Origin of the sequence: Legionella pneumophila subsp. pascullei, assembly GCF_900637585.1 — a bacterium.
Taxonomy (GTDB): domain Bacteria; phylum Pseudomonadota; class Gammaproteobacteria; order Legionellales; family Legionellaceae; genus Legionella; species Legionella pascullei.
Window position 1 is genome coordinate 3,395,687 of record NZ_LR134380.1, and the last position, 57,671, is coordinate 3,453,357.

Sequence of the window (57,671 nt, forward strand, 5' to 3'; positions counted from 1 at the left end):
TATTGTTTTGCTTTGCGGAGCAAAACGCCGCATCTCCTATAAAAAAAAATATAGAGCTTTTCTTTATACAGATAATATTCCCAGAGAATCCGTTAAAGTTACTCAACCTGGTCGAATGATTGATTTAAAACTTCTTTTAATTCAACCATTTTTAAACGATGCGTTACCTGAGCGTTCTCCGAAAATATATCTTTCTGAGTATGAAAAACAAAAAGCGGTATTTTTATTTAAAAAACATGGGCTCCCATCTAAAAAGAATCTCATGCTCAATATTGTTGGAAGCTGCCCATTAAAAACTTACCCTCTGGAGTACATGGCAACGCTTGTAAATCAAATAGCAGGTCAGGTGAATGTGAATATATTATTTAACTTTTTACCTCACCAAAAGGATATAGCACAAAAAATTTATCAATTATGTAATGATGAAGCGAAAAAAAATATTTTCTTTGAATTATCGAATTATGACTTAAGAACATTTATTTTAATCATGAATCAATGTGATGCCATCATAGGTAATGAAGGGGGCGCTATACATATAGCGAAAGCTTTAAATAAGCCTTCATTTACAATTTTTTCTCCCTGGATATGCAAACATGATTGGTCTACTTTTGAAGATGATTTTTATCATGCTGCTGTTCATCTTAGTGATTTTAAACCCGATTTATACCAAAATACCCCTGAGCATTTATTCAAAGATAGAGCATTCCAACTTTTTAAAGAACTAAAACCAGAGCTAGTCTGGCCGAAACTAAGCTCCTATGTCGCTTATCACTTTGGTAGTATGCAAAATGCAGATTAGAGAGAGGATCCTGACTATTGCAAAAAACTATTCGCTGGAGGAGTAACCATCCTAATTTATTATAGTAAAAGCAGCATCTGGGATATTGCGATTATTGGGCTGATCAATTTTAAGGGGGTGTGATTGGTCTTCTGATAAATTATAATTTTTTACCAGTGCTTTATTGATATAACTTAACTCAATAACATTAGGTATTGTACCTAACGATTTTGTTGTTGAAAAACCGGTACTAGTAGCATAATTATTGCCATGAACATGAATTAATACAAAGTGCTTTTCTAACTGCTTTAATAATGTTATAGCATTTTGCGTGCTTCTTGCATCATTAAAATGAATCTCTAGCGCAATACCAGTAATATTATCTTTATGCTTTATAATCCCGGAAAAAGCATCATACTCTGCCCCTTCTATATCCATCTTAATAAATAGTTTTTTATTCTTTAAATTCAAGTTATCTACCTGTTCAGCAAAAGAAGTCACTTTATGATTCGTATGGGCTGGGTTATATAAAAAGGTGTCACTCACGATACACTCTTTTACCAGAGTAAATAATTTACTTTTGCTCTCTATATACTCAACACCACAATCAAAGCCATAAGATGGCTTGTTATAAATTAATGAGAAGTAATCTTCAAAACTGTTATCTTTATCTATACCGTAACCTAAAAGTACATCGGCTTGTTTAAAAGCTTTTACAGCAGCTACGTAACCTCCATCGTTTTCTTTTCCATGACGGACTAATTCCAAAGGCCCATTTTCGTCACGAGCAGAATATACCTTTAAAAATTCAACCAAATTTTCATGAATGGGCGCTAATAGAACATTTTGTATCTGTAAGGTTTGTTGCTGTAGTTGTGAGAATTTTTTATTCAATACTTTATTTGATTTTATTAGTAAAATAATAATCGTAATGCTGATACAAATACAAAGTATATTGAAAAGATTTGATTTAATTTTTTTCAAAATATAAGACGCTATTAAATTGAAGTTAAGTCTAGAACAAAACATGTAGTATATTCTTGACCATCCAAGATATGCAAGTTTAAGATATCTAAAAAAGAGATTATCCCTCATATTCAAAATACTTATGAGGGATAATAAACGCAAACTCTTTTTATTGAATTACTGGAAGTTGAGGAGCAGCTGTTCGCTTTGGTCCAGGAGTAGATTTTTGAGATGTATCTTTTGACGCATAGCTTTTTTGTTGCGGCTGGGATTGATTAGTAGCGCTTGTTTGTCTGCCACTGGAAGACATCCCATTTTCCTGAGAGGAATACCCTCTTTCTTGAGGGCTTGCGCCGTCAAAATAACATCCTGATACCCCTAAAGCAAAAACCACAATGAGGCCATATTTCCATTTTGTTGTGTTGTAATTTATCATAATTAAGCTTCCTGCATCCTTAAATTAAACAAAGTATCAATTGAAATGAATTACTATAAGTACTTTGAACCACTTTGGATTTTTGCCATTTTTGTAAAACAGACAGCAAACCATTTTTTCTCAATTAAAATACAGTGTTTTTTCTGTTTTTACAAAAATAGCCAACGCCCAAAATAAATATAATGCAAAAATAGAGAAATAACCATAAAAACAGAAGATCCATGCATTAAAAAGAAAATACAACAAATATAAATTTTCAAGATTATTTGTATTTATTTCTAATAAGGGTTTGCATTGGTTTTTCGAAGTAATGATAACTTAAATAAGAAACTCCCAAGGTAATGGCAATGAATAGTATTAAAAAACTGATACTATAAAAAGGTATGGCTCGATTTGACCAACTAAAAAGAATGGTAAGCATGATTTGAATTGGAAAATGAATCAGATAACTTGAAAAAGTTAAGCGACTCATTGTTTTAATCAGACTTTGAACTCTAGGCCTTTCTTTTATTATTTTTGATAAATAATAGAAACAAACCAGCATCATATTAATGAGTAATAAATACTTAACTGGCTTCAATTGACTTAATTTGAGCATATGCATTCCTGCCAGCGCAATAACAAGTATGTAAACAAAATAAATACTCATAAATTTATTGCTGCTTTGCTTTTCAAATTGTTGCAAATAAATAGCGAATAACCCACCGCTGTAAAAATATCCAATACAATCAATTACTGGAAAAGAAAAATTCGCCAATTTAGTAACGAGATAAAAACTAATAAAGAAGTAATTTACACTGGCTTTCAAGCCTAAAAAGCGCGTAAAAATGAAAAATATAAAATAGACCGGTATTTCTGCTGATAGCGACCAAACAGGCCCATTAAAACTATGGGCACTATTCCCCACCCAACTGCTTACTAAAAAAAGCTGAAGAAGGAAATTTACAAAATGATTATTTTGATAGGTAAAATAACAATGATTATTGTAAAAATAAATCCAATTAAAACATGCCACTAAAAGGAGAGTGGCTAAATGAAGCGGGTAAATTCTTGAGAATCGCCCTATAAAAAATTTTTTACCACTTACCAGGTTATTTGCTATACCCTCTCCATATTTCCAAAATAATATAAAACCACTAATGCACCAAAAGGCCTGGACTCTGTATTGCCACCCATGGCCGTAGAAAATATCTAAAATTGAATACAGTGGTTGCTGCTGTTTAATAAACTGTATACTACTATTATGGGCAAAAAATTGATAATGCCAGAGTAAAACACCCAGCGCTAAAAGGCACCGCAGCAAATCAATTCCCAGGAATCTATCTTCTGATTGAGCTTCAATTTTCTGCAGAGGCTTTACGCATTGTTGAACATATGGCGTAGCATTAATTTTCATTCAGACTAAACACTGCGTTTTTTAATACTTTAAGCTGCAATAAAATACACTTAAAACAAGCTGATTTCATTATTTTTTAAAGATCCGACAATTGCTTCAACCAATATTAGCCTAAGAAGCGATTAAGATTTACTAAGATAAAGTGTTTATAAATAACCATCACATATAATACGCATAAGAAATCGAATCTCCTCAAAAAACTTTATTTATATATACCACTCAAATCTTATGAGAAAACAACTTGATTAATTATAGATACTTCTATTTTGCTATTTTACCTTATCCGCTTATAATCGACTCATTTCACCATGACAAAGGACTACCATGATTTACCCTAACATCCTGGCCACCATAGGCCATACTCCCGTTGTAAAAATTAACAGACTTGGAAAAGATCTGGAATGTGAACTGTATGCCAAATGCGAATTCTTTAATCCTGGGGGCTCTGTAAAGGATCGTATTGGCTATGAAATGGTAGTAAAGGCAGAAAAGGAAGGGCGAATTAAACCGGGCGATACCTTAATCGAGCCTACTTCCGGAAATACCGGGATAGGTTTAGCCTTGGCAGGCGCTGTATTAGGCTACAAAGTGATTATTACCATGCCAGAAAAGATGAGCCAGGAAAAGCAATCCGTACTTGAACGCCTGGGAGCCATCATTTATCGAACGCCAACAGAAGCGGCGTATAATGACCCCGACAGTCATATTTCTCTGGCTAAAAAGCTACAAGCTGAAATTCCTAACTCCCATATCCTTGATCAATACGCAAACCCCAATAACCCCAATGCCCATTATTTTGGAACAGCTCAGGAAATTATTGACGACTTCGGAAAAGATTTGCATATGGTCGTTGCTGGCGTGGGAACAGGTGGAACAATTACTGGCATTGCCAGACGCCTTAAAGAGTATAACCCCGCCATAAAAATCATTGGTGCAGATCCTGAAGGATCAATTCTGGGTGGCGGTACAGAAGTCAAATCGTATCATGTTGAAGGCATAGGTTATGATTTCTTCCCCGATGTGCTGGATAACACCTTGATTGACGCCTACATAAAAACCAATGATGCGGATTCTTTCCGTACTGCCAGACGCCTCATTAAAGAAGAAGGTCTGTTAATAGGCGGCTCATGTGGAGCAGCCATGTGGGCCGCATTGCAAGCGGCTAAATCCTTAAGCAAAGGACAAAAATGCCTGGTGATTTTACCCGACTCTATCCGTAATTACATGTCCAAATTTGCCAATGATGAATGGATGAAAGAGATGGGCTTTCTTTAATTGAAAGCCATGAAAAACTATCCTGTTGCTATATCATCAAAAAATGACTGTTGGCAATCCACTTTGAAAAAATGATCCGGATTGCCAACACAATTTAACCAACTGACATAGATACTGAAGAAGGTCGACTTTCTAAATGATCAAACAATTGATCAACATCGACCTGTCTGGTACTAATCCATCCAGCTAGTGCAGAAGCCAATAATTGATTAACACTATCCTTGCCTTCACCCGAATAATTCGCAGTAATCGGCTTGTTAGAGTCCTCTGCCAACCTGGAAAAAAATTCTGTCGAGTCAATAACCAAACCTTTTTCTGAAGGTAAAAACTTAATGTAAAGATTAATCATTCTTTGGGTTGTTATTTCACCCAACTCAAGCATCGTTAGAAAATTCTGATACCATTGTTTATAGGTCTGTAATAATTTTTTATTATCAGATGTAATTAAATCAACGATATCAGCAATAGTCTCTTTTCCACTCGCGTTTGAGTTTTCTACTGGTTTGGGAGGACTTACTGCCAATTGCCCAACATAAACAAAATCTGCTTTATTTTTCACGGCAGGGAAATAATTATTATTTTGCTGAACCTGAATAGTTATCCCGGTTTTCGTGCTATTCAAAGTATCTACCAGATACACCTCACGCTTTCTCAACTCCTTACCATATTCCACAACAGATAAAGTGATGTTGATACCAATTGCATGAGAAAGTGCTCTCAAAGCACTGACTGGGAGAGGAGTGGATGGTTGGCGTAAAAATGATTTTGGGGTATTGCGGTCGAATTCACCAAAAATGTCACGATAATTGAGAGGTTTTGCATAAATCTCATCTATAGCCAATTGGCGTAATACATAAGCAAAACATTCGACAATTTCTGACTTCCGTGTCCCATTAATCAACATACTCATACGTTCAGAGGGAGTCAAATAAGGTTGGCTGGGAATGTATTTGGGAAAATGAAAATAGAAACGCTCCAATATTTTTTTCAAAGTATCATCATTAATGCGTGGGGATCTCTTAAAATAATCAATTAAAGCAACTGCAGTCGCATGAAATTGCTCTCCACCCACATTAATAAAACTGTGCTGTACTTGTGAACTATTATTTTCTGCTTTAAAGAACCTAGCTCTTGGCATAATGTTCTCCCATCCCAACTTATATCTTCATTCTAATCAATCCAGATTAAGGAAATATTAACAAAGTTTTTACAGTCTACTGAAATTTTCAACACAAAAGCATTTCTCTTAACCACATCATTTTTAAACTGCCACTTATTTTCATGTCATGCCATTGAGCTTCATTTATTTCTGTAAACTGATAACTCGTCTCAGTGGATTTTAATATAAATAAAGTACATGCCGAGTATCTTACATTTAAGCATAAATAATGCCAACTTTATGAGACATTACTACACCGTACAAATCAAGAGTTTATAGAACTAATAACGAAAATCGAATGAGAATTTAAGACAAAAATTGCCGTTTCCAAAATAAAGTTATGGATATAATATAATAGGAACATCACAATTCTAAATTCAAAGCGAAAAAGGCAAGATGCGTCAAAGGATATCATTAGATCTCTGGTATATACTGATTATTTTATTTTAGGGCAAAGTGCAAGCGTTTTGAGGAGCCGAATTTACATGCAGTAAATGAGCAGTGCAGAAACGTTTGTAAAGCAGCAATAAAATGCAAGAGACAGGTTATGCAAGAGAGCTATGGAAGATTCTCTGACTATGAATTTAGTAAGGAGAAGGGCATGGAACATTATCAGGAAGATGATTTGGCTCGCATTAGAGAGTTACTGAGACATACTGGTGAGTTTATTGCCTATTTTGAGTTTGTCGAAGCGAAAATGATGGAGTGGCGAGAGGAAGTTGAGCAGCAGGCTGAACGATTTCTACAGATCACTCAATCTCTACAAAATGAATTAACCTCTATACAAGACCTTATTTCCCAATCAGGAGTAACCCATTTTAAAAAAAGCGCTGAAAAAGCCTTGGCCCAAGGTGAAACACATTTGCATTCTTTAGAAAGAACTTGCAATCAATTTACCGAAATCTTTCAACAGCAACAAGAAAAAATCAAAAGCTTAACAGAAAACTGCATTGACAGAATCGAGAAACATACTAGCCAAGCAACTCAAACTATGGCTTTACAGCTGGCTAAATATGATGTCCAACATTTTCACCGCATCGCCAACGAAAGCTGTGATCATGTCGACCGGGTTGCAAACGATGCTATAAACAAAAGCAACAAAATGCTTAATATGTTTCAATTCAAAGTAGGTCTTTTTGCCATGTTAATTACCGTACTGACTGCTTTCGTGATAGTCATTTATCTTAATGATGAAATGCCTTGGGAAATGCACCACCAGGCCATGAGCGAACGCCAGGCTGGTAAAGTTCTTCTTCAGGCATGGCCAAAATTAAGTCAAAAAGAAAAAGCAAAAATCTTGAATAAAGATGGTCTGAAGCAAGGATAATACTGTGCTTGATTTCATTCCAGCAAAAGAGATTTTTTTATGCCTTATCTTGTTTCTCATTCTATTTTGGTTTTGTTTTGATAAGGCAAGAAAAGAGTTGCGCATTAGCCAATGGCAAAAAAAGCTAAATTTAAAACACCATGTTCAAGTTTTTCAGCACCTGTACTGTAATATCAATGGTTTCATGATTTCCCGACAAGCAAGAAAGAATCAAGATGCAATAGAATATGTGTATGGGGAAATTGAATTTTTACCTTTCATTGCCTTATTATCAATGGCCAATATTGACCAAAATACTGTTTTTTATGACCTTGGTTCCGGAACTGGTAAGGCTGTTGTAGCCTGCGCCATGGTATATCCTGTCCGTAAAAGTATAGGTGTCGAATTGTTTCCCAAATTGCACCAATGTGCTTGCGAACGTCTCCAGGAATTGGCGGCTATGGAAGGCTACGCGGAGAATAGTAAAAAAATCTCATTTATATTGGGTGATTTTCTAACAGTCGATTTATCTGAAGCGACCTTAATATTTATCAATTCAAGCACCTTATTTGGTGCAACCTGGGATGCCCTTAATACCCGCCTCAACAACCTGCCACAGCTTTCAACCGTCATTACAACCAGCAAAACCTTATCATCGAGTCGTTTTAAATTAGTTACTCGCGCTAAAATACAAATGAGTTGGGGTGTGGTTTTTGCATTCATTCATAAGAAAGAAAACTAATTTTTACTAACCAGCTTGAAAACATTGAATAATTTTTTACCCGAACTATACTTATAAAATCAAATGGGAAATTGTCAGCACCTGATGTGTCTTGGTAGCAGACATTAGACCAGTTGCTCAACCTGTGGATCTTATTTTAGTGCAGAACCACCCGTGTTTCGAAATACAAAGCGAACAGAAGCACAGGCAACCAAGCTAAAATAAAAGAGGATGCAATCGGTCTATTAAATACGCGACAAAACGAGGTGAGTATATGATTAAATCCGAACTCATTGAACACATCGCTGCTCGAATGACGCATCTTACTGAAAAGCAAGTAGCCGATGGCATTAACAGAATACTCGAATTAATGAGCGAAGCACTTATCCATGGCCAAAGAATAGAAATTCGGGGCTTTGGTAGTTTTTCTCTTCATTACCGACCACCACGAAATGCTCATAATCCTAAAACAGGTGAAAAAGTTGTAACAGAGGCAAAATACAGTCCTCACTTTAAACCTGGAAAGGAATTACGCGAGCGCGTCAATTCGTCACGAGCCAAATTCCCACTTTTGGATAAAGATTAAAACGTTACTTTTTCATCCTAAGTGCGTGGTAATGTAACTCCAGTTTGACCCTGGTACTTACCGTTTCGATCACGATAAGAAACAGCGCAAACCTCATTAGCTTCTAAAAACAACATTTGAGCAACTCCTTCATACGCATAAATCTTGGCAGGCAGAGTGGTCGTATTGGAAAACTCGAGAGTAACATGCCCCTCCCATTCCGGCTCCAAAGGAGTAACATTCACTATAATCCCACAACGAGCATAAGTGGATTTACCCAAGCATATCGTTAATATATTGCGGGGTATACGAAAATATTCGACCGTTCTTGCCAAGGCAAACGAATTGGGGGGAATAATGCAGACATCAGACTGAACATCCACAAAGCTATTTTCATCAAACGCCTTGGGATCAACAATCGCTGAATTAATATTCGTAAAAATCTTGAATTCATTCGAACAGCGAACATCATACCCATAACTGGAGACGCCATAAGAAATAATCCTACCATTTTGGTTTTCTCGCACTTGACCGGCCTGAAATGGAGAAATCATCCCATGCTCAAGGGCCATTTTCTCTATCCATCTGTCTGATTTGATTGACACGATATTCCTCTTTTCTTAAAAAGATAGATTTCTATCATAAAAATTAATGAAACGAAAGTTTGTTTCGGGAAATTATCAAGAATATGGTAGTTTATTCTAATGGAACGTTGATACTAAGGCGCTGGTATGGCGTGACATATCTTATCATCTGCGATATCAGAACCCTTCCAGACATGATAGTAATATGATTGTAATTTTCTCTCATCCATAGACTTAGTCTGATAGGCTCAGAACATACTAAAACTCCAAGGCCGACGCAAAAAATATTGATTACCAAATGAGATTGGGGTTGCGCAAGCCTTAATATTTCCTATTTTTTCTTACCAGCCATAGAGGTTAATATATCGCCTATTTCCATGGGCATTGGGAAAATAATAGTTGAATTATTATTCACTGCTATAGTAGCTAAAGTTTGTAGATATCTTAGCTGCATTGCCTGGGGTTGCTGAGCAAGCACTTGAGAGGCTTGCAATAACTTTTCCGAAGCCTGCAGTTCTCCCTCTGCATGGATAACCTTTGCTCTCCTGTCTCTTTCTGCTTCAGCCTGTTTCGCTATTGCCCTTATCATGCTTTCATCCAAATCCACCTTCTTGATTTCAACATTGGAAACCTTGATTCCCCAGCTTTCTGTTTGGGCATCAAGAATTTTTTGCACATCACTATTCAGTTGCTCACGCTCAGCCAACATATCATCCAAATCATGTTGGCCTAATACCGACCGCAATGTGGTTTGTGCCAATTGGCTGGTTGCTTCAAAATAATTTTCAACCTGGATGATTGCATTTTCAGGTACTACTACACGAAAATACACCACGGCATTGACACGTACAGAAACGTTATCTCTTGAGATAACGTCTTGGCTAGGCACGTCCATGACTATGGTTCGCAAATCAACACGAACTACTTGTTGAATAACTGGAATAATAATTATCAATCCTGGGCCTTTAACACGCCAAAACCGGCCCAGCATAAAAACCACTCCGCGCTCATATTCCCTAAACACCTTGAACATTGAAACCAGTAACAAACCTATAGCTACCAGCAATATCAATAGAAATGGTCCCATCTCATTCTCCTTAATCCTTTTCATTCCACATGGAATAACCAACTAATAAACCGATTGATCTTCTTCTACTTCCAACAATAGCCCTGATGCTCGCATAACTTTAATGCTTTTATTTGCTGCGATTGGAGAGTTTGAATGGACATTCCAAATCTCTCCCTTAATCACAGCCTGGCCTTCCAAATTAATATCTCCTAACGCCCTGCCCTTTGCTCCCACCAACGTCTCAAGGCCATGCCTGATTTTTTGGTTTCGAGATTTAACTAACATCCCCAGAACCAAAACAAAAATCAGTATATTCAAAACCGCCATAGCCCAAATTGCTGACCATGCTATCTGAAAAGCAATATGCTCCGTGTTCATCAACATAATGGAGCCTAAAATAAAGGAAACTGTTCCTCCTACACCTAACGCTCCAAAACTTGGAGTAAATGCCTCAGCTATGACAAATAAAATGCCTAAAATAATTAGGCCCAGACCTGCGTAGTTTATAGGTAACAGCTGCAGCGCATACAGTGCAAAAAGCATTGAAACTGCACCAACTACTCCAGGTAAAACATAACCTGGATTCACCAACTCAAAGAAAATTCCATAAATTCCAAGTAATAATAGTAAGTAAGCCACTGTGGGGTTGGTAATGACCGATAGAAAACGAGTTCTCCAATCCGGATTGATTACTTGAACATCCGGACTTTCAGTATTAATAGTTATTGTTTTATTATTTTGACTGACTTTTATCCCATGGACTTGGGACAATAAATCATTTCTATTTTTTGCGATATAATTGATCACCCCCTTATTGAGGGCTTCATTCGCTGTTATGGATTTACCTTCTGTTACTGCCTTTTCAGCAAAATCCGGATCACGGCCTCGTAGTTGAGCAAGTGACCTTATTGTTGCAACAGCATCATGAGTTACCTTATTTTCCATCGCTGATTTTTTTTTCTCATCTTTTTCACCTTCGCTAAATCCTGTGCCAAGACTAACGGGGCTTGCAGCGCCCATTTGCGTGCCAGGCGCCATAGCAGCCAAGGTGCTTGCATACATTAAATAGGTTCCGGCACTTGCTGCTCTTGCTCCAGTGGGACTTACATAAGTAATTATGGGCACATCCGAAAGTAAAAATAATTGGATGATGTTTCGTGTTGAATCATACAAACCGCCTGGTGTGTCGATTAGTATCACTATCAAATCAGCATCTTGAGAACTTTGAATACCTCTTTCCAAATAATCTACTGTAGCAGGACCAATCGGTCCCTTTATATTCAACTCTACAATTTTTGCTGCAAAGGAAGCTTGCAATCCAATCAAAAAAAATAGGGCATATAATATAAAAACCCTGCTTTTTTGAATTAATTTATTTAATTTCTTTCCAATCATTGCTGCAGTAGTCACTAATTTTGTTACTACAGAGAGTGAATCCTTATTTGCTGACGAATAAACTCCACCTCTGCGATCTGTTTCTCTTTGTGCTCTTCTCACTATGCCGGGCTTGGAAATAAGCCCGCTGCGTTTGTATTGCCCCTCTTGCCAAAAACCATCCTGATGCATTTTTACATCCCTTTAAGAGGTAGTTATAAAATAAAAGATAGCACAGGTTGAAAAACAAAGGGGGGAATGAGAGTAGCCAATTAAGGACTTTTTCAATTATCAAAGTAAGTTGCAATTAGGCTGATGACTATTAGTTTGCGATATATATGAACATTTGGTTACACCTGCTTGTAACTTTATGGATTCGTTACAAGCTTCGGTGAAGTAAAATGAGAACAATCTAGAAAAAAACGCCGATTTGGGCTGAAACGGTATCCGCAGATTTTCCTGTGCCTAAAGTTGGAAGATTAACTAATCCTGGAGGAGCTGCCCCGTTAGCGAACTGAGTTAGGCCATAGTCGATATCATGCCTGTATTCGAGGCTCTCCACCGTGTCTTTCCAAATTGAAATATTAAACACTCCAATATAGCGTTGTTTAGGCAGATTTAATGCCAATGCTTCTTTTGTCCACTGGTAACCGACTCCTATAGAGGCTGGCCTGTTAAATGCCATAAAAGTCATACCCAATTCTGCTTGAGCAGCCTGAGGTCTAGCACCTTGACCATTAAAACTTAAATCCTGGGGTCTAAAACTTTGTATCGCACCAACCCATTCTAAAGTCAGATTATAACGATCATAACCAACATGACCATGGACATCAGCTGCTTTTGTTTTACGGACGTTTTCATTACCATTTGTTATGGAACCAAAACCGCCAAAGGTTGTTCCGACATTGGCGCCTGTGCTTTGCATACCACCAGCATCAGCAACAGAGCTAATAAAACCACCCCCTATCTCACCATTGATATCATTATCAAATCCAAAAATATACCCCAAATTAACGCCGCCGACTCCAGAACGACCCAAGGTGGTATCACTTCTGTAGCCATATACAGCAGCAAAAGGCCCTGTATCTGCCTGAGACTTATATCCGAAAATGACAGGTCTTGTTTTGGTTCTCGCCAAATTCATTGTCACAGGGGAACTTACCATCGCACTGGAATAGCGGCCAAAGGGAACATAGACTTGTCCTGCTGTAAAATACAGCGGGCTTTTATCCAAATTACCAATGTTGACAAATCCCATATTTAAATTAAACGCTGAATTGCTAACTCGTGGCCCAATTGCCGGAGGGCTTTCATCATAGGCAATTGCAATATAGGCCTCGACATTTTCATTCAAGGCAGCAGCAACGTCCAGTTCACTTGAGCCTAGAGTAATATCACCATCAGTGTTGGTTGAGCGAAACGGATTATTAAATGTCGCAGCCGGCTCTGCCTTACCACTTAATGAAATAATAGGCATATTAGGAATAGGATAGCCTATTTTTTGATAGGCTCTGTATAAACGACGTCGCTGCTGCATTAAACGAACATCTCGGTTAATACTGGAAATGTTTACTATATAATCAGAACCATCAAACGCAGGTCTATCACCAAGGAATGGCGAGCTTACTACAGGAGTCCCTGCTATATAGGTTACCACTCTGTTATCAGCTATCAACGCTGTTGGATAAAAGCTGATAGATTCCGGATGGGCATCAGGCGCGTGTACCTCTACTTTGGATGAGTGATATTTTTCTTCTATGGCAGATCCTGATTTAGCTGTCGGCTCACTCTGTGGCTCTGCTGGCTTTGTGACAGCCTTTTGAGTTTGCGGAGAGCTCTTATGACTTGCTAATTGTTTTTGTAAGCGATTGAGTTGGGCTTGTAAATCTTCTGCTTGATGCTGTAATCGTTGAATTTCACTTTTCAGTTGTTGATCTTGATCCGCATATAATGGCGATGATAAACAAGCGAGAGCCAAAATAAATTTTTTAAACTTCATGCGGGGGTACTCCTGTTTATTATTTTTACATCCTAAACGGATAGCCTCGGGATTATAACGCGGCAATTACTGGCTGGCTATAGGATCACTCCGCTAAAATTTAAAATAAATTGATTTATTTGTATGCATCTATAGTTTTTTACCTATATCTCTATAAATTAGAGATTTGGTTAATTAGAAATTAGAATAGATTGGTGTGATTATATTTCTTTATTGAGGAATTTTTTATAACACTTTTTAAGCAGGATGTTCAAAGAAATGCGCTCGGCAATGGCGAGCGCATTTAAGCATAGGATTTCGTTTAGACGTTACCAATATATTTTGCACCAATATATGGCCCATAAAGCCCATAATCACTATTGGTTACAGGATTTGCCATGTTTTGCAAGAATTGAGTATGCAGAGCATTGAAGTAGTTCGTTACCTGATAACCACCTTCAAGATTTAATACTCCTTGAGCCATATTGTAAGCATAGTTTAATCCAAGCTTAGCTTCCAAACTTGGAACTATTGTTCGTTTGTTTGCGTAAATGGATCGAACAACCGCTCCACTGGAACCTGTAGGCAATGCAACATATCCAATATTATATTTACCCTTACCATATAGAACTGAAGCCGCACCGTTCGCAGTGACACTCAATGCATTGGTTAGGGCATAGGCATAATCGATTCCTACAACAGGTCCTACTCCTTTATAATCAGTATTATCAAACAGGTTGACCCCGCCTAACTGAGGAAAGGCACCGTAATAATAGTTTGTATTATCAATTTCAATGTTGGCGTACTGTAAACCACCATAGAAACGCATATCCTTGACTAGACCAAAATCAGCATGCTGCCCCATCACCAGGTTTACTTGCTCAAATCGGTTTTTGTATATTGCGCTAAATAAACGTGGAAATCTTAATGTAGGTGGCAATACGTCGATTCGCCCGATAAGACCACTCGGGTTTGTGAAATCGCTGTAGTGAGTCCAATTAATAGTCACATCATTACCAGTATTGAAATGATAGGAACCTTCCAATCGGTATCCCCAATCCCAACCCTGATCATCGTCATATCTCGTGGGTGCTACGTGAACTTGTCTATAGGCCATATCGGCATCATAAGCTGATTTTAGATAGAGTGCCTGTATACCTAAATCCCAACGTTTTGCTTCACAGGGAACAGTGACATTACCTGGTGTACAAACAGGTCCCATAGTACCTGCTAATGCATAACCACTTGCAGCCAATCCCAATAGGGCTAAACTTGTCTTTTTCAACATATGGACTCCATTTCAAAAAAAAAGCCCATCATTTTTGTGATGGGCTCAAAAAGAACTTAATTACTTAACAAATTACACATTACCAACATACTTCAAGCCAATGTAAGGACCAGAAGCTGCGAAATCAGTCTCAAATCCATTAAATACGCCAGTATTGTGCATAGCGTTGAAGTAGTTAAACCACATGTAACCAACGTCTAAAGTCAAATCGCCTTGAGCCATTGCGTAAGTGTAATCAGCACCAAGCTTAGCTTCTAACTCAGGAACGATCGCATTTTTAGAACCAGTAATGAAGTTGATTCCATCGTAGAAATCGCTGGTACCAACCAGAATAGCAGCAGCTCCTTTAGCATAAATACCAAAGCCATTGCCAAATACGTAGTTCATGTCTAAACCAGTGCGAGGACCAAAGCCGTTGAATTTAGAGTTGAATCCGTTAAAGGCAAAGTTATTGAAATAACGGTTCACATCAGCTTCAATGCGAGCATATTGAACACCGCCATGGAAACGCATTTTCTTGTTAGCGCTGAAATCTACGAATTGACCCAGTTCAGCATTAACTGCATCCCACTTGTTGTTGTAGTTGTGCCAGTTAGCAAAATCAAACCAGTGATCACTGTCGTTATCAAAGTGATACCAGTTTACATTGATGTCATTGCCAGTATTGAAGTGATAAGAGCCTTCTAATTTGAAGCCCCAATCCCACTCATGGTCAACATCATGCCAATGCTGCCAGCCACCAACTTGGGTGAAACCATTGTAGCCCCAGTCAGCATCATAAATTGGTTGCAAATATAGTGCGGTGATACCAATATCCCATGCAGTTCTTTCGCAAGGAACAGTTACATTACCTGGGGTGCAAACTGGTCCCATAGTACCAGCGAACACTGCACTGCTTCCTAAAGCAAGAACAGCTACCGCTGTTTTTTTCAAATTTAACATGCTTATCTCCACTTTTTTTATTATTAATTTCCGTTCGTTACTAATTTAGCATATCAGCAACAGTACGCATTCTTCGCTCTAATCGAGAGCGTACCTGGATAAATTATCCAGCCGGACTTCTATAAAGTCAACAGTATTGCTGAAATTTCTTATCAGCTTAACAAATTACACATTACCAACATACTTCAAGCCAATGTAAGGACCAGAAGCTGCGAAATCAGTCTCAAATCCATTAAATACGCCAGTATTGTGCATAGCGTTGAAGTAGTTAAACCACATGTAACCAACGTCTAAAGTCAAATCGCCTTGAGCCATTGCGTAAGTGTAATCAGCACCAAGCTTAGCTTCTAACTCAGGAACGATCGCATTTTTAGAACCAGTAATGAAGTTGATTCCATCGTAGAAATCGCTGGTACCAACCAGAATAGCAGCAGCTCCTTTAGCATAAATACCAAAGCCATTGCCAAATACGTAGTTCATGTCTAAACCAGTGCGAGGACCAAAGCCGTTGAATTTAGAGTTGAATCCGTTAAAGGCAAAGTTATTGAAATAACGGTTCACATCAGCTTCAATACGAGCATATTGAACACCGCCATGGAAACGCATTTTCTTGTTAGCGCTGAAATCTACGAATTGACCCAGTTCAGCATTAACTGCATCCCACTTGTTGTTGTAGTTGTGCCAGTTAGCAAAATCAAACCAGTGATCACTGTCGTTATCAAAGTGATACCAGTTTACATTGATGTCATTGCCAGTATTGAAGTGATAAGAGCCTTCTAATTTGAAGCCCCAATCCCACTCATGGTCAACATCATGCCAATGCTGCCAGCCACCAACTTGGGTGAAACCATTGTAGCCCCAGTCAGCATCATAAATTGGTTGCAAATATAGTGCGGTGATACCAATATCCCATGCAGTTCTTTCGCAAGGAACAGTTACATTACCTGGGGTGCAAACTGGTCCCATGGTTCCAGCAAACACTGCACCGCTTCCTAAAGCGAGTACTGCCACTGCTGTTTTTTTCAAACTAAACATGCCTTGTCTCCACTTGTTTATTATTGAGTTTCCATTTTATTGATAACTCACCATTTGGAGTTGTCAATAGCACGCATCGTCGCTTAGGTTCGAAGCATGCAACGATATGAGTATCTGCAGTGATTTTAAATAAGTCAAGAAAATTTATTAAAAATTCGAATATTTTCATGACGATATAACTAAAATTAAACAGTATCGTCATTTTTTTTACATTATTGCCTTGTCTCACTCAAAGGAAATTTGTTCCACCAGAAATGGATTTTTGAAGATGAAAAGACATCATAAAAAGATATTTTTTTAACCACAAGCCTTATTTTTTTATCAATGTCACAACAACACGTCTATTCGCTGCCCGCCCCTCATCAGTATCATTCCTGGCTATCGGTTGCAGAGCTCCAACCCATGTTATTGAGAGTTTTCTTTGAGGTACTCCAAGCCAAATCAAATAATTTTTCACAGCCTCAGCTCTATATTGTGAAATGGCATTATTGTAGCCTTTACGCCCGCTATCGTCGGCATGGCCAATAATTTTAATGACATCAATTTGTATATCAGCATCAACGTATTGGGCAATTCGTCGTAATTGCGCTTTATCTGCATCAGATAGTAACTTACTATCCACACCGAAATGAAACACGCTTTCTTTTACATCGTCATAGTTGAAAGACAACAAGCTACCAAGACAACGTTGATATTGTGAATATACCTTTTGAAAACGAATAGGGGAGAGTATAACCGTAGTGCGAAATCCTTCCTCTGATAAATAGTTAAAGTTTGCCTGATATCCCTGAGATAAAAAGGTCAATAATTTTAAAGCAGGCTGTCGTTTTAAAAATAATCCATATTCCCCTGGTTTCATTAAAGTGCGTGCTACCAGATAAGACCTGGTTAATAATGGCTTCCATACTGGGGGACTTGCAATGACTTGAGCTGGAAAGACCCGTTGAGCTTGATCCCATTTACGCAGAATAAAGTGTGGTGGTTTCGTTGCGTATTGCTCAAAGTATCCAATACCATAATTTGGAATAGTCAATGATAAACCGCATCGAAGAGGATTTCCTGTCATACGCCAATTTTCTTCTCCCATAGGGCTGGCATATTGGATTGATGGAGCGGCAAAGACGGTGGCAGTAATGAATAAATAACTCCATGCCATTATTTTTATTTTTTTGCACATAAAATGATCTGAAATCATTTTTTGCTCATCCCAATTGCCCAATTCATGTTATCCTCTTTTATCGGCAATAATGCAGGAATCTTTATTATGCAAACTCTGATAATTAATCGGCCTGACGATTGGCATCTCCATCTGCGAGATGGAGAGTTTCTAACTCATACCGTCAAAGCGTCCGCCCAACATTTTGCCCGAGCGTTAGTGATGCCCAATCTCAAACCAGCACTAACAAACTTATCAGCCATTGAGAGTTATAGGAACAGAATCATTGCAGCCATTCCTAAACAAAATTCCTTTATTCCTTATATGACTTTTTATTTAAATGAATCTGTTAAAGCAGAAGAACTACAACAAGCTGCTGCACTTTCTTATATAGTTGGAGCAAAACTTTATCCTGCTGGAGCGACAACAAATGCTGAAGAGGGCGCTAAATCTTTGAAGGCACTCTATCCCCTATTTGAAATATTGCAAACGAATAATTTAGTCTTGCAAATTCATGGTGAGGTCACTCACAGCGATATTTTTGAGCGCGAAGCATTGTTTATTGATGAATACCTGAAACCCATTGCCACACATTTCCCCAAATTGAGAATCGTGTTGGAGCATATATCGACCAAAACCGCGGTAGATTATGTTTCTGAAGGACCTTCAAATCTTGCCGCAACAATAACTCCTCACCATTTGCTTTATAATCGCAATAAACTACTCGCTGGAGGCATTAGACCGCATTATTATTGTTTACCCATTTTAAAACATGAAAAGGACCAAAAAGCGTTACAACTAGCCGCTACAAGTGGAAATCCAAAATTTTTTGCCGGCACTGACAGTGCCCCCCATGCCATCAATACTAAAGAAAATGCTTGTGGATGCGCCGGCATTTATTCAGCCCCCTTTGCAGTAGCACTCTACACACAAATCTTTGATGAACTTAACCAATTAAAAAAGCTCAATGATTTTCTTAGTCGATTTGGGGCTGAGTTTTACCAGCTCCCTATTAACCAACAACAACTGGAACTAATTAAATCTCCTCAGACTATCCCTAATTCGATGCCATTTGGATCAACTCATGTTGTACCTATTGCCGCTGGAGACACTATAAACTGGAGTATTAATGGTTTCTCGCAATAACATTCTAAGTAATACCATTAAAAATCGCTTTCGTGGCTTTTTACCTGTTGTTGTTGATATAGAAACAGCAGGAATAGATCCTCAAAAAAATGCTCTCCTGGAAATGTGTATTGTTTTATTAGATATGGATGAGCAAGGCTTATTAAAAAGAGAGAGCAGTTATTTTGAACATATTTTACCTTTCCCGGGCGCAGAACTGGATCAAAAATCACTGGAGTTCAACCAAATAGATCCTTACCAGCCTCTTCGTTTTGCAGTAGATGAACAAACCGCACTTTCTCGATTATTCAAACCCATCCATGACCTGCTAAAAAAAACCCGTTGCCAAAGAGCTGTCTTGGTGGGGCATAATGCCTGGTTTGATTTGTTGTTTATCAAAGAAGCCATCAAAAGAACTGGAATAAAATCACCTTTCCATGCCTTCACTTGCTTTGATACGGCCACATTAGCAGGTTTGATTTTTGGAGAAACCGTATTGGCCAAAGCGGCTCAAGCAGCTGGATTACATTTTGACAGCCAGGAAGCGCACTCTGCCATATATGATGCGGAAAAAACGGCAGATTTGTTTTGCCTTATGATAAACAAGTGGCGAATGCTGAACATCTGATATAAGAAAAACATAAATAGCCTGGATTACTGTTTTAGGTAATCCAGGAGTTTGGTAGAAATTTTCTTGTGTCACGCTTTGCAATAAAAACCCAACAACAAAAGGATTCTATTTCCTTGTCCTTTATTATAAGGACTCGGAATGCTCAGACAGGTATTCTGCAACACCTTTAGGAGATGCTTTCATGCCAGCTTGTCCCTTTTTCCAGCCAGCAGGACAAACTTCACCATTTTCTTCAAAGAATTGAACCGCATCGATGATACGAATAATCTCATCAATATTTCTTCCTATCGGCAAGTCATTGACGATTTGTGAACGAACCATACCATTCGTATCAATAACAAAAGCTCCTCGGAAAGCCACACCAGCAACTGGATGTTCTACTCCATAGGATTGGCATATACTGTGAGTCATGTCAGCTGCCAAAGTAAATCTCACAGGCCCTATTCCACCATTTTTCACAGGAGTATTCCTATAGGCATTATGTGTAAAATGTGAATCAATAGATACAGCAACCACCTCAACATTACGTCTTTTGAATTCTTCAATACGATGATCAAGAGCAATTAACTCGGAAGGACATACAAAGGTAAAATCCAAGGGATAAAAGAATACCAATCCGTATTTGCCTTTCAAATGTTCGTGTAAATTGAATTTATCAACAATTTCCCCATTGCCCATTACTGCAGCCACAGTAAAATCAGGTGCTTTACGCCCAACTAAAACACTCATTCTATAATCTCCATTAGCGGTGGGTGAGTATAATCCCACAATTGTTATTAAAATTATGCCGCTACTGCATCACGCAACATAGGCTCTAACTCTCCTTGCTGAAACATTTCGGCTATGATATCAGATCCCCCTATTAATTCACCCTTCACATAAAGTTGAGGAAAGGTAGGCCAGTCAGAAAATTGGGGTAAAACTTGACGAATATCAGGATTAGCAAGGATATCGACGTACGCAAAATCGACTCCACAAGCCTCAATACACTGAACTGCACGAGCGGAAAACCCGCATTGAGGCATCTTGGGAGTGCCTTTCATGTAGAGCATTATCGCATTTTCAGCAATTTGCTTTTTAATCTTTTCTAAAGTATCCACTATGCACCTTTATATAAAATAAAAAACCCAATTATGTCGAAAACCAAACAAGGTCGCAACTAATCATTCTATTGTGACAATCCTATCAATCTTTTTCTTATAGTGATATTTTACCCCACCTCAACGATCAATAAAATACCAATTTAGTACTAAATGCGTCAAAAATTCCCACCTTGATGAGAAGAAAATCCATTATTCCGCAAAAGAATATTATACTAGGAAAAATGCAGTCATAGCCAAGGCTATAAAAATATTGAAACGCTCAGTAATGGCACATTGAATATCGTACTTATCCTGATAAACTAATCACTTTTAATCCTGGAGATTGATATGACTTTTACCCTGCCACAATTATCTTATGCATTGGATGCACTGGCTCCTCATATTTCCAAAGAAACTTTGGAATACCATTATGGTAAACACCATAATACTTACGTTACCAACTTAAATAAATTAATTCCCGGAACAGAATTTGAATCCATGACACTGGAAGAGATCATCATGAAAGCCAAAGGCGGCATTTTTAACAATGCAGCTCAGGTTTGGAATCACACCTTTTATTGGCACAGCATGAGCCCTAATGGTGGAGGTGAGCCAAAAGGCAAGCTGGCTGAAGCCATTAATAAAAACTTTGGTTCTTTTGCTGCATTCAAAGAACAATTTACGCAAACTGCCGCAACAACATTTGGTTCTGGATGGGCATGGCTGGTTCAGGATCAGGCAGGTGCTTTAAAAATCATCAACACAAGTAATGCTGGAACACCAATGACTGAAGGATTACAGGCCTTATTAACTTGTGACGTGTGGGAGCATGCTTATTACATCGATTATAGAAACAGGCGCCCGGATTATATTGAAGCCTTTTGGTCATTAGTCAATTGGGATTTTGCGAGCAGTAATCTGAAATAAAATAACAAGCTGGATTTGTTGCAATCCTTACTGGATAATTTTGAGTTTATGGAGACATCATGAGTTTAATTACAAGTTACAGCCCAATCCCTGTAACCTTCACGCATGGAGAAGGCGTGTGGTTGTATGATGAGCAGGGGAAAAAATACCTCGATGGCTTAAGCGGGATAGCAGTTTGTGGGTTAGGTCATGCGCACCCTGATGTCACCCGTACCATACAAGAGCAGGCAGCCAAGCTAATACACACTTCGAATGTCTTTCATATTAAAGAGCAAGAATTACTGGCTGCCAAACTTACTTCGATGGCGCGAATGGAGCAGGTTTTTTTTGCCAATTCTGGAGCAGAAGCGAATGAGGCTGCCATCAAACTCACCCGTTTGTTTGGCCATAAAAAGGGAATTGAAACGCCTTCTATTATTGTAATGGAAAAAGCATTTCATGGCCGCACTATGGCAACCTTAACCGCATCAGGCAGCCGTAAAGTTCAAGCTGGTTTTGAACCCTTGGTCCCAGGATTTATTCGTGCTCCCTTTAATGATCTTGATGCCATTCATACCATTGCAGCCAACAGAGAGGATGTCGTTGCAGTTATGGTAGAACCTATTCAGGGTGAGGGGGGAATTTATCCGGCAGAGGAAGGTTATCTACGTGCCTTAGCAAACCTTTGCGAACAGAATGACTGGATGTTAATTTTGGATGAAATACAAACAGGCAATGGCAGAACAGGTAAGCTTTATTCTTGTATGCATTACAACATCCAACCCGATATTCTTACCACTGCAAAAGGACTTGGAAACGGTATGCCAATTGGGGCTTGCTTAATGAGCAAGAGAGCTAAAGATTTATTTAAACCCGGAAATCATGGCTCGACTTTTGGTGGTAATCCTTTAGCTTGTGCTACCGCTTTGACTGTTTTGGAGGTCATTGAACGAGATAGATTATGTGAGCGAGTCACTAAAAACAGTGCTTTGTTAATGGATAAATTAATTACCAACCTGGGAGAACATCCCAATGTAAAAGCCATACGTGGCAAAGGCTACATGATTGGGATAGAATTGGATAGACCTGCAAGCGATATGCGTGTTCTGGGTTTGGAAAACCAGGTTTTGTTCAATATTACAGCTGAAACGGTAGTGAGACTATTACCTCCACTTATTATCAGTGAAGATGAAATTGATGAATTGGTCAATCGAATAACTCGTACTATTAACCAGTTCACCAATCAGTAGTGAAAAGACAACCTTCTTTCAATTGAATTGAAATGGCTTTCTCCCAAGTTGTCACCCAATTTGTTAAATTTGCCTTTGACAACATGCTCCCTGGTTTATCCGGGAGCATGTGCGCCAGTTAAATCAAAATACAAAGCTTTGTCCCTTGGCAACAAAACCTAAGAAACCATCCTTTTTGGCATTAGGCAATTTCCCTGGATTATAATGATATAGCCACATTTTTTTCTTTAAGTGGGAAGGAAGTTTAACAAGCTCAGAATAGTGTGCATGTACCCCACTTTTAGACTCTGTGGTTTCACAGTCATGAAAAATAATATCTGATTCCTCATAAAAGGATATTAACTGTGCCGGGCAACTTTGTGTATCTGATGTAAAAAGGATACGTGATTTATTATAGTCAAATATCAAACCAAAACTTGGCATCAATTCATATTCGCTATAGTAATGGACTGTTTGTACCAATTTAAATTCTATAGATTGCCAAACAAAACCCTCATATTGCTTTACCGGTTTAACATCAAAAAAGGCACTAAGATTTGCTCTCACGTGAGGTAAAGTACTTAAACCACCGGATAAACTTTTATCCCATAATTCAGTGATGATTTTATCAGAGGCGATTAAGCAAGGTCTGAGTGAGTGATTAGGATCAAAATAAGTGATTAGAGCGAGCCATTCCAATCCGCCACAATGATCATAATGCAAGTGGCTGATATAAATATTTTTTATATCTTTATAACTTAATCCTTGATCTCGTAATGAGTATTTGATATCCGTTCCTGCATCGATTAATAAAGTATCGTTTTCTAGCTCTAAAAGCACGTTGGATTGATAGTTTTCGGGCCCTATAGCAAAGGACGATCCGGAGCCTAAAAAGGTAATTTTTAGAGTCATTGTACCCCCTGCCATCACTTACTCAAATGCCCTAGCCTTAAAACTGCCATCTTAAGGTCCTAATCCTTGCTAACTGATAAAATAGAGATGTTAATTTAAGACTATGTGATGATTATTGAATTGTCAAAACAGGCAGGAGCCATTATTAAAATGGTTACATTTTATTTCTTAAATCATTTAAGAACTGATTAATTTTCATTGCCTCATTAGTAAAGAGCCATTTAACCCCTCTATTCAACTCTCTATACAGACTGTTTTTAGAATCGACAAAACCAACGCCAAAATGTTGATTGGCATCTTGTAAAAATTTTAATACCCTATTGGTCAATAATAAATAATTACCCAGTACGCCTCCATAACCTTCCCTAATACTTAATTCACAAAATTTCTTAACATTATTATGCACTGCAACAAGCAATAAAGATTGCTTAGGAAAACGACACAATTTCTTAAAAGTAGATTCCTGCAAAGTCAACAAATGATAATCTTTACATGGCGTTAGATTTTGCAAAGCTTGTACCAATATCTTTTCATCCTCAATGGCTGTTTTTAACTCAATAAATAAATGCATGGAATTCCCATACTGACTCACTACTTCAGAAAGAGATGGGATCCTGAATTCCAAAGCGCGCAATTCGCTAAAATTCAGATCGGCTATAGTAATATCCTTATTCCATAATCGATTTAAAGTAGGGTCATGATTGACAACGAGCACCTTGTCCTTAGTGAGGTGTACATCCATTTCAATTCCCCAACATCCGGCCTCTTTTGCGATCTGAAATGCCTCCAGGGTGTTTTCTATTATCCCCCTTGCATTATTATGAGCCCCTCTATGAGCGATTACTAACGCGCTATTGATATTTTCGGATTCTGGTGTGAGCCTGGGAATTACAGCAAAATACCCATCAATTAATTTTTCTATCCATTTGAGTAACACAGCCAATTATCCCAATATTCCCATTTCAACCATTTTATGCCGGCAAAAAATAAAAGGCAAAACACGCTATTAGCACAAAATCAAAAAAATCGACTAAACTAAAAACTATGTGAGAATTACAATAAAAGAACAAATAAGCATTTATAAGACTCACGCAAAACCCCAAGGCCGAGACAAAAATATTGGAGTTTTGCGTCCTGATTTTAATTTCCTGGCTACAAATATTCACAAGGAGTGTTCTGATGGCAATCAAAATAACAAAAAGGGGAATGGACTTACTAAGAGATCCCATACTAAATAAAGGTACTGCATTTAGCCTCCAAGAAAGAGATGAGTTTGCCTTGCATGGTTTAATACCAACCACAGTGGAAACCCTTGAACAACAAGTAGTTCGCTGCCTTGACGCTTATAGTGCCAAAGAGGACCCTTTGGAGAAACACATTTACTTACGTGCCTTACAGGACCGAAATGAAGTACTTTTTTATCGTTTTATAATTGATAATCTGGTTGATATTTTGCCTATTATCTACACACCAGTTGTCGGCCAAGCCTGTGAAATGTTTTCCCATATATATCGGCAACCAAGAGGAGTATTTCTAAGTTATCCAGAGCGAGACAAGCTGGACAGCATCATACAAAACATTGCCTCGACTCGTTCAATCAAAGTAATTGTAGTCACGGATGGCGAGCGGATCTTAGGGCTGGGAGATCAAGGAGCAGGTGGATTGGGAATTCCTATAGGTAAGCTGTCTCTTTATACCAGTTGCGGTGGTATACACCCATCTAATACTTTACCTATTATTCTGGATGTAGGAACCAATAATAAGGAACGCCTGGAAGATCCGGAATATATTGGATGGAGACATACTCGGATTTCAGGCAAAGATTATGATGACTTTGTTGATCAATTTGTGCAAAGTATAAAACGTCATATGCCCCATGTACTATTACAATTCGAAGATTTTGCACAACAGCATGCCTATCCTTTATTGGAGCGATATAAAGATCAGCTGTGTACTTTTAATGATGATATTCAAGGAACGGCTTCCGTTGCTGTAGCCGCCATACTGGCGGCAACTCGTGTGACTAATATTCCATTAAAAGAGCATCGCGTTGCTTTATTAGGCGCAGGATCAGCGGGTTGTGGGATAAGTGAACAATTGGTGCATGCCATGATGAACCAGGGGCTTACTGAACAAGAAGCCAGATCACGTTTTTATTTAGTTGACAGGTATGGGCTTTTACATGATGAAATGAAAGATCTATTGCCATTTCAAAAAGGATTTATCAGGTCTTCTGCCAGCCTGCAAAATTGGAAATTAGAAAAAAAGGGAGAGATTACTTTAACAGATGTCATTAACAATGCCCAACCGACCATACTCCTTGGTGTATCTGGCCAACCTAACCAGTTCAACGAAGCAATGATTAAGACCATGATAAGCTATTGTGAGCGCCCCATCATTTTTCCTTTATCAAACCCGACTTCTCGAGCAGAAGCAATCCCTCACGATCTGTTAAATTGGACGGCAGGTAAAGCTTTAATTGCAACCGGCAGTCCCTTTGAGCCAGTTGCAATGAATGGCCGTAAAATTGAGATAGCTCAATGCAATAATTCTTACATTTTCCCGGGAGTTGGTCTTGGAGTCGTTGCAGGACAAGCCAAAAGAGTGACGGATTTGATGATGATGGCAGCAGCTGTAGCATTAAGTGAGCTAGCGCCTGCAATCAAAACTGGGGAAGGGCGCTTGCTTCCCGAGTTAACTTCAATTAGAGAAGTAAGCCAACATATAGCGAGAGCGGTTATTTTACAGGGTATAAAAGAAGGTCACATAGAACCAATGAGTGATAATCAAATCGATGATTCTATAAAAAGAACGATGTGGACTCCACAATATGAACCATATGTTCTATAATAAACCGTTTTAGAAATTGCTGGAATTTGTGTTTTTAGAGAGACTAAAATTCATTAGTTTATTGCCATTGAATTGACAGCATAGGTTTGAGGGAAAATCAGATTATTGGTCCAGCCTGATCCCCTCAAGGTTTTTATGGAAGTTGATTGTTAAATTGAGCGTAAAAAACAGAAAAACAACCCTGAAGCATAACTATTTTTAATAAGTGTAATTTTTTATCGAGCCCCTTATATGTCCATAATTACTACCAATCTCAATCGGGCAATTCATGATTTACAACAGGGAAAACCAGTAGCTATACCGACTGAAACGGTTTACGGATTGGCAGCACCAATAAACAATAATGCAGCCATTAGAGCTGTGTTTGAGATGAAAAACAGGCCTTTAAATCATCCTCTGATAGTTCATATTGCTTCCAATTGGGATCTGCATGATCTCGTGGAAGAGGTGCCTGAGTATGCACGTCAGTTAGTTGGCAAATTTTGGCCTGGACCATTAACCCTGGTATTCCATTGTAAAAAAGATCAAATCAATCCACTCATTACCGGTGGTCAATCGACCATAGCAATAAGGTGCCCGGATCATCCCTTAACACAAAAATTGTTACAAAAGTTAAATATTCCTGTGGTGGCACCCTCTGCCAATCCTTTTGGAAAAATTAGCCCTACAACCGCTTTGCACGTTAAACAATCATTTAATGATGCCGAGTTAACCATCCTGGACGGTGGTCGTTGTCGCGTGGGAATTGAATCAACTATTGTAGATGCTACCAATCCTGATTCCTATCAAATTTTACGCCATGGGATAATAGATGAAAAAACGATTGCTGAAACGATTGCCATAGGATGCTCGACTCATAAAAACGACATTCGTGTCCCTGGTAAATTAGATAGCCATTATCAACCACAAAAAACTTTATATTATTTTGATCAATATGAAACCCTTTCCCAATTTTGTCAAAAACGCAAGGGGACTGTTTATGTCATAGCAAATAGACAACCCCCTGGTGTCGAGACTAATCTCTTTCATCCACTGGGGATACATCCTGAAAAATCTGCCTATGACTTGTATTATCAACTAAGATTAGCTGATACATCCGATGCCATTTGTATAGCTATCGAGCTACCACCCGATACGAGTGAATGGAGAGGAGTACGAGAAAGAATATTAAAAGCTGGCTTTCCCTATTCACACCAATAAATCTCAAATAACTTCTACTTTTTTGATTTCACGCAAGAGGTGTATTGACAGAACACTATAATTTGCGTACCTTAACGCCCTATGCCGAGGTGGTGGAATTGGTAGACACGCTAGCTTCAGGTGCTAGTGGGGGCAACCCCGTGGAGGTTCGAGTCCTCTTCTCGGTACCATCAATCAAGTAATGATTCCCATTGGTTTACCCAATTGAATCTTACTACCGGCAGATAATTCTTTATCCCATTGTATTTTCTCACCGTTTGCAAACAATAAAACAACTGTAGAGCCCAATTTAAAATAACCCATTTCACTTCCCTGAGATATAATCTTTAGTGGAAGATGCTCACTATAATCAAAACGTTCCATTTTTTTTGATCTTTTGATATCACCATACCAACTGGTTCCAATTGCACCTACAATAGTAGCCCCAACCATCACCATCACCATTGGGCCAATTTTAGTTTTAAAAAAAATGGCAAGCCTTTCATTGCGGGCGAACAATTTAGGAACAACACGGGTAGTTGCTGGCTGAACGGAAAACAAGGCACCGGGAATATAAGTCATTGAAACGAGCTCTGCATCTATTGGCATATGTACCCTGTGGTAATCTTTCGGCGACAAGTATAGAGTTGCAAATTGTCCCTGCACAAATTGCTCGGCCAATTGCTCATCACAAGCTAAAAGTTCTTGCACAGAATAATATTTACCTTTAGCCTGCAATAATTGTCCCCGCTCAATCTTACCTATTTCGCTGATACAACCATCAACTGGACAAATGACATCTGACTGAGAGAGAGGACGGCATTCCGGTTTTAAATGACGAATAAAAAAATCATTAAAGCAGTCATAGGACTTGGGATCCTCAATAAGTGCCTCACTCATATCTACATCAAACTTATGAATAAAGCTTCGAATTAAGAAATTCTTGAAACGAGGACTCTTAACGTTAGCAAAATATCCTGCTAAAGCAGTAATACCGTGTTTCGGAATAAGGTATTGGGGTAAGGTCTTCAGTACATCATGAAACATACTTTTTACTCAAAACTAAAAAAAGAGAATAATAACCCAAAGCTTATTGTATTGTCACAATAAGACGAGTCAATCTATACCAGATAAAATTTAAATCACCAAGTTCGTGACGTTCGAATTCAAAGTGGTTTCTTGCCTATGGGATATCGGCTCTGCATAATTTTTGACCTCTTTAAAATAATCAGCTCTATGCTCTTTGGCATTATAACAATTTAATAGCCTGAATCCCGGTATCTTTAATTTTTCTTTGTCTTTATTTATATCTTTTTGTATAGCCGCAATGATTTTATCGAATAAAATATCATTCAAAGAGGAAGAATCTTTCCCATTTAAAAAAGTCATAGCAATACTTTTTGCTTGTGAGAATCTTGTACAATAACCTTCTACCTCTGATCTTCTTGAAGTGGACCACCATAATTTGCCTTCATATTCTTTTAATGCAGACTCCAGCAATCCTTTAAACTTGGTTGAAGGGAGTGCGTCAAGCCACTCATACATCGTTTTGTAAAATAGAGACTTTCCCTCAACATTGTATAAATGAATAAAACGCCTGTCATGTTTAGCAAAATCTACAGCCGCTTTGGTAAAAATCTCTATATCCTTATCAAAATTACCTTCTTTGACTGCATTACGAATACTCAACAAAGGATAGGTTTGTAACATATAAGGTGTGAGATGTTGAATAAGTAAAGTATTTAAAGCACCTGTATCCCCTTCCCCGGCACTTAAAATATAAGCCAACCTGTTTTCACCACTTTCACTTGCGCTGGCTTGTAAATACTCTTTGACTGGTTGTGCCCTGTGCCGCTTTGATAACAGTTCTATAGTTGGGGCATAATACTTATCAATTATTTCAGAGATATGATGAGTCAAATCTTCAGGTCTTAAGTTCTTTGCCCAAAGGAACAAAGAGTCATTAAACTGCCTGATGACGTCTTCATGCGTATGCGGCAATATTTCTTTGGGAGTCGTAGCGACAGTAGCTTCCTTCATCTGTTCATCTGTTGTAGTTAAATGCAATTGGAAATTGGCCCGCTCCGTGTATTGTTTTAAACCAACTGCTATTCGATTAAACTCACCAGCAAGAGTGCTTGTATGAGCTAAACTTTGACGAATTTTCAGATTATAGCCCGTATACAATTGTACTAATTGTTCAGAGAATTCAAGATTGTCTTCCTCGGTTAAATCCTTTCTTTCTTTCTGATAATAAGCCTTGGCTACTGCATGAAATTGAGTTGTAAATTCAACAAGCAATATTAACGCTGTTCTTAGTTTGCTGTCTCTATCTACACTAATTAAGGGAGTAATTTTATCGAGTGATAATTCAGGCATGGTGCCAAATAATTCCCAAGCATTGGTTAAGGTATCATCGGTTGGCTTTTTGCCTTCTACTTCATTCAGAACAACGTGAAACGTAGAAACTTGCTGTAATAGTTTATTAGTCAGACTATAAGAGTCATGCAACAGATCTCTGAAAGTGGGTGCATAGGCGTCTCGCCACACTTGATGGTATCTTCTTCGCAACTCGTCCTCATCAAATTTGATGCTGCTGTCGTCCTTGCTAAAGATAGTGACATTCTGAGTTTTTGCCCATTCGACAATATCTTTATAAATTGATGGTTTGTGGTAGAGCACCGAGCAAGTGGAAGACAAAGGAACTCCATAGCCATTATTTTCACACCCCATATAAAAAACAACTACGCGATATAAATTATCATAATGCATTTGATATAAATTCATTATGAAATCAACGAATGGTTTTATATTAGTGTGTTCATTGCATAAATGCGGAAATGCTTTCTCATACTGACTTCGCAGAGCGACATCCGTTTCATCCAGAGAAGTATAGTTTAACGTCATTTCGCCAAAAAGTTCTGTCAAACGTTTTCTGATCATCTCCGGTTGAAAGGTCAATAATATTTTCAACGCGGCAGCAAATTTTTGTTCCTGTGCCACCGATTCATGAGCGAGTTGCTCAAATTGACCAGGATCCGGGTACGTCTTTTCAAGAATTAAATTAACCAGCTTATCTTGAACAGGCAAAACCGTTGGCAAAGTTTCCTGTCCCGGGTGTTTATATGTTGGCCAATGGAAGGGTTTTGAGTCTCTGACATTAGGAAACCCTTCCCAATCGCGCACAGTCAAATTAACCCTTGTTTTAGGTATGCCGATGCCTGGCCTGGGCTCTTTCATGAAGATGGTGAACCAATAAAAAAACATATCAAAGTCAATGTCTCCGGCCAAGCTCATATTATGTGGATGACCGTCATCATCATCAAGAAACCACCTTCCCAGAAGGATTTCCATGAAATTTTTTTCAATTAAGGTTCTTGTGCTGGGAATCACCTGCTCTTTGGCGGAAGATTCTTGAGGCACAGATTCTTTATGGAAATTAAACCCTTTAAATCCTTCAACACTGATAGATAAAGTACCTACCAGCCTATCTTCATCGTCAAATACAAGACGTTCTTCTGCCGATCTTTTTCCCTGAAAAATTCTTTTAAATAAAGAGACTGCGACACTTATTTTCGCCAAAAGTTCTGGATAATGATTTTTAGGGTCCAGTTTTTTATAAAAAGCATTTTTAATAACGCCATTTTCAATAAAACTGACCTTGTATGTTTGATGAGAGCTATCCGAAACTGCGGTCCCTGCCGTTAGGAATTGCAGCTGGCTCTCTTTCAGTGCTTTTTTGGGCAAACCCATATATCAAATCCTTTAAATCAGATCAATCCTTCCTATGCCCCATATTAATCAGAAATAGTCAAGAAGTTCAAGTATAATTTTCATACAAAATAACTCTTGACTAGAAACAGACTACACATCTAGCACACATAATGCGTTATAAATGAAAATTTACTTGATTATTGGGCATGATGACAAGCTACAAACCATCGTTTTAATTAAACACTCAGAGTTGTCTTTTATTACCCAAAACCATCAGGATTTGTTGAGAGATGCCCTGGAATCAGGGCGAAATTGCAATTAACTCCGGAGAGTCAATAGTAGTTAATACCTCTTTATTTAAGGCTCTTATGACTTCTCCAGACGGACTTTGGTTAAAAAACCAATAATTGCCAGTAGCACTTTCCTTTAAATCATTAGCAAAACCCAACGTCAGTGCTGTAATGATAATATTAGCTATAACGACTAAAACTTTATGTATGATTGACTTTATTTCAGGGTCAACAATACTTAATATTTCCTTTTCCGCACTTTTCATCTTAATGTGCAGGTCGACACCTGATTTTGTTATACCATCATAAGCAATGCTGTAAAGTGTTTGTCTGTATTTTTCATCAGCACGCTGCCAATTACCAACTTTATCTTTATCAATAGATGATTTTCGTAATCGTTCATGTATGTCCTTACATTTTTCCTCTACTCTCATAATGACATACCTAAAACGGCTGGAGTTGATATTGTTTTCTTCGCCTGTGAATGCAATGATCTCTTTCTTAAACCCAAGATCTTGCATCTGCTGAACACAAATAAATCGTTCACGCAACCTCCTTGCCAAAGCCAGTAAATTGGTGTCTTTAATTTGTAAAAGTGCCTTTCCCTGGGTAACAACTCCTTTTTGAGCTCCTATATATAAAAGGTCAATTAAAGCTTTTCTATGAGAGAGCGACTCGATTTTAGCGAGCCCTGGCAAAAACAAGCGAAGCAATTGTCCAGTTTTACTATTTTTTAGTGTCAACCGATAAGCATAATCATTGGCAACCCCAGCTTCTTTCAAAACTTTAAAGGATTTCCCTAATGCATCCAGGTCATCTAAATTCAATTGGGATAAATCGGATTTACGCAAATTATAGGCTTTAAATTGTTCGGAGTAATGATATAAAATGGATTCCTGTTGATGCTTTTTGGGATCCAAGGCCAGTTTTTTTAGCTGTTTTATAGAAATGGTTTTGGTTTTATCTAATGCAATCAATGTTTCAGCCAGCATTGGGTAATGGCTGGTAGCATGAACAATGTCTTGTATTTCTTTAATCGATAAACTCCCCTTGACCCAAAATATAAGACATAGTTTTCTACAATGATCATTTGTTAAAGTATTAATGAATTTTAGTTGCTCTCTCTTTTCCCGAAGAGCTAATAACTCAGGAATATCTTGAGTTAAACCAAAATCAACAAGAACATGAAGTGAACGATAATACGCTTCATCAAATAAGAGCTCTTTAACCTCACTTAAAGTGAAATTTTTCTGAATTAGAAAAGGAATTAATTTGATTTGGGTATCATCCCACATCAATGCACTTAATTGCTTTATTAACTCATGATCTTGCAATAAATAACGATTTTCTTCCAAAGTATTTTCTTCATAAAATACAATAATCATTTGCAAAATACTTTTATACAGATTTTCCTCAGAGATAAAAGGAACCGCTTCAAGCTCCTTCTTTAATCTGCTTTCTTCCGACAATAAATCTTTTTCCATTGCGGGAGTCAAACGAAGTTTGTATTGTTTTACCAACTCCTGGGCTGTAATACTCATTGGAAGTTAACCTCTTGTTCATTTACTAATTAATCCTATTTAAGTTGAGCTAGGGCAATAGGATTATTTTTTGGATCAAGCTCTGGTTATTTTGAGCGATACTCAAATATTATCAAAACTACAAAATGTAAATATTATAACCAATTTTGCAGCAATTGGGGATTTTTTTTTAAAATAAATTGAGTTTTATTCGATTTCTGTTTTTGATGAATAACCTAAGCAACGTTGAGAAACCTTGACTCAGGCATAGCTGATTATTTGGCAACCTACTCTCTAAGAGCTTCAACCCAGGTCTTTGTTGAACTGAGCCTCGCCCTTAGAGTACAGCAGCAAGCCTTGAAATCCTGGAAAAATTATTTTGTCTAGTCAGAGTTCTTGCATAGAAAGACAAGAATCTTCCTTAGCAATTCTCGCTATTTTAAATAACCTTAACTATTGAACTGAAGCAACGTTAAAACTAGCTTTTATGCATTGGACAAGCAACCCCCACCTCAGCAAATGCCTCGATAACAGGTGTTTTATCCCAACGCCTGTCAATGGAGGCTTGAATGACACCACATGCAGCAAAATCATAGTATGCAATAGGAGACCAATAATTCATATTGGCATCCACCATCACCTGAAATGCTTTTTGTATAGACCAGCCTGGTTTATGTGCTAATAGATAAAACGCTTTATTAAACACTCCACTCGTTATATGCACATCCAGCGCATCCGTGTATTCACTGGCATGTCCTATAGACATTCCATCCCTGGCCGGATCATCTAAATAACGAATAGGTTGCCCACTTTTTACAGCTTCACGACCAATAGTCCAGTCTTCACCATCCCAATACCATGGATAATCTTTACTAAGATAATCTAACAATGCCATTGCCGCCATATCAGAGAAGGATTCATTGATACCCCCAGATTGCCCTTCATACATCAACCCGGAATGTAAGGCAGTAAAGTTGTGCGATAATTCATGTCCCAATACACTCTGGGCAGGAGCTGTTAAAAATTCATCGCCATTACCGATAACAATTTGTTGATGTGCCAAAACAACACCATCAAGACTGATAGTTGGTACTGCAAAGGCGTTATCCATATCACCTAGATGTGTGTACGCTCGTATCGGCAAATCATCTCCTATTGGATGATTAACACCATAAACTTTTTGATACATGTCTAAGGTTTGTTGCGCAAAATACATCGTATCGTTAATTGGAGAGAAGGCATAATTAACAGGTCCTGTTCTGCCATCAGCATAGTTTAAAAACAAACTGGTTTCATCGCATGGATACGAAAAGGCGCTTAAATTCAGCATAGATTCTGTAAATGTGGTAATTGGAAAGAATTCATAACCTATATTATGATTTTCCAAATTCATCACTTTTATTGATTCATTTTCAACTCGACAGAAGCCATCCTTTACATTAACGTCAAATTTCCCTAAAGAGGGGAGGCCAGGCAAGGCATTACCATGTTGAAACATTCCCTGACGATAGGGAAGAGGAAAAGCATTACCACCTAATCCCTGGCCAATTCTTTCATGACGCACCTCATCCCATTGCTTCAAAATCTCACCGCTATTGGCATCTACAAGATAATTGGGCGCATTGACATGCTTTCTTTCACTATTGGAATAGTAAGACAAATGATAAGCCAAATGGGCTTTATTTCCTTTATCTATATAAATAACCTTTTTAAGGTTTTTAAACTTAACCGGATAAGTTAGTTTTCCAAGAATCTTTTGTTCTATCTCATCCGGGCTTAATTTTCCTTCAGTAGAATGAATATCCTGTTCTATTCCTGTAATATTCATACCTGTTACAGTTTGTTTGACGCCATCTTTTGAATGGAAAATGACCTGATAACCCCAAACCGGGAGCCCCTTGTAGGTTATTTGATAACGGGCATGCCTGGTCGAGTTGTTAGAGTTAGTTTGTAACTCCAGTTTATAATCACTTTGTTGACCCTTTACAGTTTGCAATAATCCTTGCTTTTTAAGGGTATGGGCTTGCTTAAATTGAGGTAATACTTTCGTTGACTCACCCCATATGATAGCTTGAGTTGCAGCGTTTACAGATGAAACTACTGTTGAAATGACAAATAATGAAACAATCCGTTTTTTCATAATATCATCCTGATTTTTTGTGGAAACTTCATCCTGCTACAAATTCGAGGAAAAAACAATCAGAAGACACAAATTATGATAAAATTTTATTTTTTTATATCTAGAATAACAATTTATATTCAATCCCTCATTTCAACCAATTCGTAGACTCTGATAATGTTTGATTAATTAAGGCTAATAATTTAGCAAGACAATAAATTAATTTTCATTATAATAAGAAAATGGACGGGGACAAATCATTGGTTTCACTATGAATTTCAATATTATTGGTGCTGGGCGTCTGGGTAAAAATTTAAGCATAGCAATGTCTGTTAATCAGATTGCCTCTTTAAATTCTATTTGTAATTCAAATTTAACAAGTGCCAGGGTGGCCTGCAATGAAATCGGATTTGGCAATGCAGTTGCTAAAATATCAGAGCTTTCTGAAGCAGATATTACGTGGATAACTTGTAGAGACGACTCCATTACAGACGTAGTATCGATATTGGATGATGTTCAAATATTAAAAAAAGGTAGCCTGGTAATCCATTGTAGCGGTGCTCTTAATTCAAGCGTACTTCTCCCTCTGAAAAAACAGGGCTGTTATATTGCAAGCCTGCATCCTTTGAAAGCATTCCGCTCCAATTCTTTAGATTCCAATGCGTTTAAACAAGTTCATTGCGTGATAGAGGGAGATTCTGAAGCGTGTCGTTGGCTTAAGCCAGCTTTTGAGAAGCTGGGAGCCAGCATTATCGCAATTCAACCTGAAATGAAAGCAATTTATCATGCTGCGGCAACGATTGCTTCTAATTATTTAGTGACCTTAGCGACATATAGTGAAGAATTACTTTTACAAGCGGGAATACAGCAACCACAATCAATAAAAATGCTATGCGATCTCATGCACAGTAATATCGTTAACTTGAGTCAAGCAGATAGCATAAAAAGTGCTTTAACTGGCCCTTTGGCAAGAGGAGACATTCAAACTATTTCTTTGCATCTCGAAGCGATAAAAAACAGTGAAATCAATAGATTATATAAAACCATGGCACTAGCCACCCTACCCTTGGTAGATTTATCATTAGATAGAAAAGAAATATTAAGAAAAATTCTTGAGAAAGAATAATGTTGCATTCAATTAACTCTAAGCTAACTCAGTGCATTATTCAGTTTAATCTAAAGTTATCGCTTAAAGGTGTTTCACGGGAAACATACTGCCTCTAACAGCCTTGTTACTCTGACTGAGTAACTTGCAGTTGAGTAACATTCTGTAACCCCCTAGGCAACCGATTTCCTCTCCGACCCCGTTCGCCTTTATAGTGAATCAAGTCTTCACCTTTGAGAGTAAAATGCCTCTTACCGGCATGGACCGTCAGCGCATCATTCGTTGTCAAAACTTGCATATCAACTATATATTCTTCTCGTGAAACAGCTTTAGCAGCAGGAATACTAATCAATTTATTACCTTTCCCACGAGATAATTCGGGCAACTCTTCAAGTGAAAAAATCAGTAAACGTCCTACATTTGTCGCACAAGCGACAAATAATTGATCTCGATTTGGTATTAGTCTTGGCGGCAATACATGACTGTTTTCACCTAGTTTGATGCATGCCTTTCCATTACGATTTTTTACATATAAATCTTCAATTTTGGCTATAAAGCCATATCCGGAATCCGTAGCTAATAACACCTTTTGATCAGGCTCTCCGCCAACAATTGCTTCAAACAATACTCCTTCAGCAGGATTTAATTTTCCAGTTAAAGGTTCACCTTGGCCTCGTGCCGATGGTAATGCATGCCCTGGCAGCGAATAAACCTTTCCTTCTCCATCAAAAAATAAAATTTGCTGATTAGTACGCGCTGATGCTTGAACTTTAAATTCATCACCGGCTTTATAGCTAAGCTCTTTACCATCCACATCATGACCCTTGGCGGCTCTAACCCATCCATTTTTAGATAAAACAACCGTAATGGGTTCGTTAGGCAAAATATCTTCTTCCTTTAATGCCTGAGAATCCTCTCTTGCAATAATGGGAGAACGACGGGAGTCACCAAATCCATCTCGATCTTTCATTATTTCTTCTTTTACCAATTCTTTTAAGAGAGAATGGCTGGCCAGTATTCTTTGTAAAGTATCACGCTCGTCAGAGAGTTCATCTAGTTCACCACGCAATTTAATCTCTTCCAACTTTGCCAAATGACGCAGTTTCATTTCAAGTATGGCTTCGGCCTGTCGTTCAGTTAAGTTAAATCGTGAAATTAATCCCTGTTTTGGATGTTCATCTTCTCTAATGATTGCAATCACTTCATCTATATTCAGATAAGCAATAAGTAGTCCTTCAAGAATATGAATACGGTCCAGTACCTTTTCCAATCTGAATTGAAGACGTCTTTTTACTGTAGCAAGCCTAAACTCTAACCATTCAGTCAAAATGGTTAATAACCCTTTAACCCTTGGCTTACCATCCAGTCCAATCATATTAAAGTTAACTCGATAGCTACGCTCCAAATCCGTGGTAGCAAATAAATGAGACATTAAACTTTCAATATCCACTCGATTAGAGCGGGGGATAATAACCAAACGGGTTGGATGCTCATGATCGGATTCATCACGTAAATCCTCAACCATAGGTAATTTTTTCTGTTGCATCTGTAGCGCGATTTGCTCCATTACCCTGGCTCCGGATACCTGATAGGGCAAAGCAGTTATAACGATGTTTTGTTTTTCTTGAGTATAAATTGCTCGCATTTTAATTGAGCCATTACCGGACTCATACATGGCTCTGATTGTTTCACGAGGGGTAATGATTTCTGCCTCGGTTGGAAAATCAGGACCTTTTATATGCTCACAAATGGCTTTAATATCCGCTTGGGGGTTATCGAGCAGATGAATACATGCATTAGCCACTTCAGTTAAATTGTGGGGAAGAATATCTGAAGCCATACCAACAGCTATACCAGTTGCTCCATTCAATAAAATGTTAGGCAGACGAGCTGGCAGTAGGGCTGGCTCTTGTAAAGTACCATCAAAATTATCTACCCAATCTACTGTACCTTGTAGCAGTTCTCCGAGTAACACCTCAGCATAAGGAGATAATCTTGCTTCTGTGTACCTCATTGCAGCAAATGATTTGGGATCATCTGGAGATCCCCAATTTCCCTGTCCATCAACAAAAGGATAACGATACGAAAAGGGTTGAGCCATTAATACCATAGCTTCATAACATGCACTATCGCCATGAGGGTGGAATTTACCAAGAACATCCCCGACTGTACGTGCTGATTTTTTATGTTTTGCTGTAGCTTTCAGTCCCAACTCGGACATAGCGTAAACAATTCTACGTTGCACTGGCTTAAGTCCATCTGCAATGTTGGGTAATGCCCTGTCCAAAATGACATACATTGAGTAATCAAGATAAGCTTTTTCTGTAAACTCGGTAAGTGGTTTTTTTTCGGTTACTTCATTCATATTGGGTATTTTCTTCATGTATTAATTGCTATCAATCATCCTAGTGAATCATATAAGACAATGCAAAACAATTTTAACAGAATATTCATGATGTTAGAATTATAATCATCATGTTATCTGTGTATAACTTTGTAACCATTTTATATCATCTTTATAGAAAACAAATAACCTATTGATTTATATAAATATTTTTCAATTGGTTTTGGTCTTGTATTTTTATATCCTGTGGATAACTATGTGAATGAATGTAGAATAAATAAGATAACTTGTTGTTAATTACCAAGAAATTTCTTATGAATGCCAGACTTATCCCCGTATTACAAATAATTTTTCAGTTATAGTCTCTTGAATTATAAATAACCAATTATCTGGTTATAGTGCTTGGCAACCATGTACACAATGTGCCTTCTGGATGCTACACAGGCCATTCTCGCATTAATTGAATTTACTAAAATAACAGTGAGAGAGGGATATCAAGGCATTAGGGCTATCGCACCATTTCCTTGATGGACTAAACAGAAAGACACCACAACAAAACTATATTTACGATGACATGGTAACTAGGGTTTCTCCTATCACGAAGAAACCCCTTTTGCAGAGAGATATAAAGTATTTTATAGCAAAGTAATTTCCATGGGTGGAAACTCTTACTTGATTGTCTTTCTAGCCTTTTGAATTGCTCTTATTTGGGCAACAGCTCTTGCCAATTCGGCTGCAGCAACGGAGTAATCGATATCTCCTCCTTTACTGGCTATAGCCGCTTCAGCTTTGGCTTTAGCTGCCAATGCAGCAGCTTCATCTAGATGCTCAGCTCGTTCTGCCACATCAGCGAGAATTGTCACACAATGAGGCTGAACTTCAAGCATTCCACCTTGCACATAGTATATGTCCTGTGTACCACCTTGCAAAGTAATCCTAACTTCACCTGGCCTTAATACGGTTAGTAATGGAGCATGACCAGGAGTAATACCAATTTCACCCAATTCTCCGGTTGCAACGACCATTTCCACCACACCAGAGAAAATTTCATGCTCTGCACTAACTATATCCAAGTGCGTTGTAATACTCATATTATCTTGCCTCATAAGGTTTTAGCTTTTGCAACAGCTTCCTCGATGCTTCCGACCATATAAAATGCCTGCTCAGGCAAATCATCATATTCACCAGCAAGAATGCCTTGGAAACCTTTGATAGTATCTTTAAGTGATACGTATTTACCAGGAGAACCTGTAAACACTTCTGCAACGAAAAATGGCTGAGATAAAAATCTTTGGATTTTACGAGCTCGAGTTACAACTCGTTTGTCTTCCTCAGACAGTTCGTCCATACCTAAAATTGCAATAATATCTTTTAGCTCTTTATAGCGTTGCAATGTTTGTTGTACACGACGCGCTGTGTCGTAATGCTCTTGTCCTACAATCAAAGGATCCAGCTGGCGTGATGTAGAATCAAGCGGATCAACCGCAGGATAAATACCCAATTCGGCAATTTGTCGGGACAATACTACAGTGGCATCCAAATGAGCAAACGTTGTAGCTGGTGATGGGTCGGTCAAGTCATCCGCAGGCACATATACTGCTTGAATGGAAGTAATAGAACCTGTTTTTGTTGAGGTGATACGTTCCTGCAGCATACCCATTTCTTCCGCCAATGTCGGCTGATATCCTACTGCAGAAGGCATACGGCCTAAGAGTGCAGATACTTCAACCCCAGCCAGGGTGTAACGATAAATGTTATCGATAAACAAAAGAACATCACGCCCTTCATCCCGGAATTTTTCAGCCATAGTCAAGCCGGTTAGAGCAACACGCAAACGGTTTCCTGGTGGCTCATTCATCTGACCATAAACAAGGGATACTTTATCTAATACATTAGAGTCTTTCATCTCGTGATAGAAGTCGTTTCCTTCACGGGTGCGCTCACCAACCCCTGCAAACACCGAATAACCACTATGCTCAATTGCAATGTTGCGAATTAATTCCATCATGTTAACGGTTTTACCTACCCCGGCACCACCGAATAGACCTACTTTACCTCCCTTGGCAAAAGGACAAAGCAAATCAATGACTTTAATACCAGTTTCCAATAATTCCTGGCTGCCAGCTTGCTCTTCATAACTTGGTGCTTTACGATGAATAGCCCAGGTTTCTTCAGCATCGATAGGTCCAGCATCATCCACAGGACGTCCAAGAACATCCATAATGCGGCCTAATGTTTTCTTGCCTACTGGCACTTGAATAGGATGGCCAGTGTTTTCAGCTTTTAATCCTCGCTTTAAACCATCGGTGGTTCCCATGGCAATAGTACGCACCACTCCATCACCGAGTTGTTGCTGCACTTCAAAAACCAGATCGCTATCAACAAGCTTCAACGCATCATTGACTTTAGGCACGCTATCACGAGGAAACTCTACGTCAACTACCGCACCAATTACTTCTACCACAGTTCCTAAGCTCATTATATACCCTCTTTATAAAGCGGCTGCGCCACCGACAATTTCTGCCAACTCTTGAGTAATGGCTGCTTGTCGGGCTTTGTTATAAGCCAATTGAAATTCTTTAATCAAATCACCTGCATTATCCGTTGCACTTTTCATTGCAATCATCTTTGCCGCTTGTTCGCAGGCAATGTTTTCTACAACAGCTTGATACACTTGTAATTCAATATATCGCTCTAAAATTTCATCTAGCAGTTCTTTAGCTTCGGGCTCGTAAATATAGTCCCAATGATGACCCAATATTTTTTTATCTTCTTCTGATTTTGGTAAAGGCAATAATTGTTTTACAAAAGGTTTTTGCGTCATTGTGTTAATGAATTCATTGTACACAATATGCAAGGAATCAATAGTGCCATTGTAATAAGCATCAAGCATTATTTTCACGACACCAATAAAATCGTTGATGCTCGGTGTATCACCCAAATGGTCTATGGAACCTAGTATGTTACCACCCACGCGTCTAAAAAATGCTTGGCCTTTTCTGCCGATAACAGCAATATCAACTTCCTTACCATGCTCTTGCCAATTACGAATAGTACGAATTGTTTCACGAAATAGATTCGAGTTTAATCCACCGCAAAGACCTCTGTCTGTGGTAACAACAATGATGCCAATCCGCTTGGTTTCGCGCTCACTCATAAATGGGTGTCTGTACTCAGAGGCTGCTCGAGCAATATGCTTTATGACTTCATATATTTTATTCGCATAAGGTTTAGAAGCCCGCATTCTTTCTTGCGTTTTGCGCATTTTGCTAGCAGCCACCATTTCCATAGCTCGAGTAATTTTTCGAGTCTTATTAATACTCGAAATTTTTGAACGTATTTCTTTTGCTCCAGCCATCTTTCACTTCGCCTTTATTAGTTTTAGAGGCCATCACTTTGATATAATGGCCTTTGTATCTCAAAGAGTTAGCCCTTTGAGACTATACCTTACCAACTGCCTGTATTCTTGAACTCTTCTACTGCTTTTTTCAGTTTTGCTTCGATCTCATTATCATAAGCACCAGCTTCATTAATGGCATGTAATAACGCAGCATGGGTACTACGCATATAATCGTGCAATGAGGCTTCAAATGAGCTTATTTCATTTACTGGCACATCATCCAAATACCCCTTTTCTACTACAAACAAGCTCACGCCCATTTCAGCCACGGTAAGCGGAGAGTATTGTTTTTGCTTCATCAGCTCAGTAATACGTTGACCGCGCTCTAGCTGTTTGCGTGTTGCATCATCAAGATCGGAAGCAAATTGAGAGAACGCTTCTAACTCACGAAATTGAGCCAGAGCAAGACGAGTACCACCACCAAGCTTTTTCATAATTTTGGTTTGTGCAGCACCACCAACCCGTGAAACAGACAACCCAGAGTTAATTGCTGGTCTAACACCTGAGTTAAATAAGTCAACATCAAGGAAAATTTGTCCGTCGGTAATGGAGATTACGTTTGTGGGTACGAAGGCTGACACATCGCCCGCTTGCGTTTCGATAATCGGTAATGCTGTGAGAGATCCTGTTTTACCCTTCACTTCGCCATTAGTCAATTTTTCCACTTCATCGGCATTAATTCTTGCCGCTCTTTCCAACAAGCGAGAATGCAAGTAGAAGATATCACCAGGATAAGCTTCGCGACCTGGTGGCCGGCGTAATAGCAAGGAGATCTGTCTGTATGCCCATGCTTGCTTTGTTAAGTCATCGTAGACAATCAAGGCATCTTCCCCACGCTCCATGAAATACTCGCCCATGGTACAACCAGCGTAAGGCGCAATATATTGAAGCGCTGCTGAGTCAGAAGCTCCAGCTACCACAACGATAGTATGCTCAAGAGCGCCATGCTCTTCTAATTTTCTAACAATGGATGCAACCGATGAAGCCTTTTGACCAATGGCAACGTACACGCATTTAACTCCGGTACCTTTTTGGTTGATGATCGCATCAATAGCAATGGCGGTTTTACCAGTTTGGCGGTCACCAATGATAAGCTCTCTTTGTCCTCTTCCAACAGGGATCATCGCGTCGATTGCTTTTAATCCTGTTTGAACAGGTTGATCTACTGATTTACGTGTAATTACACCAGGAGCCACTTTTTCTATTGGAGACATACCAGATGACTCTATCGGGCCTTTTCCGTCTATAGGATTTCCTAACGCATCAACCACACGCCCCAAGAGACCTGTTCCAACTGGAACCTCAAGAATACGGCCTGTACATTTTCCTTTTTGCCCCTCAGCTAATGTGGATGAATCACCTAATATTACAGCACCAACAGAATCTCTCTCCAGGTTAAGAGCTAAACCATAAACTCCGCCTGGAAACTCTATCATTTCACCTGCCATAACATCGGCAAGACCATGCAGTCGTACGATACCGTCTTTCAGACTAACGATAGTACCTTCATTTCGTGCTTCAGAAACCACACTAAATTGATCTATTTTCTTTCTGATTAATTCACTGATTTCAGAAGGATTTAACGCTACTTGTTCTGACATGGAAACTATCCTCTAAATTAAGCGGCCAAGCTGGTGCCAAGCATATTAAGCCTGCCCCGAACTGAACCATCGATAACTAAATCGCCTGCTCGAATTAGCGCTCCGCCAAGCAAGGAGGGATCAATACTTATTTTTAAAGAAACCTTACGTGATAATCTTTGACTTAAGGATTCACTCAACCGTTGTTGCTGCGCTGGAGTCAATTCGGAATAGCTGACCACATCAACTTCCAGTATTTTTTCTTGCTCTGCTCTATATACTTCATAAAGAGCCTTAATTTCTGGCAACAACATCAATCTTTTATTAGTTGTTAATAGCTTAATTAAATTATTTAATGCATCATTTTTCTTGAACTTTGAACTACTTATCTCAATGAGAAGTTCGATTTGTTGTTCATCTGTTGATGCCGGATTAGCAATAAACTGAGAAGCTTGAGGAGTTAAAACAACTTGAGCCAACACGGCAAGGTATTCTGACCATTCACTCAGTTTATTTTCTGCTAAAGCATGTTCAAATATCGCTTTTGCGTAGGGCCTGGCTATGGTGGTACTATCAGACATTTTAAATCTCTTCAATAAGGTTATCTAACAGTTCGCTATTCGCTTTTGCATCCACCTCACGCATTAAAATTTTCTCTGCCCCAGTAATAGCCAGCTTTGCAACTTGTTTTCGCAGTTCTTCTTTGGCGTGATTTACTTGTTGAGCAATTTGTTCTTGCGCGAGTTTTGCTTGAATTTGAGCTTCGCGTTTTGCGGCCTCTTTCGCTGCTTCAATAATCTCTGATGCTCGTTTATTGGCTTTATCAATGATATCCGCAGAATGAGCCTTGGCTTGTTTTAATTCATCCTTTACGCGGTGCTGAGCCAACTCCAGTTCTTTCCGCCCTCTTTCAGCAGCAGCTAACCCATCAGCAATTTTGTCTTGCCTTTCTTCCAGAGCTTTTGCTAACGGTGGCCAAACTAATTTCATAGTAAACAGTACAAACGCGGCAAAAACCAACATTTGAACTATTAATGTTAAATTAATATCCAAAGTATATTCTCCTGTAACAGTGAGGGCGCGAAGCGCCCTATTTATGTGTTATCAAGAACCCAGGCTGCTTAGGAAAGGGTTAGCAAAGGTAAAGAATAGTGCAATACCTACCCCAATCATGGTTACCGCATCAAGCAAACCAGCTACAATAAACATTTTAACTTGTAACATAGGTACCATTTCTGGTTGACGAGCTGAGCCCTCAAGAAATTTGCCGCCTAGCAATCCGAAACCTATGGCTGTACCTAGCGCACCCAAACCTATCAACAAGGCAACCGCAATGACGGTCATACTTTGAACTTGTGCTATTAATTCAGCAGCTTGCATATTTTATCCCCTTTACAATGGATGATGATAATTAAAACGGTTAATGATCTTCATGGGCCAAACTTAAATAAACAATAGTCAGGACCATAAAAATAAATGCTTGTAAGGTTATCACTAATATATGGAAAATGGACCAGGCGAGTGCAAGAATAAATTGCGCCGTACCCAGCGTCATAGTACTAATTAATGATGACGTTGTTGCATTTAAGGTTAACAAGGCTATCAAAATAAATATTAATTCGCCAGCGTATAAGTTTCCAAAAAGTCGTAGTGCCAAGGAAATTGGTTTAGCTATCAACCCTACCAACTCCAACAATAAATTAAATGGAATAAATAGTGGATGATTAAAAGGCTGCAGGGTGAGTTCTTTAACAAAACCTTTAACACCTTTTATTTTCAAACTGTAAAAAACTATTAGAAAAAATACAGAAAGTGACAATCCAAAGGTTAAATTTAAATCATTAGTTGGTACAACTTTTAGGTAATGTACACCGACTAACTGAGCGAGCATAGGAAGGATATCTACTGGTACGATATCCATAAAGTTCATTAGGAATACCCACATAAAGATAGTTAATGCCAATGGACCTATTAAATTATTTTTGCCATGAAAGCAATCTTTAACCTGATTATCGGCAAATTCAAGCATAAGCTCAGCAAAATTTTGTAACTTTCCAGGAACGCCAGTTGTTACTTTTCTTGCTGCCAAGTACATAATTGCTGAAATAATGAGCCCTAAACCTATAGAAAAGAAAATTGTATCCAGGTTCAAGGTCCAAAAACCACCACTTGAACCGAGTGTCATATCATTTACGTTATAGGTAAGGTACGTTAAATGATGTTTAATATAATTTGTGCTAGATACCATTTCAGTCACTTTTTGGCCTATTCTGTTTATTGACAATAATCCATGGGGCAAACCAATGCGTCATAAGAACCAAAATGTATGATGCAAAAAACGCTGCCGGTGTGATCCTACATAATAAAAATACTAATGCAAACAGGAACATGGACAGTATTATTTTTATCGCCTCGCCCTTATAAAAACTATTAACTATTTGCCTTGCAGCTCTCGCACCTTGATGCTTAAACAGTTTAATAGCAAAATAAGCATTTGGTATAATACAAACCAGTCCGCCAAGCAATGCAGAACTAGCTGCATTGGCACCAAATATAATTGCGCAAAGGGCAGCAAGAATTAGAGTAACTCCCAACTGCGCCAGCCACAATCGCGTGATTCCACGCCTATTCAGCTGTTTGTTCACATATTCACCTAACTTTGACGGGGCGAATTATAAATTAAACAATGGCAATAATCAACGTTGATATTCAAATTACGAGCTATAATTGTAGTGTAGGGTTTAGCATTATTTACATGTTAAGCGATTTACTAATTAACCTCGCCTAAGGATTAAAAAATGTCAGAGAAAATTCAACATACAGCAGCCAGGCTGCAAGAAAAAATGAGCAATCGTTATAACGATGGCCTTTCACACAAGCATAATAAAAATCACCTTTCATACAGACAACATTGCAGATCTCATCCTTGTAATCAAACGAACAATAAAGACGAAGAAAGTATTGTAAATGGCTCTACAGGGCTGTTACGCGAGTTTAATTTGAGAAAAATACGAAAACGACTGGATAAAGGTCGATTCCATTGATACAGTATACTTATCCTCCCAGGTTAGCCACTTCCTGGATTGGACGTGCAGCTATTGGCCTGATTCTAATCAGGCCATATTCGTAGCAGGTTGATAAGTATAATATCTCATAAGTTTTACTACTCTCTGCACACCCTCTGTGAATCTTGCAATTTTAATCACTTTTTCAGCTTGCTCTGTCTGAACATCTCCCATCAAATAGACAATATGATCAGAGGTAACCACCTTAAAAGCGTTAGGATCGATTGAAGAGTCCGCAAAAATTTGGCTGCGGATTTTTGTGGTAATCCAACTGTCCTGGATTGAGTTGGATGGCATTTTATTGATAATTACTCGATTAAATAAGCGTCTATAGCCTTTAACTCTGCCAAGACGTTGTTGTAATTCATCGTATAACTCCTGAGAAGGAACATGTCCTGCTATTAAAATATCTCTATTGAACACAGCGATATCTAATACTGTCTCTGAATTTTTAAATGTTCGATTGACTGCTAAAACATCATTAAGAGCTATTATTAAATTATAATCATCTAACTTTTTATATACATTGTGCCTGTCATAAGCTAGAGTTGCTCCAGTCCATAGGGCGCCCAGACAACCTGATAAACAGCTTGCCAAAAATAAGATGACTAGTATAAAACATCCCTGTTTAAACATTCTAACGAATATATTGGAATATTTTCACAACTTTCCTCACTCCAGCAACGCGTCTGGCCACGTCAACCGCTAGCAATGCTTGCTCATCAGAAACAATTCCCATCAAATAGACTACTCCATTTTCAGTAACTATCCGTATCGAACCCGATTCAAGTCCTTTTTTAGTCAACATGTTACTTCTAACTTGACTTGTAATCCAACTGTCTTTCGTCCGTTGAGTCAGGGGAATGGGATTATCAACCGTTATTTCATCATAAACTCTTTTTACTCCAGGGGCATTTTGAGCGATCCGCTCGGCTAGAACACGCAATGACGCAGCGGGGGTTTGTCCAACCAGCAATACCACCCGGTTAAAACTGGTAACGAGAATTCTAGAGTGCCTAAATCGAGGATCCTTGATGATGGCTTTATGAATCACATGAAATAATCGAGCATCGGCCTCCATGGTAGTCACGCTTCTTCTATCATAAACCATACCCGCTGCTGCACCTGCAACAACCACAGCAACACAACCGGTTAGTAAAGCGCCAATCATCATCACTACGATAGATTTAAATTTTAGATTCATTTTCATTTTTTATCCTAAAACTTGGCCAAACAAAGATTGCTCGATTAAATCACAAAAACAATGCAATATGAACAAGTGCAGCTCTCTTATCAATGCGGTACTGTCTGATGCTACTCTTATCTCTATATCTTCTGGCCCCATATGATTCGCCAAAACACCTCCATCCCGACCGCTCAGTGCAATCGTATCCATGCCGCGTTCACTTGCCGCATGAAGAGCTTGTAACATGCTATCAGAATTACCTGACGTAGTTAGTAAAAGCAATACATCTTGTTCCTGCCCTAAGGCTTGAATTTGCCTTGCAAACACTTGACCATAATGATGCTCATCAGCAAATGAACTCAAGCAAGACGCATCAGCGCTTAAATTAATAACCGGCAGAGAAGGCCTTTCCACTTCGAAATGATTTAACATCGAACTGGAAAAGTGCATGCAATTGGCGCTAGATCCCCCACTACCGCAAATAAATATTTTGCCATCATTCAATAAACAGTTAACCAGCAACTTCCCTGCTTTAGCTATTGAATTCGATAACATATCAGCCGCTGATATTTTTGCTTCTATTGTGACACCAAACAAATGTCTTACTCTTTCTTCTAACTGAACCATTTCAAAACCTTCTATTCATTATGTTCCTAGGATCCTGCATCAAATGCGTTCTTCAACCAGGTAATCTTGTTTGATTTTCCATCTATGCTAACCACATCAAACCGTATGGGAAACTTATCCTGTATTCGATACTTAATCATATAATGAGAAGTTGTTTTTATTATTTTTTGTTTCTTTTCGTAAGTAATGCTGGCAAGCCCTCCACCAAAACTGCTATTTGAGCGCGATCGAACCTCAATAAAAACCAGATAAGCCCCCTCACGCATAATCAAATCAATTTCTCCCAAACGACAACGATAGTTTTGGATTACTAATTCAAGACCATTTTCCTTTAGGTAATTTAAAGCCAATTGTTCAGCAAACTTTCCTTTTTCTTGAGTCATTATTTATCTTGGCTCATATTAAAATTAAACGGTATCCCCTAGTGAATGAGCCAGACCCTGTTTAAATTGCCCCCATTCAAGAACTCTGGCTACTTGTTGAGTAGGTTTTAAATATAAAATTCCTGTCGAATCGTTAGAGCCATCGGCTGGGAATAATATCAGTTGGTTTAATTGGGTAGCCAAAGTATAACTGTCCATGCCTAAAGCATAAAGCCTGTTATAACTATTGAATTGTTCAGGCCAGTTTTTCGTTCCCATCTGATGAGAAAATACCCAGGGTATATCACAGAAAATGATCCCATCCAAATCCTTATCCTTCAAAGCATTGGCACTCCCGCCATAAACACTTGAGGTGGCGTACACGGGAACATCTCCAGCATAATAATATTTTAATAAAGGCATAATTTGGCGGGCCTTTGAAGGATAAGCCAATAAAAATATCATATCAAAATCCTGTCTTCGGCTAGTAGTCGATTGGACATTGTACCCTAATACCTGTTTTAATTTTTTCTCCCGTTCCTGACTATTGGTGATTTGCAAAAAATCTTTCATGCTCTTATTCAAATCTTGCTTGGCTGCATATCGAAGAGTGTCAACAACAAGGCCCCCATCTTCATTCCACTGATTAGTAAAAGCCTTGGTTACTTCATTACCCCAGGCATTATTGGGAGCAATAATCAGTGCTTTTCTGTAACCTTTGCTTTTTGCTTTTATTGCAACCTGAATCGCTTCATTAACAGGAGATAAGCCTAAGGAATAAGAGTTGTTCTGTGTACTGGTGTCAGTATCGTTTAGCAATAGGGTAGGAACTGGATGATCCAGGGATGCGATGGTAGCGACTTGAGCTTTCGTTAAAGGACCAACAACATATTCAGCACCATCCGAAATAGCTTGGTGATATGTGTTCGTAATATCGCCCTTGCTTGTATCATAAACTTTAATTTTTGTTGATTCATCTCCCCTGTTGGCCTTATAGGCTGCCATAAAGCCTTCCCGTATAGCATGACCCGGCCCGGATAATGAGCCACTCAAAGGCAATAATAAGGCGACCTGTTTAGGCGGGGTTAATAATTTACTTGATATGCTGTCTAATGGATTAGGTAAAATCTGATTGGCTGGATGATTACTAAAATGCATCTGCCATTGATCCAAGGCAGCCAACAATGATTTTGAGTTATTTCTGTACTTACGGGAAATAACAGCCAGCTGTAACCAGCCTTGCATTTCTGATTTATCCACGGCTTCCATAGCCATCGTATTTAATTCCGCTTGAGGTAAACTGGTTAAAGTCAACCACAAAGCCCGTCGGTTATTGGCCTGACTTTCTTCATCAGGGAGCAATGATTCTAATTTGATACGCTCACTCACTGATTCAGAGTAACTACCAATGGCCCGAAATGATTTTGCTAATTCTTCGTGAAACTGGATTTGATTATATAATGAGAGATTTTCAGGCTCCTTAATTTTAGCTAGCTTAGCTAAGGCATCCCTGGGCTTATCACGCATAAAGTCGATTTTTGCCAATAAAAGATTCTTTTCATTGGCCTGCTCAACCGTTAATTCTTCAGTTTGTGCTAAAATGGCGGTTCCTTGCTTCCACTGCCCATCAGTAATTAAGCGGCCGGCTGCTGAAATCAATGCGCTTTGCTTTACATGGCCTTCTTGACTCTTGGCCATAGCCAAGTATGCTGCAGTAGGTAATGAATATGGATTTTTTAATTTTTTGTTGGCTTTTACGACAGGTTCGGTTGAGTTCACTGTTTTTGTGCATTGGCAAAGCAAAAAAATCGATACCAATACTAAGACCATGCGAAGTTTTAATTGTTTTATTAACATGTTAATTCGCCAAATTTGCTTTTTCGCAAGAGGATAAACCATGACAAACACTCTAGCAACAGATTTAGGAACCCTCTACATAGTTGCTACTCCAATAGGAAATCGTGAAGACATTTCTTTCAGGGCTCTCAATACATTGAAAAACGTTGATTTAATACTTGCAGAAGATACACGCCATTCCAAACAATTATTAACCTCACTAGGAATAAAAAATAATTTAAGTTCATTGCATGCCTATAATGAAGCAAACAAAAGCAAGGAGATAATTGAGAAGCTGCTCCATGGAAAATCAATCGCATTAATCAGTGACGCGGGAACACCGTTGATTAGCGACCCAGGATTTCCTTTGGTGAAACAAGCCCATGAGCACCATATCCCTGTTGTGCCTGTTCCTGGCGCCTGTGCTTTAATTGCCGCATTAAGCGCTGCAGGAGTACCCTGCGATTCTTTTGCCTTTTTAGGTTTTCTGCCGGCCAAACAAAGTGCCAGAAAACATGAACTTCAATCATTGCGCTCAGCGCCCTATACCTTAGTATTCTATGAATCAACTCATAGAATCATAGACAGCCTTAACGATATTGCAGAGATCTATGGCCAAGATTGTGAACTGGTTTTAGCAAAAGAAATAACCAAAAGCTTTGAGCGATTTGTATCTGGAAAAATAAGAGAAATTATAGACTGGCTATTGAGCGACCCTGGTCATACCAAAGGTGAGTTTGTTTTAATTTTTCCACCTCGTTCATCAAATAAAGAACTCCATTCGCATGAAAAATTACTCAAAATACTATTGGAAGAATTACCTTTAAAGCAAGCTGTGGCTATCGCATGCAAATTGACTAATGCCAACAAAAATCAGATCTATGAGGAAGCATTGAAATTAAAAGGGAGCTAAAAAACCATATTGAGCTCTCATTCCCGTAACATTGTCCGTAAATGACCTTTTTTTGTCCTCTAAGACCAAGCAAGGATATCGTCTTTTAAACTATATTGTTTATATATTAGGCTATATTGGAATTATAAAATGGATGTCTTAAAAAAATACAGTTTTTTACTAGTCTACTTACTTATCCCATTGCCCTTTGTCTCTTTACATTTAGGAGGCTGGTATAGTTTTCTACCCTTCTTAATTGTTTTTGCTTTCATTCCCTTAATTGATGCCTTTTTTCATGATTCGGCAAATCCAACACTGGAGAAAGAACAAGAACTCCTAAAAGATAAATTTTTTAAATGCATTACTTGTGCTTATGTGCCTGTTCAAGTAACCATCATTGCTTATGGAATCTATATAGTCAGTACTCAAGATTTGGTTTGGAATGAATGGCTAGGATTTACCATGTCACTAGGACTTATCTCAGGTGGAGTAGGCATCAACTTTGCTCATGAAATGATGCATAAAAACAGTAAATTGCAACAACTAATGAGTAAAATTTTGCTAGTTACAGTTTGCTATGGTCATTTTTTTATTGAGCATGTCAAGGGCCATCATGTCAAAGTAGCAACACCTGATGACCCTGCCACAGCTCAATTAGGTGAAAACTTATATCAATTTTTACCAAAAACGATATTAGGCTCGTTTCAATCAGCCTTGCTTTTAGAAGAAAAGCGCTTATCACATAAAAATTATCCTCTTTGGAGTTTACATAATAATTTTTGGTGGATACTTACTTTTCCATTAATCATTTGCGTAATCTGCTTGATTTTTGGTGGATTAAATGCCCTATCATTTTTCTTATTACAATCATTCATTGCCATTCTGACATTAGAAATTGTTAACTATATTGAACACTATGGGCTAGAACGGAAAATGCTCAGTAACGGCCAATATGAAAAAGTAAATCCAAATCATTCCTGGAACGCGAATCATTGGCTTAGCAATCAGCTGCTAATTCACTTGCAACGGCATTCCGATCATCATGCCCATGGTGCGCGTCCTTATCAAATTTTACGTCATATGGAGAAAAGCCCTCAACTTCCTTCAGGGTACCTCGGAATGATCATCATCGCTTTAATTCCACCACTCTGGCATTACATCATGGACAAGAGAGTGATTGCCTATCGAATCCAGTTAAAACAATTGGAAGAAATTTAAACCTAAAATAATGATATGCTTTTACAGCAAAAGAATATGTTGTTAATTCAGGACTTACGATAAATCCCAATCTCTTTGTTAAAAAATGTTTTTAATTCGGTCATTTAGTTTATCTAAACTCCCTCATTAATAACATTTTTGCCTCGACCTTGAGGTTTTTCGTAAGTCCTGTAATTTTTATTGCAAAATGGCTGTGGAATCAAAAACTTTTATCCGCTTATTTAGTACTGAGAGACGATTTGCCAAAATTTTAGCCATACATACATGAAATTGAACCAAGAGCAACGGTTTATTTATAGAAAGCTCTTGGATTGACTTCAAATCAATTTCATACACAATGGTTTTTTCATGGGTTCTTAATGTTGCGGTACGTTTCTTATGTGTGTACATGGCAATTTCACCTAATACATTTCCTGAACCCACAACCAGTACGCGTTTATCACCGACAAATGCTGAAACCCTTCCCCGATGAATAAAGTAAACACTGGTTGACTCCTCTCCTTCATGACAAATCATATCATTCGGGTTATAAGATTTTATGGAAGCCTTTTCGCTAATCCATGCGACCAGTTCAGAGGAAAAACCTAAATACAGTAATTGTTGCTCTAGTGTTACTTCTTCAATATTTATATTTTGCGCATATTTTTCTATAACTTGCTCTTCACACCACTCTAAGGCAGACTCTTGATCAGTAAATACTTTAAGCCAATTAGTTTCCGATTCTAATAAATTAGTTTTCATTAATTCATCATAAACAATAGGCTTTAATGAACAAATTGCAAACCAAATATTATTTTTTTCCGCATGGAGCTTTAAGTTTTTCATCAAAATAATACGGGATGAGTCAATATTGTAGACAAGCTCAAAGTCTAAAATGATATATCGAGCTTTTTGAATGCTTTTTATTAACTGAAGTAACCTGTAAATAGAGCCAAAAAAAAGAAATCCCTGTAATTTCAAAAACTTAATTTCATCACCTTGTGTAGATAAAATGGATTGAGATATCGGATTTCTTTCAAAAGAGGAATTATAGTCTGATCCTGAAAATAAATACTTAACCGGATTTATTTTGCTGTAACGAAAAGCGAAGATAAAAATTGAAATAACCGTTCCTATAGCCACCGCCGTAATCATATTAAAGATAATAGCAATAACTAATATCAGCAAAACAATTAAATATTCACTTAAATTTAATAAACGCCAGGTATTAACTAACCATTCAGATAGAAAACAGAAAGCGATATAAAACAAGTAACAACCGATAGCCATTTTCGGGAAACATTCAACGACCACGGCACCAAAGCACAAAATAAGCAACATGGGAACAAAAGCCATCACTCCGATAATACGAGCACCACCATATTCTTTTGCAACAGTAGATGCTGACAAAGACAAATAGCCAACCATCCCTCCAACTAACCCACTTAATACATTGCCAATACCCGCTGTACGAAGTTCCTTGTTCAAATCCAATTGCTTATTAACTATCAATTCATAACTACTCGCATTTAATAACAAGGCAATAAAACTTACCAGTATAACCAACCCTACATAATTCAATAAGGTCATTGAAAATGGATAATGAATCATTTGCCATATTTCAGGTTTCAGAAGCGAATCAATATGGCTTTGATTGAAAGGTCCCAAGACGTATCCTTCTGTTGGGTCTACCAAGTACTCCAAATTAAAAATATAAAAAAGGGCATAGAATAAAATAACAAGAAAAATAAACATCAATTGAAGCGCGTACCGATAACCAAACTTTTCTTTAAAAATATAAACAACTATTCCCGCGATAAACCCTGGTGCCCACAGTAATATTTCCTCCTTATGAAAAAAAATAAACCAATTCTGGTGTAATGCTTTACCGGTTAATAATGCAAAGGTTCCTGATAAAACCAACCAACCTGTTGCTGCCATAAAGCCACAAATCACAGGGTACGGCAGATAACGGATAATATTTCCAAACTTGAATTTTCCAACGAAATAAAATGACAACCCGGTTAAACAGGTTGTGACACCAAGAAGAAAGAGGATCGTGATAAAGATGGCTTCATTAATAGAGCCTGATGGCATTGATTTAATGATCACTAATGCCATGGCTGAATACAAAATTGCCGCTTCATCTTGCAACTGAGCGATCGCATAAGGAGGAGAAGACATGAACAAGTAGCTAGCGCTTATAATAATTACTGAAATAGCCAATATATTAATGACAAGTGGAATATAAATCTCTAACGCACCTTGGTAAATAAGTGAGGAAAATGCAACAATACTAATCATATTGTCAATACTTATGACCAATCCTGCCAAAATAGCCAATATCAATTGACTTCGAGTCATCCTATCTCTCACTAATTCATTTCAAAACTAAAGGATTATTTTACTAAACAATGCAAAAATCCAGTTTTTCACATTTCTAATGGAATTAAAATAGCAACCCCTGTTGTTCATAAATTATTGCATAAAATTATTTTCCTAAGTTTTTATAAGTTTAAATCCTTTTAATACACAAACCTTCTCCACTATATTCTTGTTAATATAAGAGCATTAACATTAAAAATGCTGGAAATCCACTACCTCTTTCCCCTAAACTGTCTTTGGTTTTTTAGACTTAAGGACTATATATGAAAACTAAATCATGGATTGTAAGTTTGTTTTATTCCTCATTATATTTCTCTTCTTCTTATGCAATTAATCTCCATCAAACCACAATAATTGATCCATTAATGGGCAGTCGTACCATTACCTATGAGCAAGTTGGAGAATTTGCAGTAGTAGAGGGTGATATTTTGATTGGTAAAGCGGAGAATCTTAAAAACCAAGGTGCTGTTATTACACCGAAAGTCGGAGGTTCACGTTGGCCAAATGGTGTTATCCCTTATGAAATTGCTGAAAATTTACCTTTTATAAACAAGCTTGCCATTCTACAAGCAATAGATCATTGGCAAAAAAGAACGAATATAGAGTTTGTTGAATTAACTTCTAAAAATCGTTATGACTATCGTGATTATATTTCCTTTATCCCCGCAGAAGGCACAACCTGCTCTTCCTATGTTGGACGCCAGGGAGGGAAGCAAGAAATCAATTTGGCGCCAAGATGCACTACCATGAATACGGTACATGAAATAGGACATGCCTTGGGAATGTGGCATGAGCAATCCCGATCAGACAGAAATCAATATATTCGCATTGTATGGGAAAATATTGATGAAGAGCATAAATTTAATTTTGATCAACATTTAACTGATGGGAAGGATTTCGGTGAATACGACTATGGATCCATTATGCATTATGGTCGATTTGCTTTTTCCAAGAATGGCCAAGAAACCATCATACCTCTGATTGATGGAGTTGAAATAGGGCAGCGAACTCAGTTAAGTGAAAAAGATATCGCTGCCATCAAAGCAATGTACCCTGAAGCCTAATTGGGGGTAGTAGCCAAGGCCATATATCCATCTTTTTCCTCTGAAGGAGCGGCTAAAGCCAATTGTTTGGCCGCCTTTGCTTCAGAGTGTTGGTCGTAAGCATGGAAAATTTCATAACCAATATACATAGCCGTTAAAACAATTGCAGCAGGCCAACAAATTGCAAAGGTTGTAATTAACACCATAGGCATGACCGTATTCTTTACCATGGTAAAAATAAAATCATTTCGCGCGGCTTCATATTCCTTAAGAGCAACTGGAAGGTTTTTACCTGTCAATTGAGCCTCTTCTAAATACAAACTTTTTTCCTTATATTTCGAATAAGCTCCCGTAGAAAGATACATTGCAACAGCAAGAGTACAGGCAAAAAAACAACCAACGACTAATAGAGGTGGGCTTACCAGCATCGAGGCAGTAAATCCCATCATCAATAAAGCAGCAGCAGCGGCAACAAAGTAGAAAGTAGCTTCCTGAGTTTTATAATTAATTTCAAGCTCTCTAAGTTGCTTATTAAGCATCTCTACATGCAATAACCGCTGTTCAGGAGTCATTTTTTTGAATTTTTCCGGATTATTATAGTCTTCTATTTCCTGTAAATATTGAGCTTTCTTAATCAAATACTCTTGTTTGGCTAAGTTACACTTATATAAAGCCATGCATACGTCGAACCCAAGAAAAACAGAAGTGATCATCCCTGCTACAGGACCGGGAATATTGAAAAGATGATTAAAATTGGTTAGCAGGTTGATCGTAGCCCAAACAAAGTCATTGGCAAAATTACAGTGTCGTTTATAGAGCTCATATTTAAATCTATCCCATGCCGAAGTCACCTCAGGAACATGTCCTGTTTGTTGAGTGATTATCTCTTCTACTTCAGTTGAGTTCAAACGAAGGGATGTACCCTTGTTCATTTTTTTCAATAAAGCATCTTTTAGTTTGCTATTTTCTTTAATACTTAATTTTTCTGCTTTACCACTTCTAGGAATGTAATAAAGAGCTACTTCTTGATTGTCTTCATGAACAAGAATATAACTGTTTCTATA

54 protein-coding genes and 1 tRNA gene (2 of these 55 running past the window's edge) are annotated in these 57,671 nt (G+C 38.2%); 18 read left to right on the forward strand and 37 right to left on the reverse strand.

Annotated features, from left to right (window positions below):
* On the forward strand, positions 1-799 hold the 3' portion of the coding sequence (locus EL201_RS15295; protein WP_027223062.1) for a glycosyltransferase family 9 protein. 281 nt of this gene lie to the left of the window's left edge; 799 of the gene's 1,080 nt are visible here — the last part of the coding sequence; the start codon falls outside the window, past its left edge; its stop codon occupies positions 797-799.
* 51 nt (positions 800-850) lie between these two features.
* Here EL201_RS15295 and EL201_RS15300 read toward each other — a convergent pair whose 3' ends face one another.
* The 3 genes from EL201_RS15300 to EL201_RS15315 all read right to left on the reverse strand — a co-directional run bounded on the left by EL201_RS15300 (position 851) and on the right by EL201_RS15315 (position 3,576).
* Positions 851-1,762: a class I SAM-dependent methyltransferase gene (locus EL201_RS15300; protein ID WP_158272789.1), complete on the reverse strand. Its 912-nt coding sequence runs from the start codon at positions 1,760-1,762 to the stop codon at positions 851-853.
* Between the two features lie 151 nt (positions 1,763-1,913).
* Positions 1,914-2,180 carry a hypothetical protein gene (locus tag EL201_RS15305; protein WP_027223064.1) on the reverse strand — a complete coding sequence of 89 codons (267 nt, stop codon included), beginning with the start codon at positions 2,178-2,180 and terminating at the stop codon, positions 1,914-1,916.
* A gap of 262 nt (positions 2,181-2,442) precedes the next feature.
* Positions 2,443-3,576, reverse strand: coding sequence for an acyltransferase family protein (locus EL201_RS15315; protein ID WP_027223065.1), 1,134 nt, complete (start codon positions 3,574-3,576; stop codon positions 2,443-2,445).
* A 324-nt stretch (positions 3,577-3,900) separates the two neighbouring features.
* On the opposite strand from EL201_RS15315, the gene EL201_RS15320 reads away from it, so the two are divergent.
* Positions 3,901-4,851, forward strand: coding sequence for a cystathionine beta-synthase (locus EL201_RS15320; RefSeq protein WP_027223066.1), 951 nt, complete (start codon positions 3,901-3,903; stop codon positions 4,849-4,851).
* A gap of 94 nt (positions 4,852-4,945) precedes the next feature.
* On the opposite strand, the gene EL201_RS15325 is transcribed toward EL201_RS15320, so the two are convergent.
* The gene (locus EL201_RS15325) at positions 4,946-5,989 is read right to left on the reverse strand and encodes a hypothetical protein (protein WP_027223067.1); all 1,044 of its coding nucleotides are present in this window, start codon (positions 5,987-5,989) and stop codon (positions 4,946-4,948) included.
* 622 nt (positions 5,990-6,611) lie between these two features.
* On the opposite strand from EL201_RS15325, the gene EL201_RS15330 reads away from it, so the two are divergent.
* From EL201_RS15330 to EL201_RS15340, 3 genes are all read left to right on the forward strand, one after another.
* Positions 6,612-7,337: a hypothetical protein gene (locus tag EL201_RS15330; protein ID WP_027223068.1), complete on the forward strand. Its 726-nt coding sequence runs from the start codon at positions 6,612-6,614 to the stop codon at positions 7,335-7,337.
* Positions 7,338-7,341: 4 nt separating this feature from the next.
* Entirely contained in the window at positions 7,342-8,058 is a 717-nt protein-coding gene (locus EL201_RS15335; protein WP_027223069.1) for a methyltransferase, read from the forward strand.
* Positions 8,059-8,311: 253 nt separating this feature from the next.
* Positions 8,312-8,623 carry an integration host factor subunit beta gene (locus tag EL201_RS15340; protein ID WP_010948640.1) on the forward strand — a complete coding sequence of 104 codons (312 nt, stop codon included), beginning with the start codon at positions 8,312-8,314 and terminating at the stop codon, positions 8,621-8,623.
* 17 nt (positions 8,624-8,640) lie between these two features.
* Here EL201_RS15340 and dcd read toward each other — a convergent pair whose 3' ends face one another.
* The 8 genes from dcd to EL201_RS15385 form a co-directional block, all read right to left on the reverse strand.
* Complete coding sequence (dcd, locus tag EL201_RS15345) at positions 8,641-9,207, reverse strand: dCTP deaminase (protein WP_010948641.1); 567 nt, start codon at positions 9,205-9,207, stop codon at positions 8,641-8,643.
* 310 nt (positions 9,208-9,517) lie between these two features.
* Positions 9,518-10,273, reverse strand: a complete 756-nt coding sequence (locus EL201_RS15350) for a slipin family protein (protein WP_027223070.1) — start codon at positions 10,271-10,273, stop codon at positions 9,518-9,520.
* Between the two features lie 42 nt (positions 10,274-10,315).
* Positions 10,316-11,650 carry an NfeD family protein gene (locus EL201_RS15355; RefSeq protein WP_414843015.1) on the reverse strand — a complete coding sequence of 445 codons (1,335 nt, stop codon included), beginning with the start codon at positions 11,648-11,650 and terminating at the stop codon, positions 10,316-10,318.
* Positions 11,651-12,041: 391 nt separating this feature from the next.
* Entirely contained in the window at positions 12,042-13,628 is a 1,587-nt protein-coding gene (locus tag EL201_RS15360; RefSeq protein ID WP_027223072.1) for a FlxA-like family protein, read from the reverse strand.
* A gap of 301 nt (positions 13,629-13,929) precedes the next feature.
* Positions 13,930-14,895 (reverse strand): Lpg1974 family pore-forming outer membrane protein, encoded by a 966-nt coding sequence (locus tag EL201_RS15365; RefSeq protein ID WP_027223073.1) that lies wholly within the window; start codon positions 14,893-14,895, stop codon positions 13,930-13,932.
* A gap of 72 nt (positions 14,896-14,967) precedes the next feature.
* Positions 14,968-15,837 (reverse strand): Lpg1974 family pore-forming outer membrane protein, encoded by an 870-nt coding sequence (locus EL201_RS15370; protein WP_061773209.1) that lies wholly within the window; start codon positions 15,835-15,837, stop codon positions 14,968-14,970.
* 165 nt (positions 15,838-16,002) lie between these two features.
* A complete protein-coding gene (locus EL201_RS15375; RefSeq protein WP_061773210.1) occupies positions 16,003-16,872 on the reverse strand; it encodes an Lpg1974 family pore-forming outer membrane protein in 870 nt (289 codons plus the stop codon).
* A 310-nt stretch (positions 16,873-17,182) separates the two neighbouring features.
* Complete coding sequence (locus tag EL201_RS15385; protein WP_027223074.1) at positions 17,183-18,067, reverse strand: flagellar protein MotY; 885 nt, start codon at positions 18,065-18,067, stop codon at positions 17,183-17,185.
* A 69-nt stretch (positions 18,068-18,136) separates the two neighbouring features.
* On the opposite strand from EL201_RS15385, the gene pyrC reads away from it, so the two are divergent.
* Together pyrC and rnt are read left to right on the forward strand one after the other, a co-directional pair.
* Positions 18,137-19,174 carry a dihydroorotase gene (gene pyrC / locus EL201_RS15390; protein ID WP_027223075.1) on the forward strand — a complete coding sequence of 346 codons (1,038 nt, stop codon included), beginning with the start codon at positions 18,137-18,139 and terminating at the stop codon, positions 19,172-19,174.
* Entirely contained in the window at positions 19,158-19,781 is a 624-nt protein-coding gene (gene rnt / locus EL201_RS15395; protein ID WP_027223076.1) for a ribonuclease T, read from the forward strand. The genes pyrC and rnt overlap by 17 nt, the downstream gene beginning before the upstream one ends.
* Before the next feature lie 126 nt (positions 19,782-19,907).
* Here rnt and EL201_RS15400 read toward each other — a convergent pair whose 3' ends face one another.
* Complete coding sequence (locus tag EL201_RS15400) at positions 19,908-20,513, reverse strand: peroxiredoxin (protein WP_027223077.1); 606 nt, start codon at positions 20,511-20,513, stop codon at positions 19,908-19,910.
* Positions 20,514-20,566: 53 nt separating this feature from the next.
* Entirely contained in the window at positions 20,567-20,836 is a 270-nt protein-coding gene (gene grxD, locus EL201_RS15405) for a Grx4 family monothiol glutaredoxin (protein ID WP_010948651.1), read from the reverse strand.
* 378 nt (positions 20,837-21,214) lie between these two features.
* On the opposite strand from grxD, the gene sodB reads away from it, so the two are divergent.
* Complete coding sequence (gene sodB, locus EL201_RS15410; RefSeq protein ID WP_027223078.1) at positions 21,215-21,793, forward strand: superoxide dismutase [Fe]; 579 nt, start codon at positions 21,215-21,217, stop codon at positions 21,791-21,793.
* Between the two features lie 59 nt (positions 21,794-21,852).
* Entirely contained in the window at positions 21,853-23,022 is a 1,170-nt protein-coding gene (locus tag EL201_RS15415; RefSeq protein WP_027223079.1) for an aspartate aminotransferase family protein, read from the forward strand.
* Positions 23,023-23,145: 123 nt separating this feature from the next.
* Here the strand turns inward: EL201_RS15415 and EL201_RS15420 are convergent, their stop codons facing one another.
* Both EL201_RS15420 and EL201_RS15425 read right to left on the reverse strand, forming a co-directional pair.
* A complete protein-coding gene (locus tag EL201_RS15420) occupies positions 23,146-23,913 on the reverse strand; it encodes an MBL fold metallo-hydrolase (protein WP_027223080.1) in 768 nt (255 codons plus the stop codon).
* 154 nt (positions 23,914-24,067) lie between these two features.
* Positions 24,068-24,850: a glycerophosphodiester phosphodiesterase gene (locus EL201_RS15425; protein WP_027223081.1), complete on the reverse strand. Its 783-nt coding sequence runs from the start codon at positions 24,848-24,850 to the stop codon at positions 24,068-24,070.
* 242 nt (positions 24,851-25,092) lie between these two features.
* Between EL201_RS15425 and EL201_RS15430 the strand changes: the two genes are divergently transcribed.
* The 3 genes from EL201_RS15430 to EL201_RS15440 all read left to right on the forward strand — a co-directional run bounded on the left by EL201_RS15430 (position 25,093) and on the right by EL201_RS15440 (position 28,133).
* Positions 25,093-26,763 (forward strand): NAD-dependent malic enzyme, encoded by a 1,671-nt coding sequence (locus EL201_RS15430; RefSeq protein WP_027223082.1) that lies wholly within the window; start codon positions 25,093-25,095, stop codon positions 26,761-26,763.
* A gap of 231 nt (positions 26,764-26,994) precedes the next feature.
* Positions 26,995-27,963: an L-threonylcarbamoyladenylate synthase gene (locus EL201_RS15435; RefSeq protein WP_027223083.1), complete on the forward strand. Its 969-nt coding sequence runs from the start codon at positions 26,995-26,997 to the stop codon at positions 27,961-27,963.
* Between the two features lie 83 nt (positions 27,964-28,046).
* Positions 28,047-28,133 (forward strand) — tRNA-Leu (locus tag EL201_RS15440).
* A 4-nt stretch (positions 28,134-28,137) separates the two neighbouring features.
* Here the strand turns inward: EL201_RS15440 and asd are convergent.
* Together asd and EL201_RS15450 are read right to left on the reverse strand one after the other, a co-directional pair.
* On the reverse strand, positions 28,138-28,989 hold the full coding sequence (asd, locus tag EL201_RS15445; RefSeq protein ID WP_027223084.1) for an archaetidylserine decarboxylase: 852 nt from the start codon (positions 28,987-28,989) through the stop codon (positions 28,138-28,140).
* 90 nt (positions 28,990-29,079) lie between these two features.
* Complete coding sequence (locus tag EL201_RS15450; protein WP_027223085.1) at positions 29,080-31,695, reverse strand: lpg2975 family Dot/Icm T4SS effector; 2,616 nt, start codon at positions 31,693-31,695, stop codon at positions 29,080-29,082.
* Positions 31,696-31,837: 142 nt separating this feature from the next.
* Here EL201_RS15450 and EL201_RS15735 point away from each other — a divergent pair, with 142 nt between their 5' ends.
* On the forward strand, positions 31,838-31,978 hold the full coding sequence (locus EL201_RS15735; protein WP_158272790.1) for a hypothetical protein: 141 nt from the start codon (positions 31,838-31,840) through the stop codon (positions 31,976-31,978).
* On the opposite strand, the gene EL201_RS15455 is transcribed toward EL201_RS15735, so the two are convergent.
* Together EL201_RS15455 and EL201_RS15460 are read right to left on the reverse strand one after the other, a co-directional pair.
* On the reverse strand, positions 31,958-33,487 hold the full coding sequence (locus EL201_RS15455; protein WP_027223086.1) for a hypothetical protein: 1,530 nt from the start codon (positions 33,485-33,487) through the stop codon (positions 31,958-31,960). The two genes, EL201_RS15735 and EL201_RS15455, sit on opposite strands and share 21 nt — an antisense overlap.
* Before the next feature lie 457 nt (positions 33,488-33,944).
* Positions 33,945-35,606 (reverse strand): M4 family metallopeptidase, encoded by a 1,662-nt coding sequence (locus EL201_RS15460; RefSeq protein WP_027223087.1) that lies wholly within the window; start codon positions 35,604-35,606, stop codon positions 33,945-33,947.
* Positions 35,607-35,856: 250 nt separating this feature from the next.
* Here EL201_RS15460 and EL201_RS15465 point away from each other — a divergent pair, with 250 nt between their 5' ends.
* Complete coding sequence (locus tag EL201_RS15465; RefSeq protein WP_027223088.1) at positions 35,857-36,711, forward strand: Rossmann-like and DUF2520 domain-containing protein; 855 nt, start codon at positions 35,857-35,859, stop codon at positions 36,709-36,711.
* Between the two features lie 106 nt (positions 36,712-36,817).
* Here EL201_RS15465 and parC read toward each other — a convergent pair whose 3' ends face one another.
* The 10 genes from parC to EL201_RS15515 form a co-directional block, all read right to left on the reverse strand.
* Positions 36,818-39,073, reverse strand: coding sequence for a DNA topoisomerase IV subunit A (gene parC, locus EL201_RS15470; RefSeq protein ID WP_027223089.1), 2,256 nt, complete (start codon positions 39,071-39,073; stop codon positions 36,818-36,820).
* Positions 39,074-39,702: 629 nt separating this feature from the next.
* Positions 39,703-40,125 carry a F0F1 ATP synthase subunit epsilon gene (locus tag EL201_RS15475; RefSeq protein WP_027223090.1) on the reverse strand — a complete coding sequence of 141 codons (423 nt, stop codon included), beginning with the start codon at positions 40,123-40,125 and terminating at the stop codon, positions 39,703-39,705.
* A gap of 11 nt (positions 40,126-40,136) precedes the next feature.
* On the reverse strand, positions 40,137-41,513 hold the full coding sequence (gene atpD, locus EL201_RS15480; protein WP_010948666.1) for a F0F1 ATP synthase subunit beta: 1,377 nt from the start codon (positions 41,511-41,513) through the stop codon (positions 40,137-40,139).
* Between the two features lie 12 nt (positions 41,514-41,525).
* Positions 41,526-42,392, reverse strand: a complete 867-nt coding sequence (gene atpG / locus EL201_RS15485) for a F0F1 ATP synthase subunit gamma (RefSeq protein WP_027223091.1) — start codon at positions 42,390-42,392, stop codon at positions 41,526-41,528.
* Positions 42,393-42,481: 89 nt separating this feature from the next.
* Entirely contained in the window at positions 42,482-44,035 is a 1,554-nt protein-coding gene (atpA, locus tag EL201_RS15490; protein WP_027223092.1) for a F0F1 ATP synthase subunit alpha, read from the reverse strand.
* Between the two features lie 17 nt (positions 44,036-44,052).
* A complete protein-coding gene (locus tag EL201_RS15495; protein WP_027223093.1) occupies positions 44,053-44,595 on the reverse strand; it encodes a F0F1 ATP synthase subunit delta in 543 nt (180 codons plus the stop codon).
* Position 44,596: 1 nt separating this feature from the next.
* Positions 44,597-45,067: a F0F1 ATP synthase subunit B gene (locus tag EL201_RS15500; RefSeq protein WP_010948670.1), complete on the reverse strand. Its 471-nt coding sequence runs from the start codon at positions 45,065-45,067 to the stop codon at positions 44,597-44,599.
* A gap of 51 nt (positions 45,068-45,118) precedes the next feature.
* Positions 45,119-45,394 carry a F0F1 ATP synthase subunit C gene (gene atpE / locus EL201_RS15505; RefSeq protein WP_010948671.1) on the reverse strand — a complete coding sequence of 92 codons (276 nt, stop codon included), beginning with the start codon at positions 45,392-45,394 and terminating at the stop codon, positions 45,119-45,121.
* 40 nt (positions 45,395-45,434) lie between these two features.
* Positions 45,435-46,262, reverse strand: coding sequence for a F0F1 ATP synthase subunit A (gene atpB, locus EL201_RS15510; RefSeq protein ID WP_027223094.1), 828 nt, complete (start codon positions 46,260-46,262; stop codon positions 45,435-45,437).
* 1 nt (position 46,263) lies between these two features.
* Positions 46,264-46,659, reverse strand: a complete 396-nt coding sequence (locus EL201_RS15515; protein ID WP_027223095.1) for a F0F1 ATP synthase subunit I — start codon at positions 46,657-46,659, stop codon at positions 46,264-46,266.
* A gap of 153 nt (positions 46,660-46,812) precedes the next feature.
* Between EL201_RS15515 and EL201_RS15740 the strand changes: the two genes are divergently transcribed.
* Positions 46,813-47,058 (forward strand): hypothetical protein, encoded by a 246-nt coding sequence (locus EL201_RS15740; protein WP_027223096.1) that lies wholly within the window; start codon positions 46,813-46,815, stop codon positions 47,056-47,058.
* A 69-nt stretch (positions 47,059-47,127) separates the two neighbouring features.
* Here the strand turns inward: EL201_RS15740 and EL201_RS15525 are convergent, their stop codons facing one another.
* Genes EL201_RS15525 through EL201_RS15545 form a run of 5 tightly spaced genes read right to left on the reverse strand, consistent with a single transcriptional unit; the run spans position 47,128 to position 51,111 of the window.
* Positions 47,128-47,715, reverse strand: a complete 588-nt coding sequence (locus EL201_RS15525) for a BON domain-containing protein (protein WP_027223097.1) — start codon at positions 47,713-47,715, stop codon at positions 47,128-47,130.
* A 1-nt stretch (position 47,716) separates the two neighbouring features.
* On the reverse strand, positions 47,717-48,289 hold the full coding sequence (locus EL201_RS15530; RefSeq protein WP_027223098.1) for a BON domain-containing protein: 573 nt from the start codon (positions 48,287-48,289) through the stop codon (positions 47,717-47,719).
* Positions 48,290-48,292: 3 nt separating this feature from the next.
* Positions 48,293-48,892: a D-sedoheptulose-7-phosphate isomerase gene (locus EL201_RS15535; RefSeq protein ID WP_027223099.1), complete on the reverse strand. Its 600-nt coding sequence runs from the start codon at positions 48,890-48,892 to the stop codon at positions 48,293-48,295.
* A 26-nt stretch (positions 48,893-48,918) separates the two neighbouring features.
* Positions 48,919-49,275 carry a YraN family protein gene (locus tag EL201_RS15540; protein WP_027223100.1) on the reverse strand — a complete coding sequence of 119 codons (357 nt, stop codon included), beginning with the start codon at positions 49,273-49,275 and terminating at the stop codon, positions 48,919-48,921.
* Positions 49,276-49,299: 24 nt separating this feature from the next.
* On the reverse strand, positions 49,300-51,111 hold the full coding sequence (locus tag EL201_RS15545; RefSeq protein WP_027223101.1) for a penicillin-binding protein activator: 1,812 nt from the start codon (positions 51,109-51,111) through the stop codon (positions 49,300-49,302).
* 40 nt (positions 51,112-51,151) lie between these two features.
* On the opposite strand from EL201_RS15545, the gene rsmI reads away from it, so the two are divergent.
* On the forward strand, positions 51,152-52,003 hold the full coding sequence (gene rsmI / locus EL201_RS15550) for a 16S rRNA (cytidine(1402)-2'-O)-methyltransferase (RefSeq protein WP_027223102.1): 852 nt from the start codon (positions 51,152-51,154) through the stop codon (positions 52,001-52,003).
* A 129-nt stretch (positions 52,004-52,132) separates the two neighbouring features.
* Positions 52,133-53,200, forward strand: a complete 1,068-nt coding sequence (locus tag EL201_RS15555; RefSeq protein ID WP_027223103.1) for an alkane 1-monooxygenase — start codon at positions 52,133-52,135, stop codon at positions 53,198-53,200.
* Between the two features lie 177 nt (positions 53,201-53,377).
* Here EL201_RS15555 and EL201_RS15560 read toward each other — a convergent pair whose 3' ends face one another.
* Complete coding sequence (locus EL201_RS15560) at positions 53,378-55,543, reverse strand: SulP family inorganic anion transporter (RefSeq protein WP_027223104.1); 2,166 nt, start codon at positions 55,541-55,543, stop codon at positions 53,378-53,380.
* A 284-nt stretch (positions 55,544-55,827) separates the two neighbouring features.
* On the opposite strand from EL201_RS15560, the gene legP reads away from it, so the two are divergent.
* On the forward strand, positions 55,828-56,628 hold the full coding sequence (gene legP, locus EL201_RS15565; RefSeq protein WP_027223105.1) for a Dot/Icm T4SS effector LegP: 801 nt from the start codon (positions 55,828-55,830) through the stop codon (positions 56,626-56,628).
* Here the strand turns inward: legP and EL201_RS15570 are convergent.
* Positions 56,625-57,671 carry the 3' portion of a hypothetical protein gene (locus EL201_RS15570; RefSeq protein ID WP_027223106.1) on the reverse strand. The gene runs 792 nt beyond the window's last position, so the window shows 1,047 of its 1,839 coding nt (coding positions 793-1,839); the start codon falls outside the window, past its right edge; the stop codon is at positions 56,625-56,627. The genes legP and EL201_RS15570 overlap by 4 nt on opposite strands.

What these genes read in the sequence shown, in the direction of transcription:
- EL201_RS15305 (WP_027223064.1), bottom strand. Translation starts at nt 2,180, where the DNA reads ATGATAAATTACAACACAACAAAATGGAAATATGGCCTCATTGTGGTT.
- EL201_RS15315 (WP_027223065.1), bottom strand. Translation starts at nt 3,576, where the DNA reads ATGAAAATTAATGCTACGCCATATGTTCAACAATGCGTAAAGCCTCTG.
- EL201_RS15320 (WP_027223066.1), top strand. Translation starts at nt 3,901, where the DNA reads ATGATTTACCCTAACATCCTGGCCACCATAGGCCATACTCCCGTTGTA.
- EL201_RS15325 (WP_027223067.1), bottom strand. Translation starts at nt 5,989, where the DNA reads ATGCCAAGAGCTAGGTTCTTTAAAGCAGAAAATAATAGTTCACAAGTA.
- EL201_RS15330 (WP_027223068.1), top strand. Translation starts at nt 6,612, where the DNA reads ATGGAACATTATCAGGAAGATGATTTGGCTCGCATTAGAGAGTTACTG.
- EL201_RS15340 (WP_010948640.1), top strand. Translation starts at nt 8,312, where the DNA reads ATGATTAAATCCGAACTCATTGAACACATCGCTGCTCGAATGACGCAT.
- EL201_RS15350 (WP_027223070.1), bottom strand. Translation starts at nt 10,273, where the DNA reads ATGGGACCATTTCTATTGATATTGCTGGTAGCTATAGGTTTGTTACTG.
- EL201_RS15355 (WP_414843015.1), bottom strand. Translation starts at nt 11,650, where the DNA reads ATGATTGGAAAGAAATTAAATAAATTAATTCAAAAAAGCAGGGTTTTT.
- EL201_RS15360 (WP_027223072.1), bottom strand. Translation starts at nt 13,628, where the DNA reads ATGAAGTTTAAAAAATTTATTTTGGCTCTCGCTTGTTTATCATCGCCA.
- EL201_RS15365 (WP_027223073.1), bottom strand. Translation starts at nt 14,895, where the DNA reads ATGTTGAAAAAGACAAGTTTAGCCCTATTGGGATTGGCTGCAAGTGGT.
- EL201_RS15370 (WP_061773209.1), bottom strand. Translation starts at nt 15,837, where the DNA reads ATGTTAAATTTGAAAAAAACAGCGGTAGCTGTTCTTGCTTTAGGAAGC.
- EL201_RS15375 (WP_061773210.1), bottom strand. Translation starts at nt 16,872, where the DNA reads ATGTTTAGTTTGAAAAAAACAGCAGTGGCAGTACTCGCTTTAGGAAGC.
- EL201_RS15385 (WP_027223074.1), bottom strand. Translation starts at nt 18,067, where the DNA reads ATGATTTCAGATCATTTTATGTGCAAAAAAATAAAAATAATGGCATGG.
- pyrC (WP_027223075.1), top strand. Translation starts at nt 18,137, where the DNA reads ATGCAAACTCTGATAATTAATCGGCCTGACGATTGGCATCTCCATCTG.
- rnt (WP_027223076.1), top strand. Translation starts at nt 19,158, where the DNA reads ATGGTTTCTCGCAATAACATTCTAAGTAATACCATTAAAAATCGCTTT.
- EL201_RS15400 (WP_027223077.1), bottom strand. Translation starts at nt 20,513, where the DNA reads ATGAGTGTTTTAGTTGGGCGTAAAGCACCTGATTTTACTGTGGCTGCA.
- grxD (WP_010948651.1), bottom strand. Translation starts at nt 20,836, where the DNA reads ATGCTCTACATGAAAGGCACTCCCAAGATGCCTCAATGCGGGTTTTCC.
- sodB (WP_027223078.1), top strand. Translation starts at nt 21,215, where the DNA reads ATGACTTTTACCCTGCCACAATTATCTTATGCATTGGATGCACTGGCT.
- EL201_RS15415 (WP_027223079.1), top strand. Translation starts at nt 21,853, where the DNA reads ATGAGTTTAATTACAAGTTACAGCCCAATCCCTGTAACCTTCACGCAT.
- EL201_RS15420 (WP_027223080.1), bottom strand. Translation starts at nt 23,913, where the DNA reads ATGACTCTAAAAATTACCTTTTTAGGCTCCGGATCGTCCTTTGCTATA.
- EL201_RS15430 (WP_027223082.1), top strand. Translation starts at nt 25,093, where the DNA reads ATGGCAATCAAAATAACAAAAAGGGGAATGGACTTACTAAGAGATCCC.
- EL201_RS15435 (WP_027223083.1), top strand. Translation starts at nt 26,995, where the DNA reads ATGTCCATAATTACTACCAATCTCAATCGGGCAATTCATGATTTACAA.
- asd (WP_027223084.1), bottom strand. Translation starts at nt 28,989, where the DNA reads ATGTTTCATGATGTACTGAAGACCTTACCCCAATACCTTATTCCGAAA.
- EL201_RS15450 (WP_027223085.1), bottom strand. Translation starts at nt 31,695, where the DNA reads ATGGGTTTGCCCAAAAAAGCACTGAAAGAGAGCCAGCTGCAATTCCTA.
- EL201_RS15735 (WP_158272790.1), top strand. Translation starts at nt 31,838, where the DNA reads ATGAAAATTTACTTGATTATTGGGCATGATGACAAGCTACAAACCATC.
- EL201_RS15455 (WP_027223086.1), bottom strand. Translation starts at nt 33,487, where the DNA reads ATGAGTATTACAGCCCAGGAGTTGGTAAAACAATACAAACTTCGTTTG.
- EL201_RS15460 (WP_027223087.1), bottom strand. Translation starts at nt 35,606, where the DNA reads ATGAAAAAACGGATTGTTTCATTATTTGTCATTTCAACAGTAGTTTCA.
- EL201_RS15465 (WP_027223088.1), top strand. Translation starts at nt 35,857, where the DNA reads ATGAATTTCAATATTATTGGTGCTGGGCGTCTGGGTAAAAATTTAAGC.
- parC (WP_027223089.1), bottom strand. Translation starts at nt 39,073, where the DNA reads ATGAAGAAAATACCCAATATGAATGAAGTAACCGAAAAAAAACCACTT.
- EL201_RS15475 (WP_027223090.1), bottom strand. Translation starts at nt 40,125, where the DNA reads ATGAGTATTACAACGCACTTGGATATAGTTAGTGCAGAGCATGAAATT.
- atpD (WP_010948666.1), bottom strand. Translation starts at nt 41,513, where the DNA reads ATGAGCTTAGGAACTGTGGTAGAAGTAATTGGTGCGGTAGTTGACGTA.
- atpG (WP_027223091.1), bottom strand. Translation starts at nt 42,392, where the DNA reads ATGGCTGGAGCAAAAGAAATACGTTCAAAAATTTCGAGTATTAATAAG.
- atpA (WP_027223092.1), bottom strand. Translation starts at nt 44,035, where the DNA reads ATGTCAGAACAAGTAGCGTTAAATCCTTCTGAAATCAGTGAATTAATC.
- EL201_RS15495 (WP_027223093.1), bottom strand. Translation starts at nt 44,595, where the DNA reads ATGTCTGATAGTACCACCATAGCCAGGCCCTACGCAAAAGCGATATTT.
- atpE (WP_010948671.1), bottom strand. Translation starts at nt 45,394, where the DNA reads ATGCAAGCTGCTGAATTAATAGCACAAGTTCAAAGTATGACCGTCATT.
- atpB (WP_027223094.1), bottom strand. Translation starts at nt 46,262, where the DNA reads ATGGTATCTAGCACAAATTATATTAAACATCATTTAACGTACCTTACC.
- EL201_RS15740 (WP_027223096.1), top strand. Translation starts at nt 46,813, where the DNA reads ATGTCAGAGAAAATTCAACATACAGCAGCCAGGCTGCAAGAAAAAATG.
- EL201_RS15525 (WP_027223097.1), bottom strand. Translation starts at nt 47,715, where the DNA reads ATGTTTAAACAGGGATGTTTTATACTAGTCATCTTATTTTTGGCAAGC.
- EL201_RS15530 (WP_027223098.1), bottom strand. Translation starts at nt 48,289, where the DNA reads ATGAAAATGAATCTAAAATTTAAATCTATCGTAGTGATGATGATTGGC.
- EL201_RS15535 (WP_027223099.1), bottom strand. Translation starts at nt 48,892, where the DNA reads ATGGTTCAGTTAGAAGAAAGAGTAAGACATTTGTTTGGTGTCACAATA.
- EL201_RS15540 (WP_027223100.1), bottom strand. Translation starts at nt 49,275, where the DNA reads ATGACTCAAGAAAAAGGAAAGTTTGCTGAACAATTGGCTTTAAATTAC.
- EL201_RS15545 (WP_027223101.1), bottom strand. Translation starts at nt 51,111, where the DNA reads ATGTTAATAAAACAATTAAAACTTCGCATGGTCTTAGTATTGGTATCG.
- rsmI (WP_027223102.1), top strand. Translation starts at nt 51,152, where the DNA reads ATGACAAACACTCTAGCAACAGATTTAGGAACCCTCTACATAGTTGCT.
- EL201_RS15555 (WP_027223103.1), top strand. Translation starts at nt 52,133, where the DNA reads ATGGATGTCTTAAAAAAATACAGTTTTTTACTAGTCTACTTACTTATC.
- EL201_RS15560 (WP_027223104.1), bottom strand. Translation starts at nt 55,543, where the DNA reads ATGACTCGAAGTCAATTGATATTGGCTATTTTGGCAGGATTGGTCATA.
- legP (WP_027223105.1), top strand. Translation starts at nt 55,828, where the DNA reads ATGAAAACTAAATCATGGATTGTAAGTTTGTTTTATTCCTCATTATAT.